Origin of the sequence: Sphingomonas paeninsulae (assembly GCF_003660165.1) — a bacterium.
Lineage (GTDB): Bacteria > Pseudomonadota > Alphaproteobacteria > Sphingomonadales > Sphingomonadaceae > Sphingomonas_O > Sphingomonas_O paeninsulae.
The window spans coordinates 690,248-744,689 of sequence record NZ_CP032829.1; the positions used below are offsets into that span (position 1 = coordinate 690,248).

The window sequence follows — 54,442 nt, forward strand, 5'->3', positions numbered from 1 at the left end:
CCTCTTGCCGCAGCCCCGTAACGCCGCGCACGTCCCACCCCTGCGCGATCTGCGCTTTCATGATCGCACGCGTGCGGAAAGTGTAGCCGCTGTGCAGCGGCAAGCTATGGTCGAGAATGTGAAGGATACGCATATTCACCCGTCCTGCCACATCGGGCTTAATGCCGCGTCAACTGCATTGTTCTAGGGGCAGTTTGCAATGATCGACAATTTCTCCCTTGGTTTGACCCATCTGCTGCTATTATACGCAGCGTGGAAGCTGATGGCGCGACCCGATCTGGACCGCGAAGTGCGGGCGGAAATCAAGGATCAGCCCGCACCCGAATCTAAATTGCGCGGCTGGGGCAAACGATAGATGCGCGATCTCGCTTTTGTGGGGTTTCTGCTGGCGCTGATCGGCATGGGGTTCAGGCGGCCGTTCCTGTTCGTGCTCGCCTATGTCTATGTCGATATCGTTTCACCACAACGTCTGACCTATATTCTGTTGAACAGCGTTCCGATTTCGCTGATCCTCGTCTCCCTTGCGGTCGGGTCTTGGGCGCTGTTCGACGACAAGCGCGACACACGCGTTACGCCGCGACAAGTGATGTTGCTGATGCTGCTGGTTTATTGTGGGATCACGACGACTCAGGCCGATTTTCCGCTGGAGGCAGCAGACAAGTGGAGCTGGGTTTGGAAGGCACTGGCCTTTGCGATCTTCCTGCCGCTCACGCTGCGCACAAGGCTGCGCATCGAATCGCTGGTGCTGTTCATGGTACTGTCCGCAGCGTCGATCATCATTGTCGGCGGTATCAAAACAGCGGCGGGCGGCGGCGGCTATGGCTCGCTGAACCTGATGATGGACAGCAACAGCGGCCTTTATGAAGGCAGCATCCTGTCCACCGTCGCGATTGCGATCATCCCGCTGATCGCGTGGCTGGCGCGATACGGCACGATTTATGTGCCCGACTGGCGCGTCAGACTGTTTGCCGCGGCGTTGATCTTTGCCTGCCTGCTGATCCCTGTCGGAACACAGGCGCGGACGGGGTTGATTTGTATCGGCGTGTTGGGCGTGACGTTCCTGCGCCAGACCAAACGTCGGGTGCTTTATCTGGGTGGATTGGCTGCGGTGGCGCTGGTCGCGATCCCCATGTTGCCCGCCAGTTTCACGACGCGGATGAATACGATTCAGGGATATCAGGCCGATTCTTCCGCTTCGACGCGGATCGCGGTTTGGCAGTGGACGCTGGGTTATGTGAAGGACCACCCATATGGCGGCGGGTTCGAAGCCTATCGCCAGAACAAATTGCGCATCGTCAAACATGCGACGGTGACGACGGGTGAGCAGCAGGACGTGTCGAGCATCGTCGAATATGATCAGGCGCGCGCCTATCACTCGGCCTATTTTGAAATGCTGGGCGAACAGGGGTATCCGGGTCTGGTGCTGTGGCTGGTCATTCACCTGAGCGGACTGTTCCGGATGGAAGTTCTGCGCACACGTTATCGCAAGAGTCAGGAGGATGGCTGGATCGCAAGTCTGGCGATCGCACTGCAACAGGGGCATTTGATCTACCTGATCGGATCGCTGTTCGTCGGCATTGCGTTTCAGCCGTTCGTTTACATGCTCGTCGGGTTGCAAATCGGACTCGACACTTATGCGGCGCGGCGCGCGAAGGAGGCCCAATCCCAACCCGGCTTTGGCTCGGTTAGAAAGGCTGTGCCTCAGCCATCGTGATTGCCCCAAAGGGAACGAAGTAAGGCGGGCGCTGGTTTTGCAATCGTGAACAGCGACCAAGGCCCAGCGATGATTTGTTATGTCGATCCAGAACTGCCCGGCATCACCCGTAAGAAAATGCGGCACGGCTGGGGATATTGGGATGCGAAGGGCGTGCGGATCACCGACCGCGATGAGATCGACCGGCTGAACAAGGTCGCGCTGCCGCCCGCCTATCGCGACGCATGGTTTTGCCCATCGCCGGAGGGGCATATTCAAGCGATCGGTTATGACGCGCGGGGTCGCAAACAATATCGCTATCACACCGGGTTTCGCGCGGCGCAGGATGCCGCGAAATACGACAAATGTTCGGCATTCGGACGGGCGCTGCCGCTGCTGCGTGCTCGCGTAGAGCGCGATCTGGCGGGCAAGGCGACCGACCGTGACACCGTGATTGCCGCCGTGGTCCGGTTGCTCGACATCGGCCATCTGCGCGTCGGTAACGAAGCCTATGCGCAATCGAACAAGAGCTTTGGCGCGACGACGCTGCGCAATCGGCACGTCAAGGTCGCCGGGCAAAGGCTGAACCTGCAATATCGTGCGAAGTCGGGCGTTATGCGCAAACTGACAATCACCGACCGGGGGCTGAGCCGCGTGGTGCGCCGCGTGCAGGATCTGCCGGGCCAGCAACTGTTCCAGTATCGCGATGACGCCGGCGAAATTCACAGCGTCGGTTCGGCGGAGGTCAACGCCTATATCCGCGACGCAATGGGTGACGATTTCACCGCCAAACATTTCCGGACTTGGAGTGCCAGCGTAATCGCACTCGAACACGTAGAGATCGCCGCGTCGTCGGGGATAAAGATCAAACTGGCCGAGCTTTTGGAACCGGTTGCGGCGGCGCTGGGGAATACGCCAACCATTGCGCGCAAATCCTATGTGCATCCTTATGTTTTAGAACGTGCGTCGACATCATCCGAGGCGCTGGTGCTGCCTCGAAAGACCCGCTGGCTCTCGCCGGCCGAGCGCGCGCTCATCGAGTTGCTTGACGCCGGGGCGAAGGCGGTATCCAAGGCGGCCTGATGAATAACAGCATGGAAACGACACCACCGCTCGACGAGCGGGTTACCCATCTTTGGGACGACAGCTTTGCCTGGATTACCGGGCACAGCGTTCAGATCGGGCTTGCCGCCATTTTTGGAGCGGTCATCGTTGCGCTGCTTTATGGCGCAAAAATTCTGGGTGAGCGACTGTGTCGCAGCGACCCCACCCATAGCCGCTGGCAATCGGTTATCGGCAAGGCACTGGCGACGACGCGGGTCTGGTTCATGGTCGCGGTCGCAGCGCAAATCGTTGCGACCTATGCCCATGCACCCTCCGATCTGGCGCACACGATCTATTTCCTGTTCGTGATTGCAGCGACCCTGCAAGCCGCAATCTTTGCCCGCGAACTGATCCTTGGCAGTATTGAACACCGTGCCAGCGGACACGAAACACTGGGCAGCGCGATCACGATTATCCGGGTGCTGGTTACGGCGGCGGTGTTTTCCATTGCGATTGTCCTCATTCTCTCCAATCTGGGCGTCAACGTTACCGGGCTTGTCGCGGGACTTGGCGTTGGTGGTATCGCCATCGGTCTGGCGGCACAGGGTATATTCAAGGATTTGTTTGCCGCGCTGGCGATCCTGTTCGACCGTCCGTTCCGCGTCGGTGAAACGATCCGGTTCGGCGATGCGACGGGTTCGGTCGAGGCGATCGGCCTGAAAACCACGCGCGTGCGATCGGTCGATGGCGAACAGATCATCATGTCGAACAACAAGCTGCTCGATATGCAGATCCGCAATATGCATGGCATTCCCGAACGCCGTGTCGTGCTGTCGCTGCCCATTCACTATGCCACTCCGGCAGCACAACTGGGGGCGCTTCCCGATATGCTGAAGGCTGCTGTCGAAGCTGTGCTGAACTGTCGTTTCGACCACGCGTGGCTCAACAGTTTCGCCGATAATGCGATTAAGGTCGAACTTATATTCCATGTGACAAAGGGTGCCGCCGAAGCCCGCGACGTCGCGCGCCATGCCGTGATGACAGGCGCCGTCGAGGCGCTGCAAAAGGCGAATATTGCGTTCAGTTATCAGGCAACAATTGCCGATCCGAACGCCGTTGCCGAAGAGCAAAATACCCCAATTTGATTCGTTCGAACGGTTTCGGGAAAATGCGACGTTGCGGAAACCGTGGGTTTTGACTCGAGCAATCGAGCGGTCTTAATGCCTCCTTTTGAGGACCATGAATGGCAATCGTCACCGCCGAAGAAATGGGGGCCCTGACTGGTCAAATAATCGGCGTGTCCGACTGGCTGACCATCGATCAGGCAATGATCGACCGCTTTGCCGATGCGACGGGCGATCACCAGTTTATCCATGTCGATCCGGGGCGCGCCGCACAGACGGAATTTGGCGGCACGATCGCTCATGGATTCCTGATGCTGTCGCTCCTCCCGTTACTGTCGACGACGGCCGATCTGCCTGAGCTTGCAGGCGTCAAGCACGGGCTGAATTATGGTGGCAACAGATGTCGGTTCCTTGCCCCGGTCAGATCGGGAAAGCGCGTGCGGGGACATATCAAACTGATCGAGTTCGTCGAAAAGCACCCCGGCCAATTCCAGCAGACGATCGAATTTTCGTTAGAGATTGAGGACGGGGATAAACCGGCACTCATCGCGGAATGGATCACCCAAGTCATAGTCTGACCCGAGACACAGATCGCAATATACTTCGAAGGAGCCTGAAAATGCGCGAAGCCCTCATCATATCCACTGCCAGAACTGCCATCGGCCGCGCCTATCGCGGCGGGTTCAATGCCACGCCGTCGCCAACGCTGGGGGCATATTCGATCAAGGCCGCAGTCGAACGCGCCGGAATCGACCCTGCGGAAGTCGATGATGTTGTTTTCGGCTGCGCGCTTCAGCAGGGCCATCAGGCCGGCAATATCGCGCGCACATCGCTCCTCCGTGCAGGCTTGCCAGTCACCGTATCAGGCATGTCGCTCGATCGCCAATGCTCGTCGGGCCTGATGGCAATCGCGACGGCCGCCAAGCAGATCATCACCGACAATATGGACATCACGATCGGAGGCGGTGTCGAATCCATCTCGCTGGTCCAGACACCGCAGATGCGCGTTGCTCCCGATCCAGAGCTGCTAAAAATGCACAAGGACGTCTATATGCCGATGCTGCAGACGGCGGAGGTTGTCGCCAAACGCTATGGCATCAGCCGCGACGCGATGGACGAATATGCGCTCCAGTCGCAGCAGCGCACGGCGGCGGCTCAGGCGGCGGGCTATTTCGACAAGGAAATTGTATCGGTCACCGCGAACATGGCCATCGTTAACAAGGAGACCAAGGAGGTCACCTATAAGGAGGTGACGATCGCCAGGGACGAGGGCAATCGACCGGAAACAACACTTGAGGGGCTGAAGGCGCTGCCGCCGGTCCTCGGCCCCGACATGACGATCACTGCGGGCAATGCCAGCCAGTTGTCCGACGGTTCGTCTTCGTCGGTGTTGATGGAAGCAAAGCTGGTCGAACAGCGCGGACTGACGCCACTTGGTCGCTATGTCGGCATGGCGGTCGGCGGCACCGAACCCGATGAAATGGGCATCGGTCCGGTAGTGGCAATTCCGAAACTACTCAAGCGTTTCAACCTGACGATGGACGACATCGGTCTGTGGGAATTGAACGAGGCATTTGCCGTTCAGGTGCTTTATTGCCGCGATAAACTCGGCATCCCGAACGACCTGCTGAACGTCAGCGGGGGCGCGATTTCGATCGGACATCCTTACGGTATGACCGGCGCGCGTGCGACCGGCCATGCGCTGATCGAGGGCAAGCGGCGCGGCGCGAAATACGTCGTCGTCACCATGTGCGTCGGCGGCGGCATGGGAGCCGCTGGGCTGTTTGAAGTTCTGTAAAACGCGCAACAGTTTTCCCCGCTCCACAACGTGGGCGGGGGAACAGCTTTCCGTCCCATCGGTTTTGTTTTCGTAGTCAACGGAGACGATGTGATGGCAGACGATGCAGCTACCCATGATGCGAAAATCAAAGCCAAGTTCTGGAAAGCTTTGAAGTCGGACCGGACGATGTTCCTGGGGCTGGCAGAAGGTGAAGACGGCCATGCGCGCCCGATGACGGCGCAAACTGAGCACGACGACGGTGGGCCAATCTGGTTTTTCGCCTCCACCGACGACCACCTTTATACCTCAGTCGGACAAAGTGCGCGGGCGATGGCGCATTTCGTGTCGAAGGGGCACGATGTGTGGGCAACTGTTCACGGCAAACTGACGACATCGATCGACCGTGCGACCATCGACCGGTTGTGGAATCCGTATGTGGCCGCATGGTACGAAGGAAAGGATGATCCGAAGATCGCGCTGATCCGCCTCGATCCCGAACGGGCCGAAATCTGGATCGACGCATCCAGCATCGTTGCCGGCATCAAGATGATGGTCGGAATCGACCCCAAGAAAGATTACAAGGACAAGATGGCTGAGGTTATCCTGTAAAATTGGCTAACGTTCTGCCTTGCTCGGTCGGGCGGGCAGAACGACCTTCTTGCCAGTTGAGACGATCCCTCAACGCTGCTAGGCGCAGCGCATGGCAGAACTCCCCAAAGCGACGAACAGCCGCAATCTCGGTAACCTCAGCGTCGTTTGGCATTTTGCCCTTCAATACCCATGGCGAATAGCCGGAGCCTGCCTTGCGCTTTTGGTAGCGGCGGCGGCAACGCTGGCGATCCCCGCGGGCTTTCAGCAAGTCATCGATCAGGGATTTGGCGGCCACACCGGTCCCACGCCTTTACGCTCACCAATGCTCATCGTGCTGCAAAGTTCGCTCGGCAGATACCTTGATGGCGGGATCAATTTCTGGTTCGAGCTGCTGCTGTTGACCGTCATTGTGCTGGCGCTGGCAACGGCGACGCGCTTTTATTTCGTATCGTGGCTTGGTGAACGCGTTATCGCCGATCTCCGCGCGGCTGTGCTTCGCAATCTGGTCACTCTGTCGCCCAGTTTCTTCGAGGAGAACCGTCCGTCCGAAATCGCATCGAGGCTGACTGCGGATACTTCGATCATCGAACAGATCGTGGGAACCACGGTATCGGTGGCGTTACGCAATCTCGTGATCGGCATTGGCGGAATCGGCTATCTGTTCACCGTGGCACCACGATTGACGGGAATGCTGCTGATCGGAATTCCGGTCATTATTCTGCCCATCGTCATTCTCGGTCGCCGTCTTCAGGCAATATCGCGGCAGAGCCAGGATCGCATTGCCGACGTCGGGTCGGTTGCCTCCGAAACACTTGGCGCGATGAAAGTCGTTCAGGCATTCGGTCAGGAACAGCGCGAGATCGAGCGGTTCAGCAATGCCGTTGAAAACACATTTTCGACCGCGCAACGACGGATTGCGCTTCGTTCGGTAATGACGGCGGTCATCATCACGCTGATCTTCGGGTCGATTACCACTGTCATGTGGCAGGGTGCGCTCGATGTGGTGGCGGGTCGGCTGACCGGTGGCAGCATAGCGGCGTTCGTATTGACTGGCGGACTGGTCGCGGGTGCTTTCGGTGCGCTGACGGAGGTTTATGGCGACCTGTTGCGAGGTTCTGCCGCCGCCGGGCGTCTGGCCGAACTGTTAAACGAACGACCCACAATTGCTGCACCGGCATTTCCACTCCCTATGCCCGAAAACGCGCAGGGCCGTGTTTCTTTCGAACATGTGACCTTTCGTTATCCGACCCGCCCGGAAGTCAGCGCGCTCAGCGATTTCTCGCTTGATATTGCACCGGGCGAAACCGTGGCAGTTGTGGGCCCCTCGGGCGCAGGCAAGACGACATTGTTCCAGCTTATCCAGCGGTTTTACGATCCGGCGTCGGGCAAGGTTTGCGTCGATGGCGTTGCCCTGCAACTGACCGACCCTGCGCAAGTGCGCGCGCGCATTGCTATGGTCCCACAAGAGACTGTCATCTTCGCTGCCAGCGCGCGCGACAATTTGCGTTATGGACGCTGGGATTCGAGCGACGACGCACTGTGGGATGCCGCCGAAGCTGCCAACGCCGCCGAATTCCTGCGCAAACTGCCCGATGGCCTCGACACGTTCATGGGCGAAGGCGGAGCCCGCCTTTCCGGCGGCCAGCGCCAGCGTCTGGCGATTGCACGCGCCATCTTGCGGAATGCCCCCATCCTGTTGCTCGACGAAGCTACATCCGCGCTGGATGCGGAAAGCGAGCGGCTGGTGCAGGACGCGCTCGACCGGCTGATGACCAACCGGACGACCATCGTAATCGCGCACCGTCTGGCGACCGTCCGCGCGGCGGATCGGATTATCGTGATGAGCGATGGCAAGATCGTCGAAGAGGGCAATCACGAATCGCTGAGCCGTTCGGACGGTCTTTATGCGCGGCTGGCGCGGCTGCAGTTTGAGGGCATGGCGGCCTAATACCTCACGCTGCGAATAGTGGTTTTGTAACTCTACAACATGGAGCGGAGGACTCTCGGAGCATGGTTGCCCGTGCGAGGTCCGAGGCGCAGCGAAGCCACGTTATTAAGTATCATCCTCTCATCGTCACCCTGAACTTGGTTCAGGGTCCATCGGTCTACCAGCAAGTTCGGTTCCGCTAGAGATATGGACCCTACCGACGAAATTGACGGGGCGGCTCCGCTCCGCGTACCTGGGTTCTGCATCCCGGAAGCACAAACCCTGAGGGCACAAAAAAAGGCGCGCCGTTTCCGACGCGCCTTCAATCTGGATCGGTGAGTTACTTGGCGAACTGAGCGTATTGCTCGTTACCAACGAAGCCCATCTTGGTGATCTTCGAACGCTTGATCTCCGCGAACACGCGATCGGCGACGTCGTAGCGCGACTGCGGGTCAGGCTGGACGTGAAGCTCTGGTTCGGGAACCATATCCTTCGTGCGACCGAGATAATCGCGCAGGGTCGCCATATCGATTGCCGTCGCATTCCACAGGATCGTTCCAGCAGGATCGATCGACAGCTTATTGACCACGGGGTCGATCGGCGGCTTCGGCTGGTTCGGATTATTCGCCGGAAGATCGATCTTCACGGCGTGCGTCTGGATCGGGATCGTGATGATAAGCATGACGAGGAGAACGAGCATGACGTCGATCAACGGCGTCGTGTTCATTTCCATCATCGGCTCGTCGTCGTTACCGCCGGTACTCATTGCCATCGGGCAAACTCCTCAAAATCGAATATCGGACCCGCGATCAGGCGCCGTTCGGTGGCGGCTCGGAAATGAAGCCGACCTTGGTGAAACCGGCCATCTGGAAGTTATAGATCGGTCCGGCGATGCAGCGCCATGGCGTGTTGATATCGCCACGGATGTGCGCCTCTGGCAGTTCGAGGCCGGGAGCGTTTACGCCGCCCTGACGTTCGATCTCGTCCTTCAACTTCTTGACGGCACGATCCAGCAACTCGCTCGAATCCACTCGGGTTTGACCCCAGTAAACCTCACAAGCTCCTGTAGAGCTTGCCTTGATCGACAGCGAAACATTCTCAGGCTTCGTCGTCGTAGGGTCGAACCTGACCTTTGGCAGTTCCAGTGGAACCTTCTGAACGATTGCCGGAATCGTGATCAAAAAGATGATCAGCATGACCAACATGACATCGACCAGCGGTGTCGTGTTGATGTCCGACATCGGTTGGTCTTCGGTGTCGCCCTCACCTACACTCATTGACATAAATCAGTCCTGTCCCATTTCGGGTATCAGGGGGGCAATCCGGCCCCCGTCACATTAGTACAGCATTCCGACGGCCCTTAATTGGGCCGAGCGGTCTTAGGCCTTGATTGGCGCAGATGCTGGCTTGGCAGGAGCGATTGGCTTGGCTGCAATCCGTGCTGTCGTAGCAGGCTTAACCGCGCCGCCCGAAGCCATCCAGCCATGAACGTCGTTGGTGAACGTGCCGAGAGCTTCCGAGATCGACTTGTTGCGGCTCTGCAACCAGTTGTACGCAAGCACGGCAGGAACGGCGACGGCAAGACCGATAGCGGTCATGATCAGTGCTTCACCCACTGGGCCGGCAACGGTGTCGATCGACGCCTGACCGGCAGTACCGATGTTCAGCAGAGCGCCGAGAATACCGATAACCGTACCGAACAGACCGATAAACGGAGCAGTCGAACCCGTCGTGGCGAGAAACGCCAGACCGGACTTCAGCTTCGAATCGATGGCAGCACGTGTGCGGGCCAGCGACATCTGGGTCCAGTCATGGGAATCAACCGGATCGGTCAGCAACGTGTGCTGTTCCTGAGCGCGGATACCGTCGTCGACGATCTGGCGATAAGCACTATCCTTATCGAGCTTCGAAGCGGCTTCCTTGAGGCTGGTCGAATTCCAGAATGCGGCGCGAACCTTTTTGCCCTCGTTGATGATCTTCTGCTGCTCCCAAAGCTTGGCGAACAGGATGTACAGCGACACCATGAACATGAACACGAGAATGAGGAAAACGCCCCATGTCAGCGCGCCACCCTGCCTAAGAGCGGCTACCAGGCCGAATTTCGATTCGTGGGAGCCGGCGGCTTCGCCTGCAGCGACCTGACCGGCTGCGATGATCTGGATCAACATGTTTCGTTTATTCCCTTGATAGATTGTTCGTTTGAAATCGGTTGGGCACGATGCCCATGCGCTAAGTTATTTCGGAATGACCCACTTGAAGCGGCCAGGATAAACGCCGCCGGTCGCATTGCCGGCAGAATCCTTTCCGGGATTGAAGCGCGCACGACGCGTCAAAAGCCTGCAGGTGGTGTCGTCCAGTTGTGACGATCCGCTCGATTGCGTGACCGAACAGCCAGTGACACGACCGTCCGGGCCGATTTCAAGCCGATATCCGGTCGTTCCCTCTGCGCCTTCACGAAGGGCAGACGGTGGATAGTCGTCGGTCGACATCAGACTTTGAAAGTTACCGCGCGGCGTAAGCTTTACCGCTGCCGGGGTGGCGGCGGGGGCGGTGCCGGACGTGGTGGCTCAGGCGTCGGAATAAAGACCGGTGGTGGGGTTGCCACGGTCGTAATCAGCGGCGGAGCCGTATTCGTCCGAACAATCGGCGGAGGCGAAACCACTGGCGGAGGCGGCAGCACCGTTTTTGGGGGCGGTGGCGGCAGCTTTTCCGGTGGCGGAGGCGGCTCCTCGATATCGATAACTTTCAGCTCTTCCGCTGTCTTCTTTATGCGCTCATAATTCACAGCAACGAGCAGATAGAGGATCAGCGCAGTGACCAAGCCAACGATCACCATTGATCCCAGCTTGCTCGAATCCATTCCATGTTTGTCGGTATATGCCATCCGGCTCGAACACTCCTCAAACAGGCCATAAGAGTTGCTGCCGCCGGTCTGCCGACCGGAAAATCCAACAACCCATCCTGCCTTCACATTGTTTCTTAATCTGGCAGACGGGGAAACACTATCGCCACGACCTGTGTCGCGCAATCCGCTTTTGCCAGCAATCCGACGTTAAGGAAGGACAGTTGCGGGACAAAAGTGTTACAAAACACATAATTTAAAGGAACGAGTGCATGTTTGGTTCCCCGAAAGATGTTTGTAAGGCGGCCGCGCAGGCCATTGCGATTATCGCGATCAACCCCATGGAAATATCTTTTTCCCAGCCAGTTCAAACGGTTATGACAAACTCGTCGGGAGAGTTGCATTACGCGGATGTGGTCGACCTTTACGGCGCAGCTCCTGTTGCGCTGCGTGCACGCATTAAAAGCGCAACGCGGATCAAAGATGCGGTCTTACCTGCGGGAATCAACAGATTTTACATCGAAGCTGACGTTATTGCACTTATTCGAGGGCCGGGTGTTCCGCCGCACTTGACTTACATAGTCGATCTTCCGCTCGATTCGCGTGGCCGCGTCCCGAAATTAAAGGGTGCCGACGTGCTGGTCGCGGCGCTTCCTGTACGAGATCGGCCCGGCGAGCTTCAGCTTACAGCCCGCGACGCACAGATGATGTGGACCGCTTCACTGGATGCGCAAGTGCGATCGGTCATCACCGCCGTCCTTGCTCCCGATGCTGCACCGGTCGTTACCGGCGTCGGCAGCGCATTCCATGTGGCCGGCTCGATCCCGGGCGAAGGCGAAACTCAGATATTCCTCACGACTGCGAACGGTGCGCCGGTTTCGCTCAGCATCCTGCGTCGGCCGGGGCAGGAACCACGCTGGGCGCTTGCATTGGGCGAAATCGTCGATGAGGCTGCCGGACCGCCCGCGAAAGACACGTTGCCCTGGTATCGGCTGGCCTGTTTCCTGCCACACACGCTGCCCGATGCGGCGGTAACTGAACTGGCTGCCGCCGATGCCAACGCTGCGCGGGAGGATTATGCCTTTGTCATCGCACGGTTGGGCGTCTGCGAACGAACGCGGCGTTAGAGAAAAACGAAATCGCGATCGAAACTTTTCAGGCTCGCACCGCCATCGACGAATATCGTCTGTCCGGTGACCGACAATGCACCCGACAGATAGGCCACCGCCGCGGCAATTTCGTCGGGCTGCGACAGACGCTTTAACGGCATGGCATCGGTCAGACGGGCCATTTTCGCGTCGTCATAGTCAGCGGTCGGCAACGTTAGGCCCGGAGCAACGGCATTGATCCGCCAGCGCGGAGCCAGCGCCGCGGCCAGCGTTCGCGTTGCTCCTGCGAGAGCGGTCTTTGACAGCGTATAGGCAAGCTGATCGCCATTTGGGTTTTGAATACGCTGATCAAGTATGTTGATTACGCTGCCGGTAGCATGGGTCCGCGACAAAGCCAGCGCCAGAAGCACCGGAGCCGCAGCATTTACAGCATGATGTCCTGCAAGTGATGCGGGAGTCATACTGGCAACATCGTCCCATTCGAATCGCGACGCATTGTTGACGAGCAGCGTTGGCGGCGTTCCGAAATGCGATGAAACGGCATCGATAAGCAGATCGGCGGCATCTGGATCGGCTAAATCAGCAACAAAGCCATGCGCGCCGGGATATACGGCTTCGTCAGCAATCTCGTGATGGCTGTGCAGGGCCAGAGTCCAGCCGTCGGCAGCAAGGCGCTTGGCGATTGCGGCACCGACACGCCGTTTGCCGCCAGTAACGAGTGCCAGTTTCATCGTGCTGTCCTCCCTACTTGCGGTATCGCACGCGACGTATTCCGATTGATTCACTTTCCTCGGCAATAGCCAGCTTAACGATCCGCACTTCGACTCGCGCGATACGGGGGTCGGGGATCATCAAAGTGTCGATGATATGATCGGCAACAGCCTCGACCAGAACGAAATGGATGTCCGATGGCAGAGCGGTGGTGGCCGCGCGTTTCAGGTCCATATAATTTTTTGATGCCGACAATGGCGTGTCCGGTGCGAAACAATCCATCACATCAAGATCGACGATGACAGATATGCGCAACGGCTGAGGCAGGTGCGTCTCTTCCGAATAAATCCCGGTCAGAACCGGAACTTCGAGATCGAGGACTTCGAGCTGGAGCAAATCGTTCATCAGCGCCGCCTAGACACCGTGCGCCCGGATGAAAAGGCCGTGCGAGCAAACGACACTTCCAATCGCAGAAAACGCCGCTAAGTGCCCGCGACCCATGACGTTAAATATCACCCCCTGTCGCTGGCCGACTCTGCCGCTGTTGAATCCCTGCTGGACGACGCGTTCGGTCTCGATCGTCATAGTCGCACCGCGTACCGAATCCGTGAAGGAATGTCGGTGATTCCGGCGCTGAGTTTCGCCGCATTCGATGGCAAGACACTCATTGGTACGTTGCAAAGCTGGCCGGCGGCTCTCGACACCCTGCCAATGGTGCTGGTCGGCCCCGTCGCGGTCGTGCCCGGTCTGCAACGCGGCGGCATTGGACGCGCGATGATGACAGCTCTGGTGGAAACAAAAGCGCGCGACCCCTTGGTAATGATCGGCGACCCCGAATATTATGGGCGATTCTTTGGCTTCAGTGCCGACGCGACTCAGGGCTGGACGGTGCCGGGGCCGGTCGAACAACGACGGCTGCTGTGCCGGTACGATGGCGTGCTGCCAGCCACCGGTCTCCTTGGACCCCGCGTCGCTGCACTCGCGCCTTTGTAATAATTGGGGTCAACGCCTAGATCGATGCAATGCCGATGGACCCCCTGCCCGACCTCTCCACAATGAGCCTGACCGATATTGCAAAAGCGCTAAGCGAAAAGCGCCTGCCGCCGGTGGATCAGTGGCACCCGACACATTGTGGCGACAGCGACATGAGGATCGCGCGGGACGGCACCTGGTATCATCAGGGATCACCGATCGGGCGAGAAGCAATGGTGCGGCTGTTCTCGACAATCCTGCGACGTGAGGCGGATGGCAGTTACGTGCTTGTGACGCCGGGCGAAAAGCTCGACATTCTGGTCGAGGATGCCCCATTCGTCGCGGTCGAGGTCAAGAGCGAAGGTTCGGGAAAGCATCGCAAGCTGGCGTTTCGGCTCAATACCGGCGACTTTGTCGTTGCAGGTGCCGAAAACGCGCTGCGGTTTGAAACGAAGGCCGACGGCCCGCACCCTTATCTGCAAGTACGCGGTGGCATGGAGGCTCTGATAGCACGATCGGTCTATTACGAACTGGCCAATCTGGCGCTGGACGAGACCGAGGACAAAGAACCGGTTGGCCTGTGGAGTAACGGTTTTTATTTTGCGATGTCCGAAGCGTGAATCTGGCGGCGAGACTAAGGCTGAAGCTGGAAGCGACCGCGGGAATTTCTGCGCCTTTCGCTAATGATATGCGGGGAAAAAGCGCGGGAACCGGCATGGCGGCGGCAGTGTTGATTGCGGTGACCGATCGCCCTGAGCCGGGACTGATCCTGACGCTACGCCCCGAAACGATGCGACGGCACGCGGGGCAAATCGCGTTTCCGGGGGGACGTGTCGATCCCGAAGATGCTGACGAAATCGCGGCCGCCCTGCGCGAAGCCCAGGAAGAGGTTGCATTGCCACCCTCTGCGGTCGAGATCGTCGGGACGATGGGACTATATCAAACGGGAACGGGTTTCGACATCGTACCGGTGCTGGGTGTGATTGCGCCCGATCTGGTACTGGTTCCGCATGATGCCGAGGTTGCAGCGGTGTTCGAAGTGCCGCTCAATTTCGTTCTGGACCCGGCAAATCTTGTCGAACAGCACGCAACGATCGACGGGATAGAGCGTCGCTATCTACAGATCACATGGGGCGAACGCCGGATTTGGGGCGCTACTGCGGCAATGCTCGCAAATCTTGCGGCGCGGCTGCGATGAGGGGCGCGCTTCCCGACGCCGAATGGCGACACCGTGCCGGACTGGACGACCTCATCGCAACGCTTGGCGATACGGCACGCTATGTTGGCGGGGCCGTACGCGACGGGCTGCTCGGGGTGCCGGTCAGTGACATCGACATGGCGACAACGTTGCGGCCCGAACAAGTCATCGAGCGGCTGAATGCAGCCGGTATAAAGGCCGTTCCAACGGGGATTGCACATGGAACGATTACGGCGGTCACCGCTGGCGGGCCAGTCGAGATCACGACGTTGCGGCGTGATGTCTCAACCAATGGGCGCCACGCGACGGTGGCCTATACCGGTGACTGGCAGCAGGACGCGGCGCGACGCGATTTCACGATCAATGCCCTGTCGGCGGATTTACTGACCGGGCAAGTGTACGACTGGTTCGACGGGTGTGCAGACCTCGAACTCGGAGTGGTCCGTTTCATCGGAGAGCCGCTCGCCCGCATTGCTGAGGATCATCTTCGGATATTACGCTTCTTTCGTTTTCACGCGCGGTTCGGACAAGGTGAGCCCGATGCTGCGGCATATGATGCGTGCGCGCTTCGGGCGAACGACCTGATGGCACTGTCGCGTGAACGGATCGCGGATGAGTTGATAAAACTGCTGGCGGTGGCAAATCCGGTTCCGGCGGTCGAGCTGATGCTGACGCGTCAGATACTAAAGCCCGTGCTGCCCGAGATCGAGGACGCGGCCATGCTCGCGCGGCTGATCCTGCGGGAAGCTGAGTTCAACCTGCCCCCCAATGCAATACGTCGGCTGGCCGCGTTGATCGGAGCACGTCCACAAGCTGCCACTGAAATCGCCAAGCGATTGCGACTGTCGAACGCGAAATCGCGGCGGCTGGTCATGGCCTGTACCAGTGATAATGCCCAACCCATTGCGGCGCTGGCCTATCGGATAGGCGTGGAGAGTGCAGTCGATAGATTGCTGATCGGTCAGGGCGTAGCGGGTGACTTCGCCGCGCTTTCGCACTGGCGCAAACCCAAACTGCCCATTTCGGGCGGCGCGCTGATTTCGCGCGGCGTCGAATCGGGACCAGAGGTTTCACGAACGTTGGCACGGATCGAGGAAATGTGGATCATGGCGGGGTTTCCGACTGGAGCGGCGTTCGATGTAATCGTCGACGGCGCGTTACCTAGCTAAGCGAGTCCAGCGCGAATTTCAGGGCCGCTCCACTTTCGAGAGCGGGAGCGTAAAAGAACCCCTGCCCCGTCGTACAACCGAGCGCCGCCAGCGTCTGCGCAAGTTCGCGCGATTCTATACCCTCGGCAGTCGTCGTCATCCCCAGCGCCTGAGCGAGACTGAGGATTGCGCGCACGATCGCAACCTTGTCGGGATCACCGAGCATACCGGTGATGAAGCTGCGGTCGATCTTCAACGTGTCGATCGGCAGCTTCTGAAGACTGGCAAGATTTGAAAAGCCGGTGCCGAAATCATCCATCGCCAACATGGCATCAACTGATTTCAGCGCATCAAGCGTGCGACCGGCGCGGTCGGGATCGGCTACGATTGCGCTTTCGGTAAGTTCGACTGACAGCCGATACCCCGACAGGTGGTAATCCCGCAGCGCGCCGCCGACCAGTCCGGCGATATCGTCGCGCGCGACCTGGATCGCAGACAGGTTCACACCGACATACAGCGGCAAAACGCGGTGCGCTTCCTCATCCCAGCTTTTTAACGTCGCCAGTGCGCGGTTCAATGCCCAACGACCCAGTGGCACGATCAGGCCCGATTCCTCGGCAACGGCAATGAATTCGGCCGGCTGTATGATGCCGAGATCGGGGTGATTCCACCGCGCCAATGCCTCGAACCCTGCTATCCGGCCGGTATCGAGCGACATCAGCGGCTGAAATGCCATGTCCAGCGATTCGCATTCGATGGCGCGCCGTAATTCGGTTTCCAGCGTGAATCGTCGATTGGACGCGGCAAGCGCGGCAGGCTGATACATTTCGACCCGTTGCGTGCGCTTGGCTTCATTCAGCGCGATCTGCGCGTGCCGCACCAATTTTTCGGCATCGACGCCGCTTTCGGCAGCGAGCGCGCAACCGATCGCGCAGTCTACCTTGATTTCAAAGTCGGACAATTTGCAAGGACGCGCCAATACCTCACCGACGCGGCGGGCGACATGGAGCACGTCGCCCGGTCCATCGATCAGGCGCACGACCATCGCGAATTCATTGGCACCTGTCCGCGCCAGAAGATCATATCCACGCAGTGTCGAAAGCAGGCGGCGTGCCACTGTAATGATGAGTTCGTCGCCACCCAGGGATCCGACACATTCGTTAACGCGGCTAAATCGCGCCAGATCGACCACCATCACGGCATAGTTTTCGCTACCGTCGTCGGCCATGCGCGTTTCGAGGTGTTCGACAAATCCGGCCCGATTCATCAAGCCGGTCAAGCTGTCCGTCAGCATTTCGAGCCGCAGCGACTTTTCGGTCTGCACTTCGCTCGTGCGATCGAGCAGCGTGACCAATACCCGCGCATCTGCACGATCGCTGGCGCAAAGAGGAGCAACCGAAACTGTGAAATGCCGTCCGTCGATTATGCCGCCATCGCGCCAGTCGAACTGCTTTGCCGCAGCATCGCCGTTCATGACCTCCACGATCTCATCAGCGCAACCGACACCATCAAGAATGTGTTCCCGCCCCGAAACCCGCTGTCGGTCAAGGCGTTTCCATGCGGTGTTCGCGGCGTGGATTTCGAGATCGCCATCATGCAAAGCAAGGACTGCTGCAGCAATTGGCAATGCTTCGAGATACGTCTGTCGGATCGCGATGTAAGCCGGCGTTTCGTTGACGATATCTGCGATATTCGAGACACGGCCGACCAATATTCCCGAAACAGGGGAGCGGGTGCGCATCGCCATGCGCGCCTTGGCAGCAATATCCATATCACTGGCTTAATCGAGGATAGTTAAGGTGTGCTAAATTTTGCACAGTCCAATGGGGTTATATCCCGAATTTATTGTCCCGGGGAAACCCGGTCGGTGGCATCCGGCCAGCAGCACCGCGAGCCGCCCGCCACGGCGTTAGATCAGCCTCCGTCCGTGTGCGGCCGCTGTCGCCACCCATCGGCCAGCTCAGGCCATTGGCGAAAGTCAGCGAGATTGCATCCGCCAGACCGCCATCGCGATAACGCTGAAGCGACACACCCTGCCCGCGCGACATTTCGGGAAGTTCGCTCAATGGAAAGATCACCAGCTTGCGATTTTCGCCAATCGTCGCAACGAAATCATGGTCTGGTGCAATCGAACGAACGATCGCCAGTTTCGCGCCCGCCTTCACATTAACAACCTGCCGTCCCTTGCGCGTCTCGGCGATCAGTTCGGAAACCTGTGCAACAAAGCCGCGACCGTCACCGGCGACCAGCAACAATTTTGCATCGCGCCGCGCTGTGAACATACGGATGATGCCGGTTTCGCCAGGCAAGTCGATCATCAGGCGTACCGGTTCGCCAAAGCCACGACCGCCCGGCAATTTGTCAGCGCCGAGCGTGTAGAACCGGCCATCTGCGGCGGCGATCATGATCTTGTCGGTCGTCTGGGCGTGGATGGCGAATGCGGGCCCATCGCCTTCCTTAAACTTTGTCGTCTCTGCGCTGGAAAGGTCGGCATGACCTTTCAACGCCCGAATCCAGCCCTTTTGCGACAGGATCACGGTCACCGGCTCACGTTCGATCATCGCATCGAGCGGCACTTCCTTGGCAGGCGCGGCTTCGGAGACGGTCGTGCGGCGCTTGCCCAAAACGGTTTCCGGGCCATAGCGTTCGCGGAGTTTGCCGAGGTCGTTTTTCAGCTTGGTGCGCTGGCGAGCCGGGCTTTCGACGAGCGCAGCCAGTCCCTGACGTTCCTTGTCGAGCTTGCCGCGTTCGTTCTTGATTTCCATTTCCTCAAGCCGCCGCAACGAGCGTAGCCGCATGTTGAGAATAGCTTCGGCTTGCCGGTCGTTGAGCGAAAACTCCTCGATCATCACCGGTTTCGGCTCATCTTCGGTCCGGATGATCTCAATCACGCGATCGAGGTTCAGATAAGCGATCAGATAACCGTCGAGCAGTTCGATGCGGTCGTCGATCTTGCCGATCCGGTGATTCGCGCGACGGATCATGACTTCGAACTGGTGGAGCAACCACGCGTTCAGCACCGCCTTCAGGCTCATCACGCGCGGCGTACGATCGGCACCGAGAACGTTGAGATTAAGCGAGATCTTTACTTCGAGTTCGGTCAGCCGGAACAAGCTCTCCATCAGCACATCGGCATCGACCGAGCGGCTGCGCGGTTCGATGACGACGCGGATTGCCTCATCGCTTTCATCGCGGACGTCGGCGAGGATCGGCAGCTTCTTGTCGTTGATGATCGTGGCGATGGCCTCGATCAGCTTGCCCTTTTGTACGCCATAAGGAATTTCGGTGACGACGGCGACCCAGGTCCCGCGCCCAAGATCCTCGATATGCCAGCGCGAACGAACACGGAATGACCCCCGCCCCGTCTCGTAAGCACGCGCAATTGCCGACGGGTGATCGACGATCAGACCACCGGTTGGGAGATCGGGGCCTTGCACAAAGGCCATCAGCTTGGCGTCGTCCGCGTCGGGCTGATCAATCAGCAACGCCGCGGCATCGAGGATTTCGGCGACATTGTGCGGCGGAATGCTGGTCGCCATGCCAACGGCAATACCGCTCGAACCATTTGCAAGCAGGTTCGGGAACAGGCCCGGCATGAGTTCGGGTTCTTCGTCTTCCCCGTTATAGGTAGCGCGAAAATCTACGGTGCCGTCGTCAAGGCCGGCCATCACATCCATTGCGACCGTGGTCAGCCGAGCCTCGGTGTACCGATAAGCAGCAGCGCCATCGCCATCGATGTTGCCAAAGTTCCCCTGCCCATCGACCAATGGATAACGCAGCGAAAACGTCTGCGCGAGGCGGACCATTGCATCATAAACCGACTGGTCGCCGTGCGGGTGATATTTGCCGATAACATCGCCGACGACGCGCGCACATTTCTTATACCCGCTGGCCGGATCGAGCTTCAGCAACCGCATCGCCCACAACAGTCGCCGATGAACGGGCTTTAACCCATCACGCAAGTCGGGCAGCGATCGCGCTGTGATCGTGGACATCGCATAGACGAGATACCGATCCGACAACGCAGTATCGAACGGCGAATCGACAATCAGGTCAAAGGGGTCGGAGGAGGAGCCGGTGCGCGCGATCATTCCGCTCCCATCTATCAAAGCAAACCCGGTATGGCGAGGTTGTTTGAAGCCCGCGGGTTCTTATCTCTCAGCCTCCCCAAATCCCGCGGAGAATTCCGAATGCGCTACAATCAAATGGGCAATACCGGCCTGAAAGTTTCCGAACTTTGTCTCGGCACGATGACTTTTGGCGAAACCGGTGACGGCAATCCGATGTGGGGCACAATCGCGGGGTTGGACCAGCCGGGCGTCGATGCGATCGTCAAACGCGCCATCAACGCCGGGATCAATTTTTTCGACACGGCCAATGTCTATTCGAACGGCGTTTCAGAGGAGATGCTCGGGCGCGCCTTCAAGAACCTTGGCACCAAGCGCACCGATGCCGTGATTGCCACCAAGTTTTTTGGCTCGATGGGTGAAGGACCAAACGACCGCAGTGGATCGCGCGGGCATATCATGGACGCGGTGGATGCAAGCCTGAAGCGCCTCGATACCGATCATATTGATTTATATCAGATGCACGGCACCGACATAGTCACACCAATCGACGAAACATTGCGCGCGCTCGACGATCTCGTGAGCAGCGGCAAGGTACGGTATATCGGTGTGTCTAACTGGATGGCCTGGAAAATCGCGAAGGCTCTCGGCCGTTCGGAAGCCAAAGGCTATGCGCGATTCGAAACGCTACAAGCCTATTACACCATCGCCAGCCGGGATCTGGAACGCGACATCATCCCACTGCTGGAAAGCGAAAAGGTCGGGCTGATGGTGTGGTCGCCGCTCGCTGGCGGCCTCTTGTCGGGGAAATACAATCGCAATGGTGAAGGAGATCAGGGCCGCCGCGCCGCGTTCGATTTCCCACCGGTAAACAAGGACCGCGCGTTCAACTGCATCGACGCGATGCGTCCGATCGCGGAAGCACACGGCAGCACGGTGGCTCAGGTTGCGCTGGCCTATATTCTCGCCAAACCGTTCGTGACGAGTGTGATTATCGGGGCGAAGCGGATCGAACAGCTCGAGGATAATTTGAAAGCAGTGGATGTGAAACTGACCGCGGAGGATATGAAGACGCTGGATACGGTCAGCGCACTGCCTCCCGAATATCCAGGCTGGATGATCGATTTCCAGAACGGCGCCGCTCGACCCCAGTCCCAGGATTAATTGGGGTAAGATTAAGGCGTAAACACCGACCAGTTCGTAGCGGCAGCGAGGCGTTCGAGCGCTTCGCTGCCAAGGTGTGAATTGCCGCGTTTATTAAGGCCGGGCGACCAGACCGCAATGCTCGCCTTGCCGGGCACGATGGCAAGGATGCCGCCCCCGACGCCCGATTTCCCCGGAATCCCGACACGAAAGGCAAACTCACCCGACCCGTCATAATGTCCGCAGGTCAGCATCAGTGCCATGATGCGCCGTGCGCGGACGGCGGACACGACGGCGCGCCCAGTGTCGGGATGGCGACCGTCGAGCATCAAAAACCGTCCGGCAAGAGCCAGTTGCGTGCAGTTCATCGCAATCGCACATTGGTGGAAATAGACGCGCAGAGCGCCTCCGACATCATGCTCCATATTGTTGAAAGAGCGCATGTAATTGGCAAGCGCCGCGTTACGGAACCCGGTCTGTTCTTCGGAACTGGCAACTTCTGAATCGATAAAGACGCTCTCGTCGCCCGAAAGGAAACGGACGAAACGCAATATATCGCCAATCGCTTCGCGCGGTTCGGAGCCGCCGAGGACGACATCCGACACGACGATCGCACCTGCGTTGATGAACGGATTGCGCGGGATGCCCTTTTCAGCCTCAAGCTGGACGACCGAGTTGAACGCGGACCCCGATGGTTCCACGCCAACCCGCCGCCACAACGTCTCGCCTATCTTGCCGAGAGCAAGGGTCAGCGCAAAGACCTTTGATACCGACTGGATCGAGAACGAAACGTCCGCATCGCCGCCCTTGTGCACTGTCCCATCGGCGGTCACGATCGCGATACCGAAATGCTTTGGATCGACGCCACCGAGGCTGGGGATATAGTCCGCGACCTTCCCGCGATCGACCGCATGCGCGGCATCAGCTGTGATCTCTTCGATCAGGCCGGCCAGGTCGATCATGCTAGCTCCGTCCCGGCCACATCCGCATCAATTCGCGATCTCTGTCGATCCACTGATGCTTCAAAGCGCCCGCGATGTGCGCAAACACCAGAATATAAAGCGCTAATGCAAGGTTTTCGTGAAAATTGGCAAAGCTGTCGTGCACCGTCTTTTTTGCAACCGGGTCCATCGCCAGCACATTGGGCAGCCGCGGCCATTCGAACAGGCCGAACCAGTACATCGGATGGGTCGCGGCATCCTTATAAGCCGAATCCATGATCCAGCCGGTCAGGGGCAGCCCAAAGATGACGAGATAAAACAGCAGGTGAACACCGTGCGCGCTGAACTTTTCCCACTTTTTGTGATGGACCGGCAGCGCGGGCGGGCGATGCGTCAATCGCCACAACAGCCGCATGATCGCGAGGCCAAGGACCGTAATACCAATGGACTTGTGCATATCGATGGCCGGACGAACTCCCGCATCTGGATAGAAATCCCACGTCAGCGCAAGGAAGACGTTGATGACAATCAACGCAGCGATCACCCAATGAAGCGCCATTGCCGTGCGGGTATAACGAGCGACTGCCATTCTTCGGCTCCGGTTTTGCTGGGGTTGGGTAATAGGAGGTTCAGGTGATTTCCCGCAACTTAACGCTGGCATGGCCGAGGTCCAGCACCTATTGCGCGCCGGTTCCAAAGGATAAATCTTGCCCCTGAAGACGCTAGAACAGACGCTTGGCACCACATCGCCACGGCTGAACCCTCCTGCTCGACCGTGGACCGGCGCGGTGATCTGGATGTCAGCGGTGGCGCTGTTCATCGCCCTGTTCGCGCAGGGGTTCGTGCGGATGGGTGTTGCGGCATGGGCAGTGGGGCTCGTGTATATTCTCTATGATACGGCGCTGCTGATCTTCGTGGCGCGTCGAACGTATCGGCTGGTCGGTAAGCCCGCCGCTGTTTCGGCAAGACCGCCTCTCGCCTCGCTCGCGGTCGTCGTGGCCGCCTATAATGAAGCCCCCGTCTTGCAAGTCACGATCGAGGCGCTGCTTGCTCAGGCCAGCCCGCCAGAATTGATCGTCATTGCCGACGACGGGTCCGATGATGACAGCGCGACCGTGCTGGCGCGCATCTATGGCCTGCGCCCGCCGTTGCTCGGTACTTTGGGTGAGGCCGGGACTGTCGCGCCAACGTTGCGCTGGTTGCGCCTGCCCCGCAGCGGCAAAGCGCGCGCGCTGAACATGGCAATCCCGTTGATCGATGCCGATATCGTACTGACCGTGGACGCCGATACTCTGCTCGAACCCGGTGCATTGGTGGCGATGCGGCGCGCCTTTGACGCCGAACCGAAACTTGTGGCGGCGACCGGCGTTCTGCGTCCGATTTGTGGTGACAGTAATTCGGGCCGTATTTTCCAGTGGTTCCAGACCTACGAATATGTCCGCAATTTCATGTCGCGCTATGCATGGATGGGGTCGAACAGCCTGTTGCTGATTTCAGGCGCGTTTGCAGGGTTCCGGCGTGAGGCGCTGGTCGCAGTGGGCGGCTTCGATCCCGAATGTCTGGTCGAGGATTATGAGGTGATGCACCGCCTCCACCGCTATTCGATCGACAATGATTTCGGCTGGACGGTACGCGTGCTGGGCGATGCTCAGGCCAGCACCGATAGTCCGGGCACGCTGATGCCATTCCTTCGCCAGCGGCGGCGGTGGTTTGCCGGGTTCCTCCAGACCCAACTCTGGAACCGCGATATGATCGGCAACCGGCGCTATGGCGCGCTTGGAACTGCGATGATGCCGGTGAAATCGCTGGACACGGTGCAGCCACTTTATGGGCTAGCCGCGTTCGCGCTGCTCATAACATTCATCGTAACCGGCAATCTGAAGGTCGCCCTGCCCGTCATCATCGCAATGGTCGCCAAGGTGGTGATCGACCTTTGCTATCTGCTGTGGTCGCTGAAACTTTACCGGCACTGGACCGGCCAGCGCCTCAGTCCGTGGGGCGCATTGGCATCGGCTGTGGTAGAGCCGCTCACGTTCCAGTTACTGCGCCATGCGGGTGCCGCATGGGGATGGTATGTGTTCCTTACCAAGAAGCAGGTTTGGGGCACCACGGCGCGGGGGGAATATTGTCGCGGATCGATGCCCCGAACGATCGTGCTGTGGATGCCGGATCGCCTGCCTGACTGACTATACGAACAGAGGCCATCTCGCTAAGGGCGTGCCATGTCGGATATCACGCCCCAGATCGTCGCCGAACACGGCTTTTCCCCCGAAGAATACGAACGCGTCCTGAACGCGATGGGCCGTGAGCCCAATATGACCGAACTCGGCATATTTTCGGTGATGTGGTCGGAACATTGCAGCTATAAATCTTCGATTATCCATTTGAAAAAGCTGCCGACTACCGGACCGCAGGTCATTTGCGGGCCGGGCGAAAACGCTGGCGTGGTCGATATCGGCGACGGTCAGGCAGTCATCTTCAAGATGGAGAGCCATAACCACCCAAGCTATATCGAACCCTATCAGGGCGCGGCGACGGGCGTTGGCGGCATCCTGCGCGATGTCTTCACGATGGGCGCGCGGCCGGTTGCGAACCTGAACGCGTTGCGATTCGGGCGGCCCGATCATCCGAAGATGAAGCACCTTATTGCCGGAGTCGTGCGCGGCATCGGTGGCTACGGCAATTGCGTCGGCGTGCCGACAGTTGGTGGTGAGGTGAACTTCCACGCCGCTTATGATGGTAACATCCTCGTCAACGCGATGACGGTTGGCGTGGCCGAACAGGACAAGATTTTTTACTCGGCGGCTTCGGGTGTCGGCAACTCTATCGTCTATGTCGGTTCGAAAACCGGTCGCGACGGCATCCACGGTGCTACGATGGCAAGCGCGGACTTCTCAGAGGATTCGGAGGAGAAGCGCCCAACGGTTCAGGTCGGCGATCCGTTCACCGAGAAACTGCTGATCGAGGCGTGCCTCGAACTGATGGCTTCCGACGCAATCGTCGCGATTCAGGATATGGGCGCGGCTGGACTGACGTCTTCGGCGGTCGAGATGGCGAGCAAGGGCCAGGTCGGCATCGAACTCGACATGGACGCCGTGCCGTGCCGCGAAACCGGCATGACGCCGTATGAAATGATGCTGAGCGAATCGCAGGAGCGGATGCTCATGGTCCTGAAGCCGGGGCGCGAAGATTTCGCGGAAGCCATCTTCAAGAAGTGGGAACTCGACTTCGCGGTTATCGGCAAAGTGACCGAGACCGGCCATATGGTGCTGACGTGGAAGGGCGATGTCGTTTGCGACATTCCGCTTGGTCCACTCGCCGACGATGCGCCGCGTTATGACCGCCCGTGGGTGCCAACGCCAAAGCGCGCAGCCCTGACCGACGTGCCGCAGTCAGCCGATATCGGTGCCGATCTGTTGAAGCTGATGGGATCGCCCGACATCGCCAGCCGTCGCTGGATCTGGGAGCAATATGACTGTCAGGTCGGAGCGGATACCGTCCAGCGGCCCGGCGGCGATGCTGCCGTCGTACGCGTCCACGGCACGCAAAAGGGGCTGGCGATCACGACCGATTGCACCCCGCGTTATTGCTATGCCGATCCGGTCGAGGGCGGGAAGCAGGCGATTGCCGAAGCGTATCGGAATTTGAGCGCTGTGGGCGCCAAGCCGCTGGCGGCCACCGACTGCATGAACTTCGGCAACCCGCAGCGCCCTGAGATCATGGGCCAGTTTGTGGGTTGTATCGAGGGGATGGGCGAAGCCTGTCGCGCCCTCGACTTCCCGATCGTGAGTGGCAACGTGTCGCTTTATAACGAAACCAAGAACGACGACGGCACCGGCAGCGCGATCTTGCCAACGCCTGCAATTGGTGGCGTCGGGTTGCTGGCCGACTGGTCGAAATCGGCCACAATCGCGTTCAAGGCCGTGGGTGAGGCGATTTACCTTCTCGGCAAAAGCAACGGCCATATCGGGCAATCGGTTTGGCTAAGGGATGTCGTTGGTCGCGAAGATGGGCCACCGCCTCCGGTCGATCTCCATGCCGAGCGTCTGAACGGCTCCCATGTTCGCGAATGGATCGCCGCAGGACTTGTTACTGCGGTCCACGATCTGTCGGATGGTGGATTGGCAGTAGCGCTTGCGGAAATGGCACTGGCTGGCAAGCTTGGCGCAATAACTGCAGCTGCCACACACGATATGACCCCGGAAGCATGGTGGTTCGGAGAGGATCAGAGCCGTTACATCGTGACGGTTGCCGACGTTGCCGCTTTTGAAAAGCACCTTGGCGCGGGCAATGACAGTTTCGATGCACAGGGCGGTCAGACTCACCGCATCGGTACAACTGGGGGTAACGAGATTCTCGGTGTCTCTGTCTCTGATCTGAGCGTCGCACACGAGGGCTTTTTCCCGAATCTGATGGGCGACGGCATTTCATAAGACACCCCCGCTTTCCTGAGCCTGTCGAAGGATTGTCCGTCTTTCTACCTCAACAAGCACACGGATCTTTCGACAGGCGCAAGGAAGCAGTTTAATCGCAACATACAAACTTCCTATTGCGAGCCATTATCATTCGCGCTAGCGAGTGGTCATGGTCGTATGTATCTGCAACGCGATTCGCGAAAATCAGGTCCGGGATGCCGCACGTGCGGGGTCGTTCGAGCCCAAATGCGCTTATCGGCGGCTTGGCTGTCAGGTGAAATGTGGTCAGTGCATTCCCTTCGCACGTGAAATCATAGCGTCCGAGCACGCGACTGCTTGACGGTCGCATTAGCAAAGAAATGGCTGAAATCCGCCATTTTCTGCCTATTATTTAACTTCATTGCGTCTATGCTACGACAGAATTTGCAGCGGAGCATTGCGCCATGAAGGGCGATCCAAAGGTCATCGAATTTCTGAATACGGCGCTCAAGAACGAGCTGACCGCGATCAACCAGTATTTCCTGCATTACCGGATGCTCGATCATTGGGGCGTGCATAAGCTCGCCAAATTCGAATATGGCGAATCCATCGATGAGATGAAGCACGCAGACACACTGTCGCAGCGAATCCTTTTTCTCGACGGCCTGCCTAACTTCCAACTGCTTGGACGCCTCCGCATCGGAGAGTCGGTCGAGGAGGTTCTAAAAGCCGATTTGGCGCTCGAGGAAGAAGCCCTTCCCCCGCTTCGCGATGGCATCGCTTATTGTGAAACGGTGCGCGATTATGTGACCCGCGACATCCTCGCGCACATTCTCGAAAGCGAAGAAGAGCATGTCGATACGCTGGAGCGTCAGTTCGACATGATCCGCCAGATGGGCATCGCCAACTATATTCAGTTGCAGTCAAAGGCTGAAGGCGAAAGCTGAACGGTCGCGTTTAAAGCTGGCCGAACCGCTGATTGGCGGCTTCGGCTTTACGTCCGAAGGCACGGCGTTCCACCAGCGGATTGGTCTCGCGTTCAAAGGCTAGCAAGGTGTCGTCAAACAGCCCACGCAGCTTGACGACATCAGGAAGCGCCTCATCGGGGCTCTGTCGCCATTCAACGCTCTGGCGGGCGACGATTTCGATCTTTTCGGCAAGGTCGGCGAGCGCATCTGCTCCAAACTGCGATGCCTCGCCTTTTAATGTGTGCGCTGGCAGCACCATTGCGGCTGCATCGGCGGAACGCATGGCATCTTCGATCGCCACGACCGACTTCGCGCCATCTTCGCGAAAATAGCCGAGAATCCGCACGAAATCGGCCCCAAGCTCGCTACGCGCGCTCGAGAATCCGGCCCAGTCGATAATCGTTTCGGCTTCTTCGGACACTCAAGGCACTCCACGGGTTCGACTTGTGTCCCACCACAAGCCTTCGCCTTAGAGCATCCAAGTAAATACAGTGTTACGCAGGCCCCGGATTAAGTCGGCGCGAACGGGTTTTTCGGCGCGCGGAAGGTCAAGCGGACAGGCACAGCACCAAAGCCAAGTTCGCGACGGATACCGTTGACCAGATAGCGGCGATAGCTTTCAGGCAACTGATCCACGCGCGTCCCGAAGATCACAAAGCTTGGCGGGCGCGATTTGATCTGCGTGATGTAGCGCAATTTGATGCGACGACCACCGGGCGCAGGCGGCGGATTGGCCTCCAGCGCGCGTTCGAACCAGCGGTTGAGCTCACCGGTAGGCACGCGCTTCGACCAGGCATCACGCGTCTCGAAGGCGACCTTCAGCAGCACATCCAGCCCTTTGCCGGTCGCTGCCGATACCGTCAGCAGCGGAACGCCCTTGACCTGTGCAAACCCCTCATCAAGCGCGAAGCGCACGCCGTTGAACAGCGCGGACTGCCCTTCGGCAACGTCCCATTTGTTCAGCGCGATAACCATCGCGCGACCTTCTTCGAAAATCTGGTCGGCAATGCGCAGATCCTGCGCTTCCAGCCCGCGCGTGGCATCGAGCAACAGCACGACAACCTCGGCGAAATCGATGGCATGGGCGGTATCGGCAGCCGAAAGCTTTTCCAGCTTGTCCTCGACCTTGGCTTTGCGCCTCAGCCCAGCCGTATCGATCAGGCGAACCGCCCTGCCTTCGAATTCCCATTCGATGGCAATCGAATCGCGCGTGATGCCAGCCTCTGGGCCGGTAATCATGCGCTCTTCACCGAGAATCTTGTTCACCAGCGTCGATTTGCCCGCATTCGGTCGTCCAACAATTGCCATCTTCAATGGCGCACTGGGCGATTCATCATCTTCCTCTACCACCGCTTCGACAGCGATCCGGTCAAGATGCGGCATCAATTCATCGAACAGATCCGCCAGTCCCTCGCCATGTTCGGCAGAGAACGGAATCGGTTCGCCAAAGCCAAGCGAGAAAGATTCGTACACACCACTATCGCCAGCACGCCCTTCGGCCTTGTTGGCAATCAGTATGACCGGCGTATTCGTACCACGCAGCCAGCGCGCAATTTCCTGATCGAGCGGAACTAGACCCGCTCGCGAATCGATGACGAACAGCGCCACATCTGCGCCTGCAACCGCCGCTTGCGTCTGCGCCCGCATCCGGCCCGGCAGAGTGGCGGCATCGTCTTCTTCGAACCCGGCGGTGTCCACCAGGCGAAAATTCATACCGCTCAGGTTCGCATCACCTTCACGACGGTCGCGGGTGACACCGGGCCGATCATCGACAAGCGCGACTTTCTTGCCGACAAGCCGGTTAAACAGCGTCGATTTGCCCACATTTGGACGACCGATAATGGCGACGACGGGCAAAGACATTGTTTGAATCTTTCCCCCCTCCCGGTTTCAGGGAGAGGGTAAGGAGGGGTGGTTGGATGAGCGTAACAAATCGCGCCCGCTCCCGCTATCTTTACGGGGAGTGCGCTATCCGTTCGCGTTCAACGAAACGCGGTGATGCGCCCCGAATTGTCGAATATGTAAAGCACCGAATTGGCGACGATCGGTTGAAGGAATACCGGCTGGCCGATCTTGGTCGTATCCTGCGTTTTCCCATCGGTCGGCGAAACGGTCACCATCTCACCCGTCGAATTGGCGAGGATCAGGCGATCGCCTGCCAGCACTGGACCAGTCCAGGTCACTGTACCGTTCTTGGCCTTGCCCTTGCGGAAGCGCTCAAGCTGTGAAACCCAGCGGATTTTACCCGTTGCGCGCGCTATGCAAAGCAGCTTTGCCTCGTCGGTCACGACGAACACCCACTCACCGGCAACCCAGGGGTCGACAGCCCGGCAACGTTCAGTTCCCACAGGCGCTGGCCGGTGACGAGTTCAAGGCTGACCATGCGGCCACCCAGTCCAATTGCGAACACGCGCCCCTGATCGATCACAGGGTTGGCATCGATATCCGTCAACGTACCAACCGATGTGTTGATGCTGGTGCGCGAAAGCGTGTCCTGCCAGACGCTGCGGCCATTCTCGTAACGATAGGCCGTCAGATCGCCCGAGGAAAAGCCGCTAACCACCGTTCCCTGGCCAATCGCAGGAGCCGCAACGCCGAACACCCCGGCCACTGATACCGCGGCAGCCTCTGTCCATTCAGTATTGCCGTCGGTTGCACGCAGAGCGAACAACTGATTGTCCTGGCTCATGACATAGATATTGCCGAGCGCAACAGAAGGAGCACCGCGCAATGGGGCGCTCAGATGCTTTTTCCAGATAACCGAACCATCGGCGATCTTCAGCGCGCCGACATCGCCCATGCCGTTGGTTGCGTACAATATCCCGTCATCGACGCTGACCCCACCACCGAACAACGCGTTGTTGTTATTCTTCTTTTTGCTCTTCTTCTTTTTCTTGCCATCATCGCTGGGGGCCGCGGCATCAGGTGCCGCAGCGGGCTCGGCCGCCACAGGGGGCGCAATGCCGTCGTCGCCGAACACAACCGACCATGTCTTTGCACCGGTGACTGCATCGAACGCCGTGATGCGTGCGTCGGTATCCATGACATAAAGCTTGCCACCAGCGACGACCGGGGTCGCGGCGAGGCGCGTCGCCTTTGACGAACTGGCGACGCGCGCCATCCATGCTTGCGACAGGGTAGTACCAAGGGCGAGATGCCCCATCGACTTGCTCGCGCTGCCGCCGGGTTGACCCCAGGCATCGTTGGGCGTGGCAGGCGGCAATGTGACCGCAACACCGGCCAGTGCAGGCTCTACTTCGACGCCGTTTTCGCTGGTCAGGATCGGAACGCGATCACCGGCCAGCATCGACTTCGGCTTACTCGCCTTGAACACACCGCAGCCGCTAAGCGCCAGTGCCAGCCCCAGAACCGGAGCCAGCGCCATTGCTCCGCGATAATACCGCGCGCCCGTTTTGGTCTTCATCATTCTAATTCTTGTCCTTACCGGTGGCGTTGCCGGTCGCGGCGGCTTTGCCTGCGCCCGCTGGTATCGCCTCGACACCAAATATACCTGCCAACTGAACGATGCGCGAACGGATCGTCGGCGGCACTTGTTCGTCGCCAATCATCGCCTTGAACGTTGCTCCGGCAAGGTCGGGCTTGTTCATTTTCATATAGGCCACGCCGACCATTTCACCCGCGCTGCCGAACCACGGATTACCGGGAATGGCGAGCGGTTTCAGGCGGGCAACGACCTGTTCCGGCTTAAGCGTGTCATACTCGCTCGCGGTCTGGCGAACGAGCGCAAGATCACGATATGGCTGGGCCAGTGACGTATCAGCGGCAACCGCACCGAATTGCGCAGCGGCACTTTTCAAATCGCCTTTTTGAACGGCGAGGTCGGCCAGGGTCAGCGCAGCAGCAGCCTTATACCCAGGGACTTTCGACGTAGCGAGCGCATCCAGCCGGGGGCCAACCCCTGTGTTTTATCTACGGCCAGATCGTCCATAGCGCCGGAAAGCTGTTCGCCTTCGACGCCAGCGGCTTCCGCTTGTCGCGACTGCCAGTATAAAAACCCGCCAAGTGCGACAAGCGCGGCGACGATCCCGATAACGATCAAGCGACCCCAGCGCTGCCAGATGCTGGCAAACTGGTCGCGCCGCAGTTCGTCATCGACTTCGCGCAGAAAGGCTTCGTTGGTCGGGGGCGTCGAGGCCAATTTCAATTCTCTCTCACGATAAACCGCCGCACCCTTAGCGTTGGTGCACGCGCACGGCTAGTCCTTGGGCGCGTAGGTCTGATCCGGCGTGGGAAAGCTGCGATCACGGACTTCGGCGGCGTATTTTTGCGCAGCATCGCCGATCAATCCCGACATGTCGGCATAGCGTTTTACAAAGCGCGCCGTGCGATCGAACAGGCCAAGCATATCTTCGGCGACCAGCACCTGTCCGTCGCAATGCACCGATGCACCTATGCCGATGGTAGGGCAGGAAACGCTGTTGGTGATCTCTACCGCTATCGGTTCGACAACGCCTTCGATCACGAAAGCAAATGCACCCGCGCTGTCGATGGCTTTTGCGTCGGCGATTATCTTGGCACGTTCAGCTTCGCTCCGGCCTCGTGCGCCATATCCGCCAAGCTGGTTTACGGCCTGCGGGGTCAGTCCGATATGCCCCATCACAGGAATTCCACGCGCCGAAAGAAAGGCTATCGTTGGCGCCATCGCCTCGCCGCCCTCCAGCTTGACCCCGGCGGCTCCCGTTTCCTTCAGGATGCGCGCCGCACTGTGGAATGCCTGCTCAGGCGATGCTTCGTAACTTCCGAACGGCATATCGATCAGGACGACGGCATGATAGCTGCCGCGCACGACCGCCGCGCCATGAGCACACATCATTTCGAGCGTGACGGGAACCGTGGACGGCAGGCCATATATCACTTGCCCCAGCGAATCACCGACGAGAAGCATGTCGCAATGCGGATCGAGCAATTGCGCCGTCCGCACAGTGTATGCGGTCAGCATCACCAGCGGCGTCTTTCCCTTCGCCTTGCGAATTGCCGGAATGGTCAGGCGCTTCATCGGAGCCGGCGTCGGGGTCGCGCGACTGGTGGAGGTATCGATTGTGTAGGTCGTGGACATGGCCCGCTTCTAACCCGGTGGCGCCGGCATTGCCACAGCCCCTTGCTCAGCTAACGACCACGCCCTTCCAGAAAGCGACGCGCCCGGCAATTTCACTCGCCTCGCGCTTTGGACATTTATAATACCACGCAGCGTCGCGGTTTTCTGCGCCACCGGCCCGGACGGAATAATAGTTCGCTGTCCCCTTCCACGGGCACGCCGACGTCGTAGCGCTATCGAAAAGCACACCGGGAGTTACCGATTCGGCAGGAAAATAATGATTGCCTTCGACAACTACAATGTCGTCGCTCTCGGCGATCGTTACGCCGTTCCAGACTGCCTTCACCATCGCATTATCCCTTGAATGCCGTAACCTCTATCTCGATCTTCATTTCGGGAGTGACGAGGCCGGTTACAAGGCAGGTTGCCGCCGGGCGTATGTCGGCGAACACCGCGCCCAGCACGGGGCCGATTGCCGACCAATAGGCCGCGTCGGCGATATAATAGGTTGCGCGGACCACATCGGCCATTGCGAAGCCCCCCTCCGCCAGCGCTTTTGCAATCGTAGCGAGCGCGTTGGCCGCCTGATCCTCGACACTGTCGGGCATCGTCATATTGGCATAATCATAGCCAGTGGTTCCGGCGACGAAGCACCAGTCCCCCTGCACGACGGCACGGCTATAGCCGACGGTGGTTTCGAATGGCGAACCGGATGAGATGAGTTGGCGTGTCATGGCGCAGCGCATTGGCAATTACACGGTGCGCTGTCCAGCTTAGCCTAAAGTCGTTGTCCATAATTCGGGTTTGAAACCGACGAGCAACACCCCCTCGCCCTCGACAATCGGACGTTTGATCATCGAAGGGTTGGCGATCATCAGCTTGATGGCCTTGTCGCGCGTCAAGTCGGCTTTATCTTCGGCAGGTAAGGCACGGAAGGTTGTACCGGCTTTGTTGAGCACGGCTTCCCACCCGAGACCATCGCACCAACGCGCCAGTGAAACCTGATCGATGCCTGCCTTTTTATAGTCGTGAAAAACGAAGGCAACGCCATGTGCATCGAGCCACGTCCGCGCTTTTTTCACCGTGTCGCAATTTGGTATACCGTAAACAGTCAACGTCATCGCGGTTCCTCTGTCGAATCTGTGTCGCCCTATCCGCGATTGCGGCGTCAGCCAACAGAAGTCATCTGTCTGCAAACGCCCAATTCCGGACATTGCGTAGTGAGGGTGGCGCGGCTCGTCAGCGAGGGGGCCGGGAACCAATCAGTCTTGCGAGGAACCAAGTGAAAACGACGAGAGCGGTGCCTTGTACTAAGCCGTCGCAATCGTTGTGAGGATCAGGTTTTCCGGCACGATCGCCAAGCCCACGAAGTTTACATAGCTCCAGAGGAGGCCTGCCCAAGCCGCGTAAACGATCGGCGGCGTTGGATGGAAGCGGCGCTGCCACCACACGATAGCGCCGATGCAAACTAAAAATACCGCAACGTCGATCAGGAGAAAAAGGAAGAGGGTGGGGGCGAGGTCGCCTGTTTTCTCCATGATGCGATCATGCCGCAGAGGACGGCTGTGTCAACGTCCGCTTCCCACCAGTTTTGCCATTCGCCGTTAACGACAAGCTGGTGATAGGCGTCGGGCAGTTCGCGCCCATTTGCAGACGTTAACGTGCCGGGTATGATCACTCCGAGGAGTCCGCGATGAGCCAACATTCATTACCCGTTGGATTGGCGTTGTTCATGGGGCTGTCATGCGGAGGGAGCGCAGCGTTCGTGCTGTGGAGGACATTCGGTGCGATCCGCTCCGGGTCGATGTGGCTTCGCGGGCAGAATGTAGCCAGATCTGACGAGCCAATTTGGTTCTGGGCGTATGTGGCGACGTACTTGGTGATGTTGGGGGCTTTGCTCTACGGTTTAGGTCAAGCGATCACTCAATAGCTACGACCGCTTCCCACCATTTCGAGACATTTCGGCTCGGCGCCGGTAGAATGGACGCTCCCGTCCAGTTGCGGACCTTAGCGATTTACGCGACAAAGATGCGATGCGGTGGAACGACCTTACAACGACCCTGATTGCATTACTGTGGTCACTTTTGTTGGTGTCGGGTGTTGAAGGTCTTATTGGTATAAGGTCGCGACACATTCCCGGCTACCCAGCAACAGCACAAATAATCCTGTATGCCGGGGTGCCAGTTCTGTTTTTGCTGTTTTTAGTTGGAGCGGCTATCCTCTCGCGAAAGGCTCGCTGGTTTTACGACCTCTACCCTTTTGCGACCGGGTTGGTCGCGTTGTTCACTTTTCCCGTTTAGATGTTTTGGGGCGGCGGCGTTTAAACAACGGTTGAGCTAGATGGCAGCTTTCCAGTCTCAGTGACCAGCGGAACGGCAGCTATCCACCATCCAGAGGCATTCCGGCTTTTTGCAAACGGCGGCAACCGCCCCTTTGCGGACGTTGCCAGCCATATTCGACGTCGCTACAAACGGCCTGTCGAAAAAGGGAAGATCGGTGCGGTTAGCCCAATCCCTGCGAAATCAGGCCCTGTCCCTCGCTGCGGCGTTGAGTCCCAAGACCTTGAACGTTGTTGTAACGGTGCAGCAGCGAATGAAAGGCTTTGGATATGCAACAGCAGATCTCCGTCATCACTCTTGGCATCAGCGATTTGGCACGCTCCCGTCGGTTCTACTTTGAGGGATTTGGATGGGCGCCTGTGTTCGAGAATGACGAAATCATCTTTTATCAGATGAATGGATTTGTGCTCGGGACCTTCGAGAAGTCCGCGCTTGAAAAAGACATGGCCCGCTCTGGGCTATCTACGCCCGGCGCATTTTCGTTCGCGCACAATGTGCCAAGCCAAGCGGACGTTGCAGGCGTGATGGAGCAGTTGGTCACTGCCGGCGGCCGTCTCATCAGACCGGCAGATGCCTCCTCGCATGGTGGGTTCCGAGGCTATGTGGCCGATCCTGATGATCACGCTTGGGAGATAGCGTGGAATCCAAACTGGCCCATTGATGAGAATGGCCACGTCACCTTCGCGCTTTGAACTCGCGGTCCGCTTTCCTGTGTTCTCGCAGGGGAGCGGACGGTCGGCAATCCACCAAGATCAGCCCTTCAGCCTGCCAGAAAAATAGCCTTTCGCGACCCAATCGGCATGCCGTATAAAATCACGGCGCGCCTAACCCTGATCGGACCGATTTTCGCCGGTAGCCATAGTTTCGGCAAGCCGCATCAATTCGTCCGGATTAAGGATCCAGGTGCGCGTCTTACGTCCGACGCGAAATACAGGTTTCGTGAGCAAGACGCGTGAATCCGCCTGAGTGGCCGCCTTGAACGCAGCGAAGTGGCGCACACAATCGTGGAGGGTTCCGATGAAGGGCGCGGTGCCGTCAAGATCGATTAACGTGGCTTGCTCATCCCACGCAATCGCGGCGGAGGTCAGCTCGATCGGCATTTTTGCTCACTCCCACTCGATCGTACCGGGCGGCTTGCTGGTGTAATCGTACACCACGCGGTTGATGCCTTGCACTTCGTTGACGATGCGGGTGGCGACACGGCTCAGGAAACTGGCATCGAACGGATAAATGTCAGCCGTCATTCCGTCGGTGCTGGTGACTGCCCGCAACGCACACACGTTTTCATACGTCCGTCCGTCGCCCATCACGCCGACGGTCTTTACAGGCAACAGCACCGCAAACGCCTGCCAGATCGCATCGTAGAGGCCTGCATTGCGGATCTCCTCAAGATAGATGGCGTCTGCCTTGCGAAGCACGTCGCAGCGTTCCTTGGTAACCTCGCCGGGGATTCTGATGGCAAGACCCGGACCGGGGAACGGGTGACGGCCGACGAACACTTCGGGTAACCCGAGTTCACGGCCAAGCACGCGGACTTCGTCCTTGAACAATTCGCGCAACGGCTCGACCAGCCCCATCTTCATCCGTTCGGGCAGGCCGCCGACATTGTGATGGCTCTTGATCGTGACGCTGGGGCCGCCGGTGAAGCTGACGCTTTCAATGACGTCGGGATACAGCGTACCCTGCGCAAGAAAGTCCGCACCGCCGATCTTTTTGGCTTCGTCGTCGAACACTTCGATAAACGTCTTGCCGATGAATTTGCGCTTTTCCTCGGGTCGGTCAGCCCCTTCAGGCCGTTCATGAACAGGGTTTCCGCGTTCACATGGACCAGCGGGATACCATAATGCTCGCGGAACAAGCCAACGACCTGCTCGCTCTCGCCAAGCCGCATCAGGCCGTGATCGACATAAACGCAGGTCAACTGATCGCCGATCGCTTCATGAATCAGGACCGCCGCAACCGCCGAATCGACGCCGCCCGACAGGCCGCAGATCACCTTCTTGCCGCCGACCTGCTTACGGATGTCGGCAATCTTTGCCGCGCGATAGCCGGCCATCGTCCAGTCGCCCTTCAATCCGCAAACGTGGCGGACAAAGTTGGCGATCAGCTTGCCGCCGTCGGGGGTGTGGACGACTTCAGGGTGGAACATCGTGCCGTAGAAGCGGCGTTTGTCATCGGCAACGACCGCATAGGGCGCGCGTTCCGACGTTGCGACCACGCGAAAGCCGGGCGGCAAAGCCTCGACCTTATCGCCGTGGCTCATCCACACCTGATGGCTTTCGCCCTGTTTCCAAAGCCCGTCGAACAACACGCAAGGCTCATCGACCTTCAGGAAGGCGCGGCCGAACTCCCGCGATTCGACACTGCCGACTTTGCCTCCCAATTGCGATGCCATCGTCTGCTGGCCGTAACAGATGCCGAGAATCGGCAGGCCCGCTTCGAAGAATCGCTGTGGCGCACGCGGGCTATCAGCGTGAGTGACCGAAGCCGGGCCACCCGACAGGATAATACCTGCCGGATCGAGCCGGTCGAACGCGGCCTCTGCGGCGTTGAACGGGGCGATCTCACAATAAACACCGGCCTCGCGGACGCGGCGGGCGATGAGTTGAGTGACCTGACTTCCAAAGTCGACGATAAGAATTGTTGCGGCTGGCATGGCCCCGCCTAACGGGGACGCGCGCCGCTGTCTATTTCGTCGTCACCGTCATGCCCGTCCACTTCGCAATAAAAGCCCATTCGTCGGCAGTTTCGGCAATCACCTTGTCGGTCGGCTTGCCCGACCCATGCCCCGCGCGAGTTTCGATTCGGATGAGGTGCGGTTTCGGCCCAAGATCGGCCGCCTGAAGTGCAGCAGCATATTTGAAGCTGTGACCAGGAACCACGCGGTCGTCGGTGTCGGCGGTCGTGACGAGGATCGCGGGATAAGCGGTGCCGCTGTGGATGTTATGATACGGCGAATAGGCACGGAGGGTCTTGAAGTCCGCCTCGATCGCCGGATCGCCATAGTCGTCGGTCCAGTAACGTCCCGCCGTGAACCTGTTAAAGCGCAGCATGTCCATAACACCGACCGCCGGAAGTGCCGCCGCGAACAAATCGGGTCGCTGGTTGACGACCGCACCGACCAACAGCCCGCCGTTCGCCCCCCCTGAATCGCAAGCTTGTCCTTCGAGGTAATGCCCTGCGCGATCAAATATTCACCGCCCGCGATGAAATCATCGAACACATTCTGCTTCTGGTGCAACCGTCCGGCGTCGTGCCACGCGTTCCCATATTCGCCGCCGCCCCGCAGATTGGCGATTGCGAGCACCCCGCCCTGTTCCAGCCACGCAAGCCGCGTTGCAGAAAAGCCCGGCGTGACCGACACGTTGAAACCGCCATATCCGTACAGCAACGTCGGCGCTGGGCCAGCGGGAAGGTTCCGTTTTCGCACGACGAACATCGGAATTTTCGTACCGTCTTTCGAAGGGTAGAAAATCTGGTCGGTGACGTAATCGGTTGGCGCGAACGCCAGTTTTGGCTGGAAGAACACACTGCTTTGATTGGTCGCCGAATCGTAACGATAAACGGTCGGAGCAATCGCGAAGCTCGAAAAACTGTAAAATGTTTCACTGGTGCCGGACTTGCCACCAAATCCCGTGGCAGTGCCGATGTCGGGCAAATGCACGGTCCCCGCCGGTTTGCCATCGAGTTCGAAAACCGCGGCTTCAGACTTTGCATCGCCAAGATAGGCCACGATCAGGCGTTGCCCGACGAGTGAAGCCCCGACCAGCGTATCGTCGGTTTGCGGCACAACGGGGTCGAGGTGCACGCTCTTCGCATCCACATCGACAGAAACAAGCCGCCCTTTCGGAGCCTCGGTGTCCGTGACGAACCAAAACCGGGAACCAAGCGAACCCGCAAGATCCCAACTGTTCTTCAACCCCGAAAACAGCGAACGAACTTTCATCTTCGGCTGATCGAGGCGCGCGACGTGAACCTCCATTCGCGGATCGGTCCCCTGCGTCGATGTGATGACCAAATATCGGCCGTCATCGGTCACCTGTGCGCCATGACCATATTTCGGGTGATCGGGCGTCGCATAAATCTTCGTGTCGTTGAGCTGTTCGGTACCGACGCGATGAAAATAGATCGTCTGGTCAGTGTTGAGCGACTGAAACGCCGCGCCATCTTTGGGAGCGGCAAACCGCGAATAGAAAAAACCGCTGCCGTCGGGCTTCCAGGCGATCCCTGAAAATTTCACCCATTTGATCTCGTCGGACAGCAACGCGCCGCTGGTCGCATCGACAATCCGCAACGTTCGCCAGTCGGTACCGCCGTCCTGCACGGCGTAGGCGAGATAGCGCCCGTCGTCCGATGGCGCCCATTCGGCCAGCGCGGTTGCCCCATCCTTTGCCCAGCCATTTGGATCGAGAAGCAGGCGAGGTTTCCCGTCGATCCCATCGCGGACCCACAGTGTCGATTGATTTTGCAGTCCGGTATTACGCGAATAGAAATATCGTTGACCCGCCCGGCGCGGCACGCCCATCCGTTCGAAATCGAACAGGGTTTTCATCCGTGCTGCAAAGATATCCCGGCCCGGCAATGCCGCAAGATAACGCTCGGAAACCGCGTTTTCTGCCGTCACCCAATCGCGAACTTTCGATTCTGTCCGAACGTCGCTCTCCAGCCAGCGGTATGGATCGGCAATCGCTTCACCGAATTGGGTTTCGACAACGGGTACGGTCGCGGTTTTCGGATATTCCAGAGGAGCCTCGGCAAAAACAGGGATAGGAGCGATCAGGGCTGCAAAAGCCAAAGCAAATTTGTTCAAAGAAAAAAGGCTCCGGGATATGATCCCGAAGCCTAAATCTCGTTTCATGGTCGCGCAAGCGAACCGATAATTTCGTCTGCTTAAGCAGCCCGATCTTCTCAGGCAGCAACGTCCAGATCGTCGTCGCCAGCAACCGGACCTGAATCCAGACCCTTGGCATTAACGTCACGATCGATGAACTCGATGATCGCCATTGGGGCAGCATCCGAAAGACGGATACCGGCCTTTACGACGCGGCAGTAACCACCGGCACGGTCGGCATAACGCGTTGCGATAACGTCAAACAGTTTCACCAACTGAGTGTCGTCCAGCAAACGGGCGTGTGCAAGACGACGGTTGGCCAGGCCACCCTTTTTCGCAAGCGTTACCAGTTTCTCGGTATAAGGACGCAGTTCCTTCGCCTTGGCGAGGGTCGTCGTGATCTGCTCATGCTTGATGAGAGCGGCCGCCATGTTGCGGAACAGTGCCGCGCGATGGGAAGAAGTACGCTGGAGCTTACGTCCGGCATTACGATGGCGCATGGTATCAGTCCTATGTTCGTCCCGGAGCCGTATCAGGCACTCCGGGCCAGGCAGTGAAACGGGGCACCGCCAAAACCCCTAATCTTCGAATAAGCCTTAGCCCATCAGCTCCGCTTCGAGCTTCTTGGCCATGTCTTCGATGTTCTCTGGCGGCCATCCGGGGATGTCCATGCCGAGACGCAGACCCATCGACGACAGCACTTCCTTGATTTCGTTCAGGGACTTGCGGCCAAAGTTCGGCGTGCGAAGCATTTCTGCTTCGGTCTTGCCGACCAGATCACCGATATAGATGATGTTGTCGTTCTTGAGGCAGTTTGCCGAACGCACCGACAGTTCCAACTCATCGACCTTCTTCAGAAGGTAACGGTTGAGCTGGTTCGCATCGCTTTCGCTGACATGCTGCGGCGTTGCCGCTGCCATGCCGATGATCGGCGACTGGGTCGCAACCATCGAGTCATCGAAGTGGACGAACAGCGAGAGCTGATCCTGAAGAATACGCGCAGCATAAGCTACGGCATCATCAGGCGTGATCGTACCATCGGTTTCGATGCTGAGCGTCAGCTTGTCGTAATCGAGTTCCTGCCCAACGCGGGTGTTCTCGACCTTGTATGCCACCTGGCGAACCGGCGAATACAGTGCATCGACGGGCACAAGGCCAATCGGCGCATCGAGCGGACGGTTTGCAGCGGCTGGGACATAGCCCTTACCGACATCAGCGGTCAGCTCCATGTTGAGCGTCGCACCTTCATCGAGATGGCAGATCAGGAGATCGGGGTTCATGACCTCGATATCGCCCGACATCGCGATCATTCCGGCAGTAACGTCAGCAGGACCGGTTGCCGAAAGCTGAAGGCGCTTTGGCCCCTCACCCTGCATACGCAGTGCGATCTGCTTCACGTTCAGGACGATGTCCGTCACGTCTTCACGAACGCCGACCAGCGACGAAAACTCATGCAGCACATTCTCGATCTTGATCGAGGTGACTGCAGCACCCTGTAGCGACGAAAGCAACACGCGACGCAGCGCGTTACCGAGCGTCAGGCCGAAACCCCGCTCGAGTGGCTCTGCAACAAAAACGCCCTTGCGCTTGCTGTCGCTGCCGCTCTTCTTTTCAAGTGAAGTCGGCTTCTTCAGTTCCTGCCAGTTCTTGCTATTGACTGCCACGGTGTTCCCCTTGGGGTTGGGCGATGCGCTCGTCAGCGCATCAGCCGGAGTATCGAGTTCTGGTGCGTCGCCGAGCAATTAAACGCGACGACGCTTGGAAGGACGCACGCCGTTATGCGGGATCGAGGTCACATCGCGGATCGACGTGATGTTGAAACCGACTGCCTGCAATGCCCGAAGCGCCGATTCACGGCCCGAACCGGGGCCCTTCACTTCGACTTCGATTGTCCGCACACCATGTTCAGCGGCCTTTTTACCGGCGTCTTCGGCTGCGACCTGCGCGGCGTAAGGCGTCGATTTACGGCTGCCCTTGAAACCCATCATGCCAGCGCTCGACCATGAAATGGCGTTGCCCTGAGCATCGGTGATGGTGATCATGGTGTTATTGAAACTGGCGTTCACATGCGCGACGCCGGAAGTGATGTTCTTGCGTTCGCGCCGCTTAATGCGCTGAGGTTCGCGTGCCATTGATATGCTGTCCTATAAAAAAGCTGCTGCCGTTAAAGGCGCTGCTTATTTCTTCTTACCGGCGATCGGCTTAGCCTTGCCCTTGCGAGTGCGCGCATTGGTATGCGTGCGCTGGCCACGGACTGGCAGGCCCTTACGATGACGAAGACCGCGATAGCAGGCCAGATCCATCAAACGCTTGATGTTCATCGACACTGTGCGACGCAGATCGCCTTCGACGGTGTAACCCGCGTCGATGGCTTCACGAATTGACAGGACTTCCTGATCGGTAAGATCCTGAACACGACGCGCAGGCTCGATGCCCAGCTTCTTCGTGATCTCAACGGCTTTGGTACGACCGATACCGTGAATATAGGTCAACGCGATTTCAACGCGCTTGTTGGTCGGGATATTAACCCCCGCAATACGTGCCATGTGTTCGTTTCTCCTCAGCTCCACGAGGTGGCTGGCAAGACACCCCATCTCTTCGCGTCAAATCCGAAACGCCGAAATGCCGACGCGCGCAAATAGCACTCGCCGGTTGCCGGAGGTTCGGAATGGGTCTCGCGTAGAAGGGCCACGCGACTCTGTCAAGCGAGTCGGAGAGCCGGGCAGGCTGTTGTTTCAGTTTCTTCAGCTTGCCTCGGCTTGTGATGATCCGACCGTGCCGCCACCAACCGGCTTTAACCAGTCAATCAGACAACGCCATAAGCCAGCATGGCGTCCGCGACCTTTTTGAAGCCTGCGATGTTTGCACCCTTCACATAGTCGCAATGGCCGGTCGCATCGGTCCCGTATTCAAGGCAGCGACTGTGAATGCCCGCCATGATATCGAGCAACAGCTTCTGAAGTTCGTCCTCTTTCCACGAGATGCGCGCAGAGTTCTGGCTCATCTCAAGCCCTGACACGGCAACACCACCCGCGTTCGCTGCCTTACCGGGAGCAAACAAAATCCGCGCCTTTTTGAAAACATGAACGCCGTCCAGATCGGTCGGCATATTCGCGCCTTCCGACACCGCAATACAGCCATTGGCGATGAGCAATTCGGCATCGATCCCCAACAGTTCGTTTTGCGTAGCGCAGGGCAGCGCAACGTCACACGGCACACCCCAGGGCGTTTTTCCCCCAGTAAAGCTCGACCCCGTAAATTCGTCGCAATATTCGGAGATGCGACCGCGACGTTTGCTCTTCAGATCCTTGACCCAGTCGATCTTCTCCTGAGTTATGCCGTCGGGATCGTGGATAAAGCCCGCGCTATCACTCAAAGTCAGCACTTTACCGCCCAACTGGGTCACTTTTTCGGCCGCATGTGTCGCCACATTGCCCGAACCGGAGATAACCGCAGTCTTGCCCTCAAGAGTCATGCCCTTGGTCGCCAGCATATTCTGCAGGAAATACACCGCGCCATACCCGGTCGCCTCGGTACGGATCAACGAACCACCGTACTCCAGCCCCTTTCCCGTCAGCACTCCTGTAAACTCACCAGTGATGCGCTTATACTGACCGAACATATATCCGATCTCGCGCGCCCCCACCCCGATATCGCCCGCCGGCACATCAATGTCGGCACCGATGTGGCGATAGAGCTCGGTCATCAGCGACTGGCAGAACCGCATGACTTCCCCGTCGGATTTTCCCTTGGGGTTAAAATTCGATCCGCCCTTGGCCCCGCCCATAGGCAGCCCCGTCAGAGCGTTCTTGAAGGTTTGTTCGAACGCCAAAAACTTCAGGACACTTTCGGTCACACTTGGGTGAAAGCGGATGCCGCCTTTATACGGCCCGATCGAATTATTATTCTGAATCCGCCAACCCCGCTGAACGCGGATATTGCCTTTGTCGTCCTGCCAACAGACACGAAACGAAATCACACGGTCAGGCTCGGCAATACGGCGCAGAATTTGCGCGCTGTGATATTGCTCCTTGTCGGCCATGAAATCGAAAATGTCCTCGGCAACCTCAGTCACCGCCTGAACGAACTCGGGTTGGCCGGGATTGCGTTTCTTCACGCCCCCAACAAAAGTTTCAAGATCAACGTGATCGACAACGGCCATTTCATTCCCCCTGCGCTGGTCCTTATAAATAGACCGGTGATCGCCGCCGTCGTTTGACTCGTGGCAGCGTTGGCGCGGACGTTAGCAGGAAACGAGTGATCGTGAAGAGGCGTCAATTTTTAGCGGGAATTGGTCCCAGGATAGCCTCAATTGCGGCGCTCACGATGCCAATATCGGCCATGCCATCAATCTTACGCAACAGCCCACGCGCTTCATAGATCGGCAGGATTGGAGCGGTCTTGGCCCGATACTCTGCCATGCGGGTACGCACCGTTTCGGCATTATCATCTGGACGGCGGCTGAATTCTGTTGAGCCACACACGTCGCAAACATCCGAAACTTTCGGCAGTTTGTAACGGTCGTGATAACCGGCGCCGCACTTGGCACAGGTGTAACGGCCTGTGATCCGATCGACGAGTGCATCTTCATCGACCGCAAGTTCAATCACCGCATCAAGTTTGCGAGCGCGCGCCGCGAGCAAGTCATCCAGTGAAACAGCTTGAGCCGCGGTCCGCGGATACCCGTCGAAAATCGCACCCTGAGCAACCGGCATCGAATCGAGTTTATCTCCGATCAGACCGTCGACGATCTCATCCGAAACCAGTTCGCCGGCTTTCATGATCGCAGAAACCTTCAACCCCATGGGCGTTCCCGCGTCGCGGGCTGCGCGTAGCATATCGCCTGTCGACAACTGGGCCATGCCGCGTTCGTTGACAAGGCGCGCAGCCTGGGTGCCCTTCCCCGCTCCCGGGGGTCCAAGAAGGATGATATTCACGGAATAGCGTCTCCCTATGCGGCCCGATTATCGGGTCCGCGCGCCTTTCAGCTTGGCCTTCTTGATCAAGTCACCATATTGGTGCGCCAGCAAATGGCTCTGAATCTGTGTGACCGTATCCATCGTCACGTTGACGACGATAAGCAGGCTGGTTCCACCGAGCGCAAGCGAGATACCCATGCGCAAAGTCAGAAATTCGGGCACCAGGCAGATCAGCGTCAAATAAGCTGCGCCAATCACGGTGATGCGCGTCAGCACATAATCCAGGTAAACTTCGGTATTCTTCCCCGGTCGAATACCCGGAATGAACCCGCCATAGCGCTTGAGATTCTCAGCAGTCTCTTCTGGATTGAAGACGACAGCAGTGTAGAAAAAGCTGAAAAATATAATGCCGGCTGCGTAAAGCGAAATGTACAACGGTGAGCCGTGTTGGAGCGCACTTGTCACTGTCAAGACAAAATCACCCCATTTACTTTCACCCGCAACGCGCTGTCCGGCGAACTGCACGACTGTCAACGGCATCAGCAGCAGTGATGAGGCAAAGATTGGGGGAATAACACCGGCGGTGTTAATCTTAAGCGGCAAATGCGATTTATCAGCCTGCATCATGCCGCGCGCCGTCTGTCGCTTGGGATATTGTATTAACACCCGCCTCTGCGCGCGCTCCATGAAGCAAATAAAAGCGACCAGTGCGAGGACCAAAACAAGAATTACAAGGATCGCGACCGGCGACATCGACCCGCTGCGTGCACCCTCGAAAAGGTTAACGATCGCGCGTGGCAATTGCGACACGATCCCCGCCATAATGATGAGCGAGACACCATTACCGATACCGCGACTGGTGATCTGCTCGCCCAGCCACATCAGGAACATCGTTCCTCCGATCAGCGAGATCACGCAAGCCACGCGGAACAGCATCCCCGGCTGCACGACTGCAGACATGCCCTGAGCGGCACCCCAACTCTCGAGACCAACAGCGATGAAATAGCCCTGGATCGCAGTCAGGAAAACCGTGCCATACCGCGTGTATTGGTTCAGTTTTTTACGACCGCTTTCGCCCTCTTTTTTGATCGCCGCCAGCTTAGGAGACAGCGACGTCGAAAGCTGCACGACGATCGAAGCCGTAATGTACGGCATCACCCCAAGCGCAATCAGGCTCATCCGCTGCAGCGAACCGCCAGAGAATGTGTTGAAAAAATCAAGAACACCACCCTGCGTCGTTTGATAGAGCTGGGCAAGCGCGCGCGGATCGATACCCGGCAGCGGCACATGACTCAACAAACGGAAAACGATCAGCGCGCCGATCGTAAACCACAAGCGTTTGCGAAGGTCGGTGGCCTGCGCGAATTTCGACAAGCCAGAGTTTGATAGCGATGCGGCGGAGGATGCCATTGCGATAATTCGTCCCGGTAGAGAGCGTGGGAACGCCCTGCTGTCAGCGCCTCATATAAGGAGTGGTTGAGCGTTGTCACGCCCGTACTCCAGAGCATCAAAAAGCCGGGTCAATCCGGATACGCCCTGTCCCTCTGTTACGAGGGGAAAGCGACCCAGCCAACCCGGCTAAATGATTTTAGTTCTTACGAAGCTTGACGGTGTTCTTCTTCGCCTTGGCCTTATCGGCGGCAGAGACGAGCTCGATCACTTCGACCGAACCACCGGCAGCTTCAACAGCCTCGCGGGCACCCTTTGAAACACCGGCAACCTTGAACGATAGCTTGGCCGAGAATTCACCCTTGCCGAGCAAACGCACGCCATCCTTACCGCCGCGAGCAAGACCAACAGCCTTGAGCGCTTCGTGATCGATAACAGCCGACACATCGAGCTTCTTGGCATCAACCAGCTTCTGGATCATGCCGAGGTTAACCTCTGCACAGTCGCGAGCGAAGATGTTATTGAAACCGCGCTTTGGCAAACGCATGTGGAGTGGCATCTGACCACCCTCGAAGCCATTGATCGACACACCCGAACGGCTGGTCTGACCCTTTTGGCCGCGTCCTGCGGTCTTGCCCTTGCCCGAACCGATACCGCGTCCAACGCGCATACGGCCCTTGCGAGCACCATCATTATCTCTGATTTCGTTAAGTTTCATTGCACTCGCTTTCGCTTTTGTCGCGCTGATAGAATGAGCGTCTTAGCTCTGCACTTCGACCATGTGCCGCACTGCGCGGATCATGCCCCGAGTTTCGGGAGTATCTTCCAGCTCCGAAACCTTATGCATCTTGTTGAGGCCCAAACCAATCAGCGTAGCACGCTGATTGGCAGTCCGGCGGATGGGCGAGCCCGTCTGCTTGATCGTGATCTTGGCCATGATGTTACTCCGTCACCAGCGCTGCATCGGCTTCCGCCGTCTGCGAACCACCACGACCCAGCAGATCGGCAATCTTCTTGCCGCGACGCTGTGCAACCGACTTTGGCGAAGTCTGCTCGCCAAGCGCCTCAAAGGTTGCGCGGATCATATTGTATGGGTTCGATGTTCCGACCGACTTGGTTACAACGTCTGCAACGCCGAGCGATTCGAAAATTGCGCGCATTGGACCACCGGCGATGATGCCCGTTCCCTGTGGTGCCGAACGAAGCGTCACGCGACCAGCACCGAAGTGGCCGTTACCGTCATGATGCAGCGTACGACCTTCACGAAGAGGAACGCGAATCATCTTTTTCTTTGCAGCCGCAGTTGCCTTCGAAATAGCTTCCGGCACTTCGCGCGCCTTACCGTGCCCAAAGCCTGCACGACCCTTGCCATCGCCAACGACAACCAGAGCTGCGAAACCGAAACGCTTGCCGCCCTTAACTGTCTTCGAAACGCGGTTGATGTGTACGAGCTTTTCGATCAGCTCTTCGCCGCCATCATCGTTTCCGCCGCGATTATCGCGACGTCCACGGTTGTTGCTGTCGCGTCCACCACGGTTGTTACCACCGCCCGGCCCGCTGCGATTACCGCCTGGACCACCACGACCGGGGCCGCCTGGGCCCCGTCCGCGAGGAGCTTCTGTCGGAGCCGGAGCACCTGCGTCGGCTGCCGGGGCTGCCTGAATTTCGTTTTCGTCAGCCATTTAGAATTCCAATCCGCCTTCGCGTGCACCTTCGGCGAGCGCTTTCACGCGGCCGTGGAACAGGAAACCACCACGATCGAAAACAACGTGCGTTACGCCCGCCGCCTTCGCACGCTCAGCAACCGTCTTACCAACGGCAGTCGCTGCGTCGATCGTCGCGCCGGTTGTTGCGCGTGCGTCTTTTTCGAGGCTCGATGCAGCAGCGACCGTGGTCCCTGCCGTATCGTCGATGATCTGCGCGTAGATATGACGACCCGAACGATGGATAGACAAACGTGGACGCAAAGTGCCCTTCGCACGCAGTTTGGTGCGAACGCGCTGACGGCGTTTCGCGAAAAGTGACAGCTTGGCCATTACTTCTTCTTACCTTCTTTGCGGAAGATGTACTCACCGCGATATTTGATGCCCTTGCCCTTATAGGGCTCCGGCTTACGCCAGCGGCGGATTTCCGCAGCTAGTTGACCGACCTTTTGCTTGTCGATCCCGGTGATGTGAATTGTCGTCTGATCGGGCGTCTTCACATCCAGATCGTCAGGCACATCGATATCTACATCATGCGAATAGCCGAGCTGAAGTTTAAGCTTCGGACCCTGCGAATTGGCACGATAACCGACACCGGTGATTTCCAGCGTCTTGGTGAAACCATCGGTCACACCGGTGACGAGGTTTTGAACCAGCGTGCGCTGCATCCCCCAGAACGAACGTGCGCGCTTCGTGGCATTGGCTGGCTTTACCGAAATGGTGCCATCCTCAACCGCGTACGTGACATCTTCGGCGAGCGACAAAGTCAGCGTGCCCTTTGGCCCCTTTACCGAAAGCAGACCGCCTTCGATCGTGGCGGTGACGCCAGCAGGAACCGGAACAGCTTTTTTACCGATGCGGCTCATTAGAATACCTCCGCAAGGATTTCGCCGCCGACGTTATGCTCACGGGCTTCCGCATCGGAAAGCACGCCGCGTGGCGTCGAGACGATGGTGATTCCAAGGCCGTTGCGAACCCGGGGAAGTTCTTTCGACCCCGAATAGACGCGGCGACCAGGCTTCGACACACGCGCCACGTGGCGGATGGCGGGCTGGCCCTCGAAATATTTGAGTTCAATGCGGATGCCACCATGTCCAGCCAGCTCTTCTTCCGAATAGCCGCGGATGTAGCCTTCGCGCTGAAGCACATCGAGCACACGCACCCGGAGCTTCGACGCCGGGCTCATTACTGAGTCCTTGCGTGCCTGCTGGCCGTTGCGGATGCGGGTGAGCATATCACCCAGTGGATCGGTCAATGACATATCTTAACCCTTACCAGCTCGACTTCGTAACACCGGGGATCAGGCCCTTATTAGCCAGATCGCGCAGCATGATACGGCTGAGGCGGAACTTACGATAATAGGCACGTGGCCGACCGGTAAGCAGGCACCGGTTACGAACACGCGTTGGATTCGCGTTACGTGGCAAAGCCGACATCTTCAGGCGAGCCATCAACCGGTCGCTGTCATCAGCATTCTGGTCGTTGGCAATGGCGCGAAGCGCTGCAAATTTGGGAGCATATTGCTTCACCATCGCCTTGCGCTTCTCGTTCTTGTTGATCGAACTCTTTTTCGCCATGGTTTAGGCCGCCTTCTTTTCTGCAGCTGCTTCTTCGATCGGGAACGGGAAGCCGAACAGGCGAAGCAATTCGCGTGCTTCGTCATCGGTGTTCGCGGTCGTTGCAACGATCACATCCATGCCACGGATCGTATCGACCCGGTCATAGGAAATTTCCGGGAAGATCAGCTGCTCTTTGATACCACAGGCATAATTGCCACGACCATCAAAGCTCTTGTCGCTCAGTCCGCGAAAATCGCGAACACGCGGGAGAGCGATCGTGATGAAGCGATCGAGGAATTCGAACATCCGGTCGCGGCGCAGCGTGACCTTGCAGCCGATCGGCATGCCTTCGCGCAGCTTGAACTGAGCAACCGACTTCTTGGCCTTGGTCACAACGGGCTTCTGCCCTGCGATCAATTCCATTTCACCAGCGGCCTGATCAACCTTCTTCTTATCCTGCGTCGCTTCGCCAACACCCATGTTAAGCACGATCTTTACAAGACGCGGGACCTGCATCGGGTTGGTGTACCCGAACTTCTCGGTCATCGCCTTGACGATACGCTCGTCATAGATGCCCTGCATACGGGGCTTACTGCGTTCCGCTGCCTTAACCATTGATCGTCTCCCCGGAGCGCACTGCTACCCGGACTTTCTTGCCGTCCTGAATTTCGAAACGGACGCGTGTGGGCTTGCCCGTCTTGGGGTCCTCCAAAGCGACCTTCGATACGTGCATCGGCGCTTCGAACCGATCGAGTCCGCCCTGCGGGTTCTCTTGGCTCGCCTTGCGATGACGCGTGGCGATGTTGACACCCGACACAACGACCTTGCCGTCCTTCGGGAAGGACTTGGTCACTTCGCCATGCTTGCCCTTGTCCTTGCCGGACAGGACGACGACCTTGTCGCCTTTTTTAATCTTCAGTGCCGACATTACAGCACCTCCGGAGCGAGCGAGATGATCTTCATGTAATTCTTGGCACGCAGCTCGCGACAAACTGGGCCGAAGATACGGGTGCCAATTGGCTCCTCGTTCTTGTTGACCAGCACCGCGGCATTGCCGTCGAAGCGGATCGTCGAACCATCGGCGCGATGAATGTCCTTGGCAGTGCGAACGATAACGGCGCGATGCACGTCACCCTTCTTCACTTTACCGCGGGGTGCGGCTTCCTTGATGGAAACGACGATCACATCGCCGACACCGGCGAAGCGACGCTTCGATCCACCAAGTACCTTGATGCACTGCACGCGCTTGGCACCAGAGTTATCGGCTACGTCCAGGTTGGACTGCATTTGAATCATGGTTCAGTCCTTCCTTACGCGTTATCTTCGACGCCGGTATCGGCAACGCCGCTACCGTCAATCACTTTCCAGGTCTTCAACTTCGACAGCGGCGCACACTCTTCGATGCGCACGATCTGGCCGAGCTTGAAAACATTGCCCTCGTCATGGGCATGGTACTTCTTGGTGCGACGAATGATCTTGCCGTACAGAGGGTGCTTAACCTTCCGTTCGACATTGACCACCACCGTCTTGTCTCCCTTGTCGGAAACAATGACACCGGTGAGAACGCGCTTTGGCATCTCTAGTCTTCCTTACTTCGCTTCGGCCGCGACGCGCGCGGTCTGGAGCGTCTTGATCTGTGCGATCGTGCGGCGGACTTCGCGCACTCGCGAAGGCTTCTCGAGCTGGTTGGTCGCAGCCTGAAAGCGAAGGTTGAAGGCCTCCCGCTTCAGTTCACCCAACTGCGTCGACAGCTCATCGCTTGTCTTCGCATTCAAGTCGGCAATCTTGGCCATCTTATTTGGCTCCCAGATGCGAGAAGTCACCCAATCGGGCAACGACCTTGGTTTTGATCGGCAGCTTTTCCATCGCGCGGCTGAACGCAATTGCTGCGATCGGGCCGGGAACGCCGTCGAGTTCGAACAGTATGCGGCCCGGCTTGACCCGTGCTGCCCAATATTCGGGAGCGCCCTTACCCTTACCCATGCGGACTTCGGCAGGCTTTGCCGAAACTGGCACGTCGGGGAAAATGCGGATCCACAAACGACCTTGACGCTTGATGTGACGCGTGATCGCGCGGCGAGCCGCTTCGATCTGACGCGCGGTCAAACGATCCGGTTCCATTGCCTTCAGGCCATAAGAACCGAAGTTGAGGTCCGTACCACCCTTTGCGTCGCCATGAATGCGACCCTTATGAGCTTTGCGGAATTTGGTGCGCTTTGGTTGAAGCATCTATCTGTCCTCAGCGAGCCGGACGGACGCCGGAAGTCTGAGCTTCCATCATCAGCCGTTCTTGCGAAAGTGGATCGTGACCCAGGATCTCGCCCTTGAAAATCCATACCTTCACGCCGCAAACACCATAGGCAGTGTGTGCTTCATGCTCGGCATAGTCGACGTGGGCGCGCAGCGTGTGCAATGGAACCCGACCCTCACGATACCATTCGGTACGTGCGATTTCGGCTCCACCCAACCGACCGGCGCAGGTGATCCGGATACCCTCTGCACCAAGACGCAGGGCCGATTGAACGGCACGCTTCATGGCACGACGGAAAGCGATACGACGCTCGAGCTGATCGGCAACACCCTGTGCAACGAGCTTGGCATCGATTTCCGGCTTGCGGATTTCAACGATGTTCAGCGACACGTCCGAAGACGTCATCTTGGCGATCGCAACGCGCAGCTTTTCAATGTCCGCGCCCTTCTTGCCGATGATGACGCCCGGGCGTGCAGCATAGACCGAGATGCGGCAAAGTTTTGCAGGGCGCTCGATAACGACCTTCGAGATTGCAGCCTGCGGCAGCGACTTGAAGATGTGACGACGGATGCGCAGGTCTTCGAGAAGCAAACGACCATAGTCAGCACCGTCGGCGTACCAGCGGCTGTCCCATGTGCGGTTGATCTGAAGCCGAAGCCCGATCGGATTTGATTTCTGACCCATATTAGGCTTCCTGTTCCTGCACTTCGCGCACAACGACGCGAAGACGGCTGAACGGCTTGACGATCTGCGTCGAACGACCGCGAGCGCGGGTTGCGAAACGCTTCATCGACAATCCTTTGCCGACGCTGGCTTCGACCACGACAAGCGCATCGACATCGAGATTATGATTATTCTCGGCATTGGCGATTGCTGATGCCAGGCATTTGCGAACATCGATCGCCATGCCCTTGGTTGAGAACTTTAGGATGTTCATCGCATCGCCAGCCTTGCGGCCACGGATGAGCGTTGCAACCAGACCAAGCTTCTGAGCTGAACCGCGAATCGCGGTCGAGGTAGCCAGGGCTTCATTTTCAGCAACGCGGCGTGGGTTGACGGTTTTAGACATCAGCGCTTGCCCTTCTTGTCCGCGGCGTGGCCGGGGAAATAGCGCGTGGGAGCAAACTCGCCGAGCTTCATGCCAACCATGTCTTCGTTCACGGAAACGGGAACGAACTTACGGCCGTTATAGACGCTGAACGTCAAGCCGACGAACTGTGGCAGAATTGTTGAACGACGCGACCAAGTCTTGATCGGAGCGCGGGCGTTCGTATCCTGCGCGGTTTCTGCCTTTTTCAGCAGATGCAGGTCAACGAACGGACCTTTCCAGACGGAACGGGCCATGACTACCTCTTCTTCTTGGCGTGACGCGACCGGATGATCATCTTGTCGGTCGATTTGTTCGAACGGGTACGAGCACCCTTGGTCGGCTTGCCCCATGGCGTCACTGGGTGACGACCACCGGAGGTCCGGCCTTCACCACCGCCGTGCGGATGGTCGACCGGGTTCTTTGCGACGCCGCGCGTCAGGGGGCGGATGCCCTTCCAACGATTGCGACCCGCTTTGGCAAGGTTCGTGTTCGCGTTATCGGGGTTGGATACCGCGCCCACTGTCGCCATGCACGTGCCGTGAATGTAACGCTGCTCGCCCGAGTTCAGACGAACGATCACCATGCCGCGATCACGACCGACGACCTGCACGTAAGTACCTGCCGAACGTGAAATCTGACCGCCCTTGCCTGGCTTCATCTCCACGTTGTGGACAATGGTGCCGACAGGAACCGACGACAATTCCATCGCGTTGCCCGGCTTGACGTCGGTCTTCTTCGCAGCGACGATCTTGTCACCGACCGCAAGACGCTGCGGTGCGATGATGTAGTTCTGCTCGCCATCGGGATAGTTGATGAGAGCAATGAACGCGGTACGGTTGGGATCGTACTCGAGACGCTCAACGGTGCCTTCGACGTCCCACTTGCGACGCTTGAAGTCGATGAAGCGATAGCTCTGCTTGTGGCCCCCGCGATACCGCGCGACGTCACATGACCTTTGTTGTTGCGACCACCGGTCTTGTGCTTACCCTCGGTAAGCATCTTGACGGGCTTGCCCTTCCACAGCGACGACTTGTCGACGAGGATAAGTCCGCGTCGGGCCGGGCTGGTCGGATTATAATGTTTAAGTGCCATGGCTTAAATTCCCGTGGTCACGTCGATCGACTGGCCTGCGGCCAGCGTCACGATTGCCTTTTTGAAATCCGAGCGAGTGTAGGGCGTGCCCTTCCACTTCTTGGTCTTGCCTTTCTGGACGATGGTATTCACCTTCATCACAGAAACGGAGAACAGCGCCTCAACCGCAGCTTTGATCTGCGGCTTCGTTGCATCGTTCGCGACCTTGAACACAACTGCGTTGTATTCGCTCATCATCGTCGATTTCTCGGTGATGTAAGGGGCTACGACTACGTCGTAATGACGTATCTCGACGCCAGCGCCCGCCTTGACGGGCTTTATAGCCCGGCCAAACTTAGCCATTGAACCGCGCCTCCAGCTTTTCGACTGCCGCGCGGGTCAGGACCAGCGTTTCAGCTTTAAGAATGTCGTAAACGTTCGCGCCCACTGCGGGCAAGACGTTAATCGTGTGGATGTTGCCGCAAGCGAGCGCGAAGCTCGTGTCGACCACATCCCCGTCAATGACCAAAGTGGTCTTGCCAAAGCCCAGGCTGGCCAGATTGGCGAACAAGTTCTTGGTCT

At 58.3% G+C, this 54,442-nt stretch carries 66 protein-coding genes and 4 pseudogenes (2 of these 70 cut by a window edge); 19 read left to right on the top strand and 51 right to left on the bottom strand.

All coding sequences use genetic code 11. From position 1 onward, the window contains the following. Positions 1–133 carry the beginning of a TIGR04063 family PEP-CTERM/XrtA system glycosyltransferase gene (locus tag D3Y57_RS08720; RefSeq protein WP_121155653.1) on the bottom strand. Its footprint begins 1,079 nt before the window's first position, so 133 of the gene's 1,212 nt are visible here — the first part of the coding sequence; its start codon is at positions 131–133; its stop codon lies beyond the left edge, outside the window. A gap of 66 nt (positions 134–199) precedes the next feature. Between D3Y57_RS08720 and D3Y57_RS20170 the strand changes: the two genes are divergently transcribed. The 8 genes from D3Y57_RS20170 (at position 200) to D3Y57_RS08755 (ending at position 8,180) form a co-directional block, all read left to right on the top strand. Next, the gene (locus D3Y57_RS20170; protein ID WP_162986983.1) at positions 200–355 is read left to right on the top strand and encodes a hypothetical protein; all 156 of its coding nucleotides are present in this window, start codon (positions 200–202) and stop codon (positions 353–355) included. Continuing rightward, complete coding sequence (locus D3Y57_RS08725; RefSeq protein WP_121152661.1) at positions 356–1,714, top strand: putative O-glycosylation ligase, exosortase A system-associated; 1,359 nt, start codon at positions 356–358, stop codon at positions 1,712–1,714. It begins immediately after the preceding gene. A gap of 69 nt (positions 1,715–1,783) precedes the next feature. Further along, on the top strand, positions 1,784–2,776 hold the full coding sequence (locus D3Y57_RS08730) for a DNA topoisomerase IB (RefSeq protein WP_239026057.1): 993 nt from the start codon (positions 1,784–1,786) through the stop codon (positions 2,774–2,776). After that, positions 2,776–3,882 (top strand): mechanosensitive ion channel family protein, encoded by a 1,107-nt coding sequence (locus tag D3Y57_RS08735; protein WP_121152662.1) that lies wholly within the window; start codon positions 2,776–2,778, stop codon positions 3,880–3,882. Before D3Y57_RS08730 ends, D3Y57_RS08735 begins: the two co-directional genes overlap by 1 nt. 98 nt (positions 3,883–3,980) lie before the next feature. Further along, on the top strand, positions 3,981–4,439 hold the full coding sequence (locus D3Y57_RS08740) for a MaoC family dehydratase (protein WP_121152663.1): 459 nt from the start codon (positions 3,981–3,983) through the stop codon (positions 4,437–4,439). Between the two features lie 41 nt (positions 4,440–4,480). Continuing rightward, complete coding sequence (locus D3Y57_RS08745; RefSeq protein ID WP_121152664.1) at positions 4,481–5,659, top strand: acetyl-CoA C-acyltransferase; 1,179 nt, start codon at positions 4,481–4,483, stop codon at positions 5,657–5,659. Positions 5,660–5,752: 93 nt separating this feature from the next. After that, positions 5,753–6,250 carry a pyridoxamine 5'-phosphate oxidase family protein gene (locus D3Y57_RS08750; RefSeq protein WP_121155656.1) on the top strand — a complete coding sequence of 166 codons (498 nt, stop codon included), beginning with the start codon at positions 5,753–5,755 and terminating at the stop codon, positions 6,248–6,250. A 91-nt stretch (positions 6,251–6,341) separates the two neighbouring features. Further along, positions 6,342–8,180, top strand: coding sequence for an ABC transporter transmembrane domain-containing protein (locus D3Y57_RS08755; RefSeq protein WP_121152665.1), 1,839 nt, complete (start codon positions 6,342–6,344; stop codon positions 8,178–8,180). A 319-nt stretch (positions 8,181–8,499) separates the two neighbouring features. On the opposite strand, the gene D3Y57_RS08760 is transcribed toward D3Y57_RS08755, so the two are convergent. The 5 genes from D3Y57_RS08760 to D3Y57_RS21350 all read right to left on the bottom strand — a co-directional run bounded on the left by D3Y57_RS08760 (position 8,500) and on the right by D3Y57_RS21350 (position 11,130). Further along, a complete protein-coding gene (locus D3Y57_RS08760) occupies positions 8,500–8,931 on the bottom strand; it encodes an ExbD/TolR family protein (RefSeq protein WP_121152666.1) in 432 nt (143 codons plus the stop codon). 37 nt (positions 8,932–8,968) lie between these two features. Continuing rightward, positions 8,969–9,442, bottom strand: a complete 474-nt coding sequence (locus tag D3Y57_RS08765) for an ExbD/TolR family protein (protein ID WP_121152667.1) — start codon at positions 9,440–9,442, stop codon at positions 8,969–8,971. Positions 9,443–9,538: 96 nt separating this feature from the next. Next, entirely contained in the window at positions 9,539–10,327 is a 789-nt protein-coding gene (locus tag D3Y57_RS08770; RefSeq protein WP_121152668.1) for a MotA/TolQ/ExbB proton channel family protein, read from the bottom strand. A 66-nt stretch (positions 10,328–10,393) separates the two neighbouring features. Next, the gene (locus tag D3Y57_RS21345; RefSeq protein ID WP_239026001.1) at positions 10,394–10,648 is read right to left on the bottom strand and encodes an energy transducer TonB; all 255 of its coding nucleotides are present in this window, start codon (positions 10,646–10,648) and stop codon (positions 10,394–10,396) included. Between the two features lie 32 nt (positions 10,649–10,680). Beyond that, positions 10,681–11,130, bottom strand: a complete 450-nt coding sequence (locus D3Y57_RS21350; protein WP_347400417.1) for a hypothetical protein — start codon at positions 11,128–11,130, stop codon at positions 10,681–10,683. A 143-nt stretch (positions 11,131–11,273) separates the two neighbouring features. Here D3Y57_RS21350 and D3Y57_RS08780 point away from each other — a divergent pair, with 143 nt between their 5' ends. Continuing rightward, entirely contained in the window at positions 11,274–12,128 is an 855-nt protein-coding gene (locus D3Y57_RS08780) for a hypothetical protein (RefSeq protein ID WP_239026002.1), read from the top strand. Here D3Y57_RS08780 and D3Y57_RS08785 read toward each other — a convergent pair. Next, entirely contained in the window at positions 12,125–12,841 is a 717-nt protein-coding gene (locus tag D3Y57_RS08785; protein ID WP_121152669.1) for an SDR family oxidoreductase, read from the bottom strand. The two genes, D3Y57_RS08780 and D3Y57_RS08785, sit on opposite strands and share 4 nt — an antisense overlap. A 13-nt stretch (positions 12,842–12,854) precedes the next feature. Further along, a complete protein-coding gene (locus D3Y57_RS08790; protein WP_121152670.1) occupies positions 12,855–13,226 on the bottom strand; it encodes a dihydroneopterin aldolase in 372 nt (123 codons plus the stop codon). Positions 13,227–13,307: 81 nt separating this feature from the next. Between D3Y57_RS08790 and D3Y57_RS08795 the strand changes: the two genes are divergently transcribed. The 4 genes from D3Y57_RS08795 to D3Y57_RS08810 all read left to right on the top strand — a co-directional run bounded on the left by D3Y57_RS08795 (position 13,308) and on the right by D3Y57_RS08810 (position 16,160). Then, the gene (locus D3Y57_RS08795) at positions 13,308–13,814 is read left to right on the top strand and encodes a GNAT family N-acetyltransferase (protein ID WP_121152671.1); all 507 of its coding nucleotides are present in this window, start codon (positions 13,308–13,310) and stop codon (positions 13,812–13,814) included. A 29-nt stretch (positions 13,815–13,843) separates the two neighbouring features. Beyond that, on the top strand, positions 13,844–14,413 hold the full coding sequence (locus tag D3Y57_RS08800) for a DUF1285 domain-containing protein (protein WP_121152672.1): 570 nt from the start codon (positions 13,844–13,846) through the stop codon (positions 14,411–14,413). Between the two features lie 68 nt (positions 14,414–14,481). Next, positions 14,482–14,991 carry a CoA pyrophosphatase gene (locus tag D3Y57_RS08805; RefSeq protein WP_121155660.1) on the top strand — a complete coding sequence of 170 codons (510 nt, stop codon included), beginning with the start codon at positions 14,482–14,484 and terminating at the stop codon, positions 14,989–14,991. After that, positions 14,988–16,160: a CCA tRNA nucleotidyltransferase gene (locus tag D3Y57_RS08810; protein WP_121152673.1), complete on the top strand. Its 1,173-nt coding sequence runs from the start codon at positions 14,988–14,990 to the stop codon at positions 16,158–16,160. Before D3Y57_RS08805 ends, D3Y57_RS08810 begins: the two co-directional genes overlap by 4 nt. On the opposite strand, the gene D3Y57_RS08815 is transcribed toward D3Y57_RS08810, so the two are convergent. Then, on the bottom strand, positions 16,153–17,910 hold the full coding sequence (locus tag D3Y57_RS08815; protein WP_239026003.1) for a putative bifunctional diguanylate cyclase/phosphodiesterase: 1,758 nt from the start codon (positions 17,908–17,910) through the stop codon (positions 16,153–16,155). The genes D3Y57_RS08810 and D3Y57_RS08815 overlap by 8 nt on opposite strands. Positions 17,911–17,968: 58 nt before the next feature. Continuing rightward, positions 17,969–20,230 (bottom strand): DNA topoisomerase IV subunit A, encoded by a 2,262-nt coding sequence (gene parC, locus D3Y57_RS08820; protein ID WP_121152674.1) that lies wholly within the window; start codon positions 20,228–20,230, stop codon positions 17,969–17,971. A gap of 99 nt (positions 20,231–20,329) precedes the next feature. On the opposite strand from parC, the gene D3Y57_RS08825 reads away from it, so the two are divergent. Next, positions 20,330–21,370, top strand: a complete 1,041-nt coding sequence (locus D3Y57_RS08825; RefSeq protein ID WP_121152675.1) for an aldo/keto reductase — start codon at positions 20,330–20,332, stop codon at positions 21,368–21,370. 11 nt (positions 21,371–21,381) lie between these two features. Here D3Y57_RS08825 and D3Y57_RS08830 read toward each other — a convergent pair whose 3' ends face one another. Both D3Y57_RS08830 and D3Y57_RS08835 read right to left on the bottom strand, forming a co-directional pair. Further along, positions 21,382–22,311 carry a glutaminase gene (locus D3Y57_RS08830; protein ID WP_205590108.1) on the bottom strand — a complete coding sequence of 310 codons (930 nt, stop codon included), beginning with the start codon at positions 22,309–22,311 and terminating at the stop codon, positions 21,382–21,384. Between the two features lies 1 nt (position 22,312). Next, positions 22,313–22,879, bottom strand: coding sequence for a cytochrome b (locus tag D3Y57_RS08835; RefSeq protein ID WP_121152676.1), 567 nt, complete (start codon positions 22,877–22,879; stop codon positions 22,313–22,315). A 118-nt stretch (positions 22,880–22,997) separates the two neighbouring features. Between D3Y57_RS08835 and D3Y57_RS08840 the strand changes: the two genes are divergently transcribed. From D3Y57_RS08840 to bfr, 4 genes are all read left to right on the top strand, one after another. Next, positions 22,998–24,476 (top strand): glycosyltransferase family 2 protein, encoded by a 1,479-nt coding sequence (locus D3Y57_RS08840; protein ID WP_239026004.1) that lies wholly within the window; start codon positions 22,998–23,000, stop codon positions 24,474–24,476. A 36-nt stretch (positions 24,477–24,512) separates the two neighbouring features. Then, on the top strand, positions 24,513–26,723 hold the full coding sequence (gene purL, locus D3Y57_RS08845) for a phosphoribosylformylglycinamidine synthase subunit PurL (protein ID WP_121152677.1): 2,211 nt from the start codon (positions 24,513–24,515) through the stop codon (positions 26,721–26,723). A 151-nt stretch (positions 26,724–26,874) separates the two neighbouring features. Next, the gene (locus D3Y57_RS08850) at positions 26,875–27,045 is read left to right on the top strand and encodes a (2Fe-2S)-binding protein (RefSeq protein ID WP_121152678.1); all 171 of its coding nucleotides are present in this window, start codon (positions 26,875–26,877) and stop codon (positions 27,043–27,045) included. A 103-nt stretch (positions 27,046–27,148) separates the two neighbouring features. Then, positions 27,149–27,631, top strand: a complete 483-nt coding sequence (gene bfr, locus D3Y57_RS08855) for a bacterioferritin (protein ID WP_121152679.1) — start codon at positions 27,149–27,151, stop codon at positions 27,629–27,631. Between the two features lie 10 nt (positions 27,632–27,641). On the opposite strand, the gene D3Y57_RS08860 is transcribed toward bfr, so the two are convergent. From D3Y57_RS08860 to D3Y57_RS08900, 10 genes and pseudogenes are all read right to left on the bottom strand, one after another. Further along, a complete protein-coding gene (locus D3Y57_RS08860) occupies positions 27,642–28,073 on the bottom strand; it encodes an Hpt domain-containing protein (RefSeq protein WP_239026005.1) in 432 nt (143 codons plus the stop codon). Positions 28,074–28,162: 89 nt separating this feature from the next. Then, positions 28,163–29,515, bottom strand: coding sequence for a ribosome biogenesis GTPase Der (gene der / locus D3Y57_RS08865; protein WP_121152680.1), 1,353 nt, complete (start codon positions 29,513–29,515; stop codon positions 28,163–28,165). Between the two features lie 119 nt (positions 29,516–29,634). After that, a pseudogene (locus D3Y57_RS08870) lies at positions 29,635–31,037 on the bottom strand (PQQ-binding-like beta-propeller repeat protein). Positions 31,038–31,080: 43 nt separating this feature from the next. Continuing rightward, positions 31,081–31,470, bottom strand: a complete 390-nt coding sequence (locus tag D3Y57_RS21360; RefSeq protein WP_347400420.1) for a hypothetical protein — start codon at positions 31,468–31,470, stop codon at positions 31,081–31,083. 32 nt (positions 31,471–31,502) lie between these two features. Next, positions 31,503–31,811, bottom strand: coding sequence for a hypothetical protein (locus D3Y57_RS21365; RefSeq protein ID WP_347400421.1), 309 nt, complete (start codon positions 31,809–31,811; stop codon positions 31,503–31,505). A gap of 57 nt (positions 31,812–31,868) precedes the next feature. After that, positions 31,869–32,729 (bottom strand): 3-methyl-2-oxobutanoate hydroxymethyltransferase, encoded by an 861-nt coding sequence (panB, locus tag D3Y57_RS08880; protein WP_121152681.1) that lies wholly within the window; start codon positions 32,727–32,729, stop codon positions 31,869–31,871. 46 nt (positions 32,730–32,775) lie between these two features. Further along, positions 32,776–33,057: a DUF427 domain-containing protein gene (locus tag D3Y57_RS08885; RefSeq protein ID WP_121152682.1), complete on the bottom strand. Its 282-nt coding sequence runs from the start codon at positions 33,055–33,057 to the stop codon at positions 32,776–32,778. A gap of 4 nt (positions 33,058–33,061) precedes the next feature. Then, entirely contained in the window at positions 33,062–33,442 is a 381-nt protein-coding gene (locus tag D3Y57_RS08890) for a RidA family protein (protein WP_121155670.1), read from the bottom strand. A gap of 39 nt (positions 33,443–33,481) precedes the next feature. Continuing rightward, on the bottom strand, positions 33,482–33,829 hold the full coding sequence (locus D3Y57_RS08895) for an arsenate reductase (protein ID WP_121152683.1): 348 nt from the start codon (positions 33,827–33,829) through the stop codon (positions 33,482–33,484). A 189-nt stretch (positions 33,830–34,018) separates the two neighbouring features. Next, on the bottom strand, positions 34,019–34,246 hold the full coding sequence (locus D3Y57_RS08900) for a hypothetical protein (RefSeq protein WP_121152684.1): 228 nt from the start codon (positions 34,244–34,246) through the stop codon (positions 34,019–34,021). Positions 34,247–35,316: 1,070 nt separating this feature from the next. Between D3Y57_RS08900 and D3Y57_RS08915 the strand changes: the two genes are divergently transcribed. Beyond that, the gene (locus D3Y57_RS08915; RefSeq protein ID WP_121152687.1) at positions 35,317–35,739 is read left to right on the top strand and encodes a VOC family protein; all 423 of its coding nucleotides are present in this window, start codon (positions 35,317–35,319) and stop codon (positions 35,737–35,739) included. 132 nt (positions 35,740–35,871) lie between these two features. Here D3Y57_RS08915 and D3Y57_RS08920 read toward each other — a convergent pair whose 3' ends face one another. From D3Y57_RS08920 to rplD, 29 genes and pseudogenes are all read right to left on the bottom strand, one after another. Continuing rightward, positions 35,872–36,147, bottom strand: a complete 276-nt coding sequence (locus D3Y57_RS08920; protein ID WP_121152688.1) for a hypothetical protein — start codon at positions 36,145–36,147, stop codon at positions 35,872–35,874. Between the two features lie 6 nt (positions 36,148–36,153). Then, a pseudogene (guaA, locus tag D3Y57_RS08925) lies at positions 36,154–37,703 on the bottom strand (glutamine-hydrolyzing GMP synthase). A gap of 31 nt (positions 37,704–37,734) precedes the next feature. Next, a pseudogene (locus tag D3Y57_RS08930) lies at positions 37,735–39,905 on the bottom strand (prolyl oligopeptidase family serine peptidase). Between the two features lie 50 nt (positions 39,906–39,955). Further along, complete coding sequence (gene rplQ, locus D3Y57_RS08935; protein ID WP_121152689.1) at positions 39,956–40,378, bottom strand: 50S ribosomal protein L17; 423 nt, start codon at positions 40,376–40,378, stop codon at positions 39,956–39,958. Positions 40,379–40,474: 96 nt separating this feature from the next. Further along, complete coding sequence (locus tag D3Y57_RS08940) at positions 40,475–41,542, bottom strand: DNA-directed RNA polymerase subunit alpha (protein WP_121155672.1); 1,068 nt, start codon at positions 41,540–41,542, stop codon at positions 40,475–40,477. 78 nt (positions 41,543–41,620) lie between these two features. Further along, on the bottom strand, positions 41,621–42,010 hold the full coding sequence (rpsK, locus tag D3Y57_RS08945) for a 30S ribosomal protein S11 (RefSeq protein WP_121152690.1): 390 nt from the start codon (positions 42,008–42,010) through the stop codon (positions 41,621–41,623). A gap of 45 nt (positions 42,011–42,055) precedes the next feature. Then, positions 42,056–42,424, bottom strand: a complete 369-nt coding sequence (gene rpsM / locus D3Y57_RS08950; protein ID WP_121152691.1) for a 30S ribosomal protein S13 — start codon at positions 42,422–42,424, stop codon at positions 42,056–42,058. A gap of 260 nt (positions 42,425–42,684) precedes the next feature. After that, positions 42,685–44,040: an NADP-specific glutamate dehydrogenase gene (gene gdhA / locus D3Y57_RS08955; protein WP_121152692.1), complete on the bottom strand. Its 1,356-nt coding sequence runs from the start codon at positions 44,038–44,040 to the stop codon at positions 42,685–42,687. A 112-nt stretch (positions 44,041–44,152) separates the two neighbouring features. Next, on the bottom strand, positions 44,153–44,815 hold the full coding sequence (locus D3Y57_RS08960; RefSeq protein WP_121152693.1) for an adenylate kinase: 663 nt from the start codon (positions 44,813–44,815) through the stop codon (positions 44,153–44,155). Positions 44,816–44,842: 27 nt separating this feature from the next. Then, a complete protein-coding gene (secY, locus tag D3Y57_RS08965; RefSeq protein ID WP_121152694.1) occupies positions 44,843–46,207 on the bottom strand; it encodes a preprotein translocase subunit SecY in 1,365 nt (454 codons plus the stop codon). A 178-nt stretch (positions 46,208–46,385) separates the two neighbouring features. After that, positions 46,386–46,904, bottom strand: a complete 519-nt coding sequence (rplO, locus tag D3Y57_RS08970; protein ID WP_121152695.1) for a 50S ribosomal protein L15 — start codon at positions 46,902–46,904, stop codon at positions 46,386–46,388. Positions 46,905–46,946: 42 nt separating this feature from the next. Beyond that, positions 46,947–47,123, bottom strand: a complete 177-nt coding sequence (gene rpmD, locus D3Y57_RS08975; protein WP_121152696.1) for a 50S ribosomal protein L30 — start codon at positions 47,121–47,123, stop codon at positions 46,947–46,949. A gap of 4 nt (positions 47,124–47,127) precedes the next feature. Then, complete coding sequence (rpsE, locus tag D3Y57_RS08980; protein WP_121152697.1) at positions 47,128–47,868, bottom strand: 30S ribosomal protein S5; 741 nt, start codon at positions 47,866–47,868, stop codon at positions 47,128–47,130. Then, on the bottom strand, positions 47,869–48,222 hold the full coding sequence (rplR, locus tag D3Y57_RS08985; protein ID WP_121152698.1) for a 50S ribosomal protein L18: 354 nt from the start codon (positions 48,220–48,222) through the stop codon (positions 47,869–47,871). Then, a complete protein-coding gene (rplF, locus tag D3Y57_RS08990; protein ID WP_121152699.1) occupies positions 48,222–48,755 on the bottom strand; it encodes a 50S ribosomal protein L6 in 534 nt (177 codons plus the stop codon). Before rplF ends, rplR begins: the two co-directional genes overlap by 1 nt. Next, positions 48,755–49,150 (bottom strand): 30S ribosomal protein S8, encoded by a 396-nt coding sequence (gene rpsH / locus D3Y57_RS08995; protein WP_121152700.1) that lies wholly within the window; start codon positions 49,148–49,150, stop codon positions 48,755–48,757. Before rpsH ends, rplF begins: the two co-directional genes overlap by 1 nt. A 10-nt stretch (positions 49,151–49,160) precedes the next feature. Next, positions 49,161–49,466, bottom strand: coding sequence for a 30S ribosomal protein S14 (gene rpsN / locus D3Y57_RS09000; RefSeq protein WP_121152701.1), 306 nt, complete (start codon positions 49,464–49,466; stop codon positions 49,161–49,163). A gap of 3 nt (positions 49,467–49,469) precedes the next feature. Further along, the gene (gene rplE / locus D3Y57_RS09005) at positions 49,470–50,063 is read right to left on the bottom strand and encodes a 50S ribosomal protein L5 (RefSeq protein ID WP_205590109.1); all 594 of its coding nucleotides are present in this window, start codon (positions 50,061–50,063) and stop codon (positions 49,470–49,472) included. After that, entirely contained in the window at positions 50,056–50,376 is a 321-nt protein-coding gene (gene rplX / locus D3Y57_RS09010) for a 50S ribosomal protein L24 (RefSeq protein ID WP_121152703.1), read from the bottom strand. Before rplX ends, rplE begins: the two co-directional genes overlap by 8 nt. After that, positions 50,376–50,744 (bottom strand): 50S ribosomal protein L14, encoded by a 369-nt coding sequence (rplN, locus tag D3Y57_RS09015; RefSeq protein ID WP_121152704.1) that lies wholly within the window; start codon positions 50,742–50,744, stop codon positions 50,376–50,378. Before rplN ends, rplX begins: the two co-directional genes overlap by 1 nt. Before the next feature lie 14 nt (positions 50,745–50,758). Beyond that, a complete protein-coding gene (rpsQ, locus tag D3Y57_RS09020) occupies positions 50,759–51,025 on the bottom strand; it encodes a 30S ribosomal protein S17 (RefSeq protein WP_121152705.1) in 267 nt (88 codons plus the stop codon). Positions 51,026–51,037: 12 nt separating this feature from the next. Then, positions 51,038–51,241, bottom strand: coding sequence for a 50S ribosomal protein L29 (gene rpmC, locus D3Y57_RS09025; protein ID WP_121152706.1), 204 nt, complete (start codon positions 51,239–51,241; stop codon positions 51,038–51,040). 1 nt (position 51,242) lies between these two features. Then, positions 51,243–51,677, bottom strand: a complete 435-nt coding sequence (rplP, locus tag D3Y57_RS09030; protein WP_121152707.1) for a 50S ribosomal protein L16 — start codon at positions 51,675–51,677, stop codon at positions 51,243–51,245. A gap of 10 nt (positions 51,678–51,687) precedes the next feature. Next, the gene (rpsC, locus tag D3Y57_RS09035) at positions 51,688–52,383 is read right to left on the bottom strand and encodes a 30S ribosomal protein S3 (RefSeq protein ID WP_121152708.1); all 696 of its coding nucleotides are present in this window, start codon (positions 52,381–52,383) and stop codon (positions 51,688–51,690) included. Position 52,384: 1 nt separating this feature from the next. Then, entirely contained in the window at positions 52,385–52,768 is a 384-nt protein-coding gene (gene rplV, locus D3Y57_RS09040; RefSeq protein WP_121152709.1) for a 50S ribosomal protein L22, read from the bottom strand. Then, a complete protein-coding gene (rpsS, locus tag D3Y57_RS09045; RefSeq protein WP_121152710.1) occupies positions 52,768–53,043 on the bottom strand; it encodes a 30S ribosomal protein S19 in 276 nt (91 codons plus the stop codon). Before rpsS ends, rplV begins: the two co-directional genes overlap by 1 nt. Before the next feature lie 2 nt (positions 53,044–53,045). Beyond that, positions 53,046–53,881: pseudogene (gene rplB, locus D3Y57_RS09050) on the bottom strand (50S ribosomal protein L2). A gap of 3 nt (positions 53,882–53,884) precedes the next feature. Continuing rightward, complete coding sequence (locus tag D3Y57_RS09055) at positions 53,885–54,223, bottom strand: 50S ribosomal protein L23 (protein ID WP_121152711.1); 339 nt, start codon at positions 54,221–54,223, stop codon at positions 53,885–53,887. Then, positions 54,216–54,442 carry the 3' end of a 50S ribosomal protein L4 gene (rplD, locus tag D3Y57_RS09060; RefSeq protein ID WP_121152712.1) on the bottom strand. It continues 403 nt past the right edge of the window, so 227 of the gene's 630 nt are visible here — the last part of the coding sequence; its start codon lies off the right edge, out of view — the gene reads right to left on this strand; its stop codon occupies positions 54,216–54,218. The genes D3Y57_RS09055 and rplD overlap by 8 nt, the downstream gene beginning before the upstream one ends.

Coding starts and splice junctions, on each gene's coding strand:
- D3Y57_RS08810 (WP_121152673.1), top strand. CDS start 14,988: ATGAGGGGCGCGCTTCCCGACGCCGAATGGCGACACCGTGCCGGACTG.
- D3Y57_RS08770 (WP_121152668.1), bottom strand. CDS start 10,327: ATGTTGATCCAGATCATCGCAGCCGGTCAGGTCGCTGCAGGCGAAGCC.
- rpsE (WP_121152697.1), bottom strand. CDS start 47,868: ATGGCTGACGAAAACGAAATTCAGGCAGCCCCGGCAGCCGACGCAGGT.
- rpsS (WP_121152710.1), bottom strand. CDS start 53,043: ATGGCCCGTTCCGTCTGGAAAGGTCCGTTCGTTGACCTGCATCTGCTG.
- rplX (WP_121152703.1), bottom strand. CDS start 50,376: ATGTCGGCACTGAAGATTAAAAAAGGCGACAAGGTCGTCGTCCTGTCC.
- rpsM (WP_121152691.1), bottom strand. CDS start 42,424: ATGGCACGTATTGCGGGGGTTAATATCCCGACCAACAAGCGCGTTGAA.
- der (WP_121152680.1), bottom strand. CDS start 29,515: ATGTCTTTGCCCGTCGTCGCCATTATCGGTCGTCCAAATGTGGGCAAA.
- panB (WP_121152681.1), bottom strand. CDS start 32,729: ATGTCCACGACCTACACAATCGATACCTCCACCAGTCGCGCGACCCCG.
- D3Y57_RS08790 (WP_121152670.1), bottom strand. CDS start 13,226: ATGAACGATTTGCTCCAGCTCGAAGTCCTCGATCTCGAAGTTCCGGTT.
- D3Y57_RS08780 (WP_239026002.1), top strand. CDS start 11,274: ATGTTTGGTTCCCCGAAAGATGTTTGTAAGGCGGCCGCGCAGGCCATT.
- D3Y57_RS08745 (WP_121152664.1), top strand. CDS start 4,481: ATGCGCGAAGCCCTCATCATATCCACTGCCAGAACTGCCATCGGCCGC.
- D3Y57_RS21345 (WP_239026001.1), bottom strand. CDS start 10,648: ATGTCGACCGACGACTATCCACCGTCTGCCCTTCGTGAAGGCGCAGAG.
- secY (WP_121152694.1), bottom strand. CDS start 46,207: ATGGCATCCTCCGCCGCATCGCTATCAAACTCTGGCTTGTCGAAATTC.
- D3Y57_RS08730 (WP_239026057.1), top strand. CDS start 1,784: ATGATTTGTTATGTCGATCCAGAACTGCCCGGCATCACCCGTAAGAAA.
- D3Y57_RS20170 (WP_162986983.1), top strand. CDS start 200: ATGATCGACAATTTCTCCCTTGGTTTGACCCATCTGCTGCTATTATAC.
- rpsQ (WP_121152705.1), bottom strand. CDS start 51,025: ATGCCAAAGCGCGTTCTCACCGGTGTCATTGTTTCCGACAAGGGAGAC.
- rplV (WP_121152709.1), bottom strand. CDS start 52,768: ATGTCTAAAACCGTCAACCCACGCCGCGTTGCTGAAAATGAAGCCCTG.
- D3Y57_RS08760 (WP_121152666.1), bottom strand. CDS start 8,931: ATGGCAATGAGTACCGGCGGTAACGACGACGAGCCGATGATGGAAATG.
- D3Y57_RS08895 (WP_121152683.1), bottom strand. CDS start 33,829: ATGACGTTGACTGTTTACGGTATACCAAATTGCGACACGGTGAAAAAA.
- gdhA (WP_121152692.1), bottom strand. CDS start 44,040: ATGGCCGTTGTCGATCACGTTGATCTTGAAACTTTTGTTGGGGGCGTG.
- D3Y57_RS08735 (WP_121152662.1), top strand. CDS start 2,776: ATGAATAACAGCATGGAAACGACACCACCGCTCGACGAGCGGGTTACC.
- D3Y57_RS08915 (WP_121152687.1), top strand. CDS start 35,317: ATGCAACAGCAGATCTCCGTCATCACTCTTGGCATCAGCGATTTGGCA.
- rplE (WP_205590109.1), bottom strand. CDS start 50,063: ATGGTTAAGGCAGCGGAACGCAGTAAGCCCCGTATGCAGGGCATCTAT.
- D3Y57_RS08750 (WP_121155656.1), top strand. CDS start 5,753: ATGGCAGACGATGCAGCTACCCATGATGCGAAAATCAAAGCCAAGTTC.
- rpmD (WP_121152696.1), bottom strand. CDS start 47,123: ATGGCCAAGATCACGATCAAGCAGACGGGCTCGCCCATCCGCCGGACT.
- rplQ (WP_121152689.1), bottom strand. CDS start 40,378: ATGCGCCATCGTAATGCCGGACGTAAGCTCCAGCGTACTTCTTCCCAT.
- bfr (WP_121152679.1), top strand. CDS start 27,149: ATGAAGGGCGATCCAAAGGTCATCGAATTTCTGAATACGGCGCTCAAG.
- parC (WP_121152674.1), bottom strand. CDS start 20,230: ATGATCGCGCGCACCGGCTCCTCCTCCGACCCCTTTGACCTGATTGTC.
- D3Y57_RS08755 (WP_121152665.1), top strand. CDS start 6,342: ATGGCAGAACTCCCCAAAGCGACGAACAGCCGCAATCTCGGTAACCTC.
- rplF (WP_121152699.1), bottom strand. CDS start 48,755: ATGAGCCGCATCGGTAAAAAAGCTGTTCCGGTTCCTGCTGGCGTCACC.
- rplP (WP_121152707.1), bottom strand. CDS start 51,677: ATGCTTCAACCAAAGCGCACCAAATTCCGCAAAGCTCATAAGGGTCGC.
- D3Y57_RS08805 (WP_121155660.1), top strand. CDS start 14,482: ATGCGGGGAAAAAGCGCGGGAACCGGCATGGCGGCGGCAGTGTTGATT.
- D3Y57_RS08835 (WP_121152676.1), bottom strand. CDS start 22,879: ATGGCAGTCGCTCGTTATACCCGCACGGCAATGGCGCTTCATTGGGTG.
- D3Y57_RS08815 (WP_239026003.1), bottom strand. CDS start 17,910: ATGGATATTGCTGCCAAGGCGCGCATGGCGATGCGCACCCGCTCCCCT.
- rplO (WP_121152695.1), bottom strand. CDS start 46,904: ATGAAACTTAACGAAATCAGAGATAATGATGGTGCTCGCAAGGGCCGT.
- rplR (WP_121152698.1), bottom strand. CDS start 48,222: ATGGCCAAGCTGTCACTTTTCGCGAAACGCCGTCAGCGCGTTCGCACC.
- D3Y57_RS08830 (WP_205590108.1), bottom strand. CDS start 22,311: ATGATCGACCTGGCCGGCCTGATCGAAGAGATCACAGCTGATGCCGCG.
- rpsK (WP_121152690.1), bottom strand. CDS start 42,010: ATGGCACGCGAACCTCAGCGCATTAAGCGGCGCGAACGCAAGAACATC.
- D3Y57_RS09055 (WP_121152711.1), bottom strand. CDS start 54,223: ATGGCTAAGTTTGGCCGGGCTATAAAGCCCGTCAAGGCGGGCGCTGGC.
- D3Y57_RS08740 (WP_121152663.1), top strand. CDS start 3,981: ATGGCAATCGTCACCGCCGAAGAAATGGGGGCCCTGACTGGTCAAATA.
- D3Y57_RS08825 (WP_121152675.1), top strand. CDS start 20,330: ATGCGCTACAATCAAATGGGCAATACCGGCCTGAAAGTTTCCGAACTT.
- rplN (WP_121152704.1), bottom strand. CDS start 50,744: ATGATTCAAATGCAGTCCAACCTGGACGTAGCCGATAACTCTGGTGCC.
- purL (WP_121152677.1), top strand. CDS start 24,513: ATGTCGGATATCACGCCCCAGATCGTCGCCGAACACGGCTTTTCCCCC.
- rpsC (WP_121152708.1), bottom strand. CDS start 52,383: ATGGGTCAGAAATCAAATCCGATCGGGCTTCGGCTTCAGATCAACCGC.
- D3Y57_RS08785 (WP_121152669.1), bottom strand. CDS start 12,841: ATGAAACTGGCACTCGTTACTGGCGGCAAACGGCGTGTCGGTGCCGCA.
- rpmC (WP_121152706.1), bottom strand. CDS start 51,241: ATGGCCAAGATTGCCGACTTGAATGCGAAGACAAGCGATGAGCTGTCG.
- D3Y57_RS08800 (WP_121152672.1), top strand. CDS start 13,844: ATGCCGATGGACCCCCTGCCCGACCTCTCCACAATGAGCCTGACCGAT.
- D3Y57_RS08850 (WP_121152678.1), top strand. CDS start 26,875: ATGGTCGTATGTATCTGCAACGCGATTCGCGAAAATCAGGTCCGGGAT.
- D3Y57_RS08890 (WP_121155670.1), bottom strand. CDS start 33,442: ATGACACGCCAACTCATCTCATCCGGTTCGCCATTCGAAACCACCGTC.
- rpsH (WP_121152700.1), bottom strand. CDS start 49,150: ATGTCATTGACCGATCCACTGGGTGATATGCTCACCCGCATCCGCAAC.
- D3Y57_RS08765 (WP_121152667.1), bottom strand. CDS start 9,442: ATGTCAATGAGTGTAGGTGAGGGCGACACCGAAGACCAACCGATGTCG.
- rpsN (WP_121152701.1), bottom strand. CDS start 49,466: ATGGCGAAAAAGAGTTCGATCAACAAGAACGAGAAGCGCAAGGCGATG.
- D3Y57_RS08725 (WP_121152661.1), top strand. CDS start 356: ATGCGCGATCTCGCTTTTGTGGGGTTTCTGCTGGCGCTGATCGGCATG.
- D3Y57_RS08885 (WP_121152682.1), bottom strand. CDS start 33,057: ATGGTGAAGGCAGTCTGGAACGGCGTAACGATCGCCGAGAGCGACGAC.
- D3Y57_RS08900 (WP_121152684.1), bottom strand. CDS start 34,246: ATGGAGAAAACAGGCGACCTCGCCCCCACCCTCTTCCTTTTTCTCCTG.
- D3Y57_RS08920 (WP_121152688.1), bottom strand. CDS start 36,147: ATGCCGATCGAGCTGACCTCCGCCGCGATTGCGTGGGATGAGCAAGCC.